At 64.5% G+C, this 57,285-nt stretch carries 53 protein-coding genes (2 of these 53 only partly in view); 22 read left to right on the top strand and 31 right to left on the bottom strand.

The genetic code is table 11. The features are described from left to right. The 3 genes from fdxA to M2339_RS01770 form a co-directional block, all read right to left on the bottom strand. Positions 1-168: the start of a ferredoxin FdxA gene (fdxA, locus tag M2339_RS01780; RefSeq protein ID WP_181560401.1), read on the bottom strand. 171 nt of this gene lie to the left of the window's left edge; only the first 168 of its 339 coding nucleotides appear in the window; the start codon lies at positions 166-168; the stop codon falls past the left edge of the window. Positions 169-262: 94 nt separating this feature from the next. After that, positions 263-547 (bottom strand): RNA-binding S4 domain-containing protein, encoded by a 285-nt coding sequence (locus tag M2339_RS01775; RefSeq protein WP_264587697.1) that lies wholly within the window; start codon positions 545-547, stop codon positions 263-265. Between the two features lie 52 nt (positions 548-599). After that, positions 600-3,569 (bottom strand): helicase-related protein, encoded by a 2,970-nt coding sequence (locus M2339_RS01770; RefSeq protein WP_264587698.1) that lies wholly within the window; start codon positions 3,567-3,569, stop codon positions 600-602. 226 nt (positions 3,570-3,795) lie between these two features. Between M2339_RS01770 and M2339_RS01765 the strand changes: the two genes are divergently transcribed. The 6 genes from M2339_RS01765 (at position 3,796) to M2339_RS01740 (ending at position 11,747) form a co-directional block, all read left to right on the top strand. After that, entirely contained in the window at positions 3,796-5,382 is a 1,587-nt protein-coding gene (locus M2339_RS01765; RefSeq protein ID WP_264585591.1) for a M23 family metallopeptidase, read from the top strand. Positions 5,383-5,543: 161 nt separating this feature from the next. Continuing rightward, positions 5,544-7,733, top strand: coding sequence for a TonB-dependent receptor (locus M2339_RS01760; RefSeq protein WP_264587699.1), 2,190 nt, complete (start codon positions 5,544-5,546; stop codon positions 7,731-7,733). A 111-nt stretch (positions 7,734-7,844) separates the two neighbouring features. Next, the gene (locus M2339_RS01755; RefSeq protein WP_264587700.1) at positions 7,845-8,933 is read left to right on the top strand and encodes a YjgN family protein; all 1,089 of its coding nucleotides are present in this window, start codon (positions 7,845-7,847) and stop codon (positions 8,931-8,933) included. Positions 8,934-8,948: 15 nt separating this feature from the next. Beyond that, positions 8,949-10,031 carry a M48 family metallopeptidase gene (locus tag M2339_RS01750; protein WP_264587701.1) on the top strand — a complete coding sequence of 361 codons (1,083 nt, stop codon included), beginning with the start codon at positions 8,949-8,951 and terminating at the stop codon, positions 10,029-10,031. A gap of 13 nt (positions 10,032-10,044) precedes the next feature. Next, on the top strand, positions 10,045-10,803 hold the full coding sequence (locus M2339_RS01745) for an alpha/beta fold hydrolase (RefSeq protein ID WP_264606131.1): 759 nt from the start codon (positions 10,045-10,047) through the stop codon (positions 10,801-10,803). Between the two features lie 8 nt (positions 10,804-10,811). Continuing rightward, the gene (locus tag M2339_RS01740; protein WP_264587703.1) at positions 10,812-11,747 is read left to right on the top strand and encodes a hypothetical protein; all 936 of its coding nucleotides are present in this window, start codon (positions 10,812-10,814) and stop codon (positions 11,745-11,747) included. A gap of 32 nt (positions 11,748-11,779) precedes the next feature. Here the strand turns inward: M2339_RS01740 and M2339_RS01735 are convergent, their stop codons facing one another. Beyond that, entirely contained in the window at positions 11,780-12,478 is a 699-nt protein-coding gene (locus M2339_RS01735; RefSeq protein ID WP_264606130.1) for an SIMPL domain-containing protein, read from the bottom strand. Positions 12,479-12,608: 130 nt separating this feature from the next. Here M2339_RS01735 and M2339_RS01730 point away from each other — a divergent pair, with 130 nt between their 5' ends. The 3 genes from M2339_RS01730 (at position 12,609) to M2339_RS01720 (ending at position 14,317) form a co-directional block, all read left to right on the top strand. Then, entirely contained in the window at positions 12,609-13,043 is a 435-nt protein-coding gene (locus M2339_RS01730; RefSeq protein WP_264571096.1) for a VOC family protein, read from the top strand. Beyond that, positions 13,037-13,768: a hydroxyacylglutathione hydrolase gene (gloB, locus tag M2339_RS01725; RefSeq protein WP_264587704.1), complete on the top strand. Its 732-nt coding sequence runs from the start codon at positions 13,037-13,039 to the stop codon at positions 13,766-13,768. The genes M2339_RS01730 and gloB overlap by 7 nt, the downstream gene beginning before the upstream one ends. A gap of 132 nt (positions 13,769-13,900) precedes the next feature. After that, entirely contained in the window at positions 13,901-14,317 is a 417-nt protein-coding gene (locus M2339_RS01720; RefSeq protein ID WP_264587705.1) for a DUF6491 family protein, read from the top strand. Between the two features lie 15 nt (positions 14,318-14,332). Here M2339_RS01720 and M2339_RS01715 read toward each other — a convergent pair whose 3' ends face one another. Further along, positions 14,333-16,126 carry an AMP-dependent synthetase/ligase gene (locus M2339_RS01715; protein WP_264587706.1) on the bottom strand — a complete coding sequence of 598 codons (1,794 nt, stop codon included), beginning with the start codon at positions 16,124-16,126 and terminating at the stop codon, positions 14,333-14,335. Positions 16,127-16,345: 219 nt separating this feature from the next. Here M2339_RS01715 and ggt point away from each other — a divergent pair, with 219 nt between their 5' ends. After that, positions 16,346-18,088, top strand: coding sequence for a gamma-glutamyltransferase (gene ggt, locus M2339_RS01710; RefSeq protein ID WP_264587707.1), 1,743 nt, complete (start codon positions 16,346-16,348; stop codon positions 18,086-18,088). 66 nt (positions 18,089-18,154) lie between these two features. On the opposite strand, the gene M2339_RS01705 is transcribed toward ggt, so the two are convergent. From M2339_RS01705 to M2339_RS01690, 4 genes are all read right to left on the bottom strand, one after another. Beyond that, positions 18,155-19,882 (bottom strand): hypothetical protein, encoded by a 1,728-nt coding sequence (locus M2339_RS01705; RefSeq protein WP_264606129.1) that lies wholly within the window; start codon positions 19,880-19,882, stop codon positions 18,155-18,157. 263 nt (positions 19,883-20,145) lie between these two features. Further along, positions 20,146-21,567: a hypothetical protein gene (locus M2339_RS01700; RefSeq protein WP_264587708.1), complete on the bottom strand. Its 1,422-nt coding sequence runs from the start codon at positions 21,565-21,567 to the stop codon at positions 20,146-20,148. A 95-nt stretch (positions 21,568-21,662) separates the two neighbouring features. Beyond that, positions 21,663-23,111, bottom strand: coding sequence for an undecaprenyl-phosphate glucose phosphotransferase (locus M2339_RS01695; protein WP_181560414.1), 1,449 nt, complete (start codon positions 23,109-23,111; stop codon positions 21,663-21,665). Positions 23,112-23,135: 24 nt separating this feature from the next. Continuing rightward, positions 23,136-24,668 (bottom strand): tetratricopeptide repeat protein, encoded by a 1,533-nt coding sequence (locus M2339_RS01690; protein ID WP_264587709.1) that lies wholly within the window; start codon positions 24,666-24,668, stop codon positions 23,136-23,138. Positions 24,669-24,939: 271 nt separating this feature from the next. Here M2339_RS01690 and M2339_RS01685 point away from each other — a divergent pair, with 271 nt between their 5' ends. Genes M2339_RS01685 through M2339_RS01670 form a run of 4 tightly spaced genes read left to right on the top strand, consistent with a single transcriptional unit; the run spans position 24,940 to position 29,085 of the window. After that, positions 24,940-25,557: a polysaccharide biosynthesis/export family protein gene (locus M2339_RS01685; protein WP_264571104.1), complete on the top strand. Its 618-nt coding sequence runs from the start codon at positions 24,940-24,942 to the stop codon at positions 25,555-25,557. Next, positions 25,554-26,747: a hypothetical protein gene (locus tag M2339_RS01680; RefSeq protein WP_264587710.1), complete on the top strand. Its 1,194-nt coding sequence runs from the start codon at positions 25,554-25,556 to the stop codon at positions 26,745-26,747. The genes M2339_RS01685 and M2339_RS01680 overlap by 4 nt, the downstream gene beginning before the upstream one ends. Beyond that, entirely contained in the window at positions 26,747-28,249 is a 1,503-nt protein-coding gene (locus M2339_RS01675) for a GumC family protein (RefSeq protein WP_264571106.1), read from the top strand. The genes M2339_RS01680 and M2339_RS01675 overlap by 1 nt, the downstream gene beginning before the upstream one ends. Before the next feature lie 32 nt (positions 28,250-28,281). Continuing rightward, positions 28,282-29,085 carry a CpsD/CapB family tyrosine-protein kinase gene (locus M2339_RS01670; RefSeq protein WP_264571107.1) on the top strand — a complete coding sequence of 268 codons (804 nt, stop codon included), beginning with the start codon at positions 28,282-28,284 and terminating at the stop codon, positions 29,083-29,085. Positions 29,086-29,496: 411 nt separating this feature from the next. Here M2339_RS01670 and rfbB read toward each other — a convergent pair whose 3' ends face one another. The 4 genes from rfbB to rfbA are packed head-to-tail and all read right to left on the bottom strand — an operon-like array spanning position 29,497 to position 32,843. Further along, positions 29,497-30,567 carry a dTDP-glucose 4,6-dehydratase gene (rfbB, locus tag M2339_RS01665; protein ID WP_264587711.1) on the bottom strand — a complete coding sequence of 357 codons (1,071 nt, stop codon included), beginning with the start codon at positions 30,565-30,567 and terminating at the stop codon, positions 29,497-29,499. Beyond that, positions 30,560-31,426: a dTDP-4-dehydrorhamnose reductase gene (rfbD, locus tag M2339_RS01660; protein ID WP_264587712.1), complete on the bottom strand. Its 867-nt coding sequence runs from the start codon at positions 31,424-31,426 to the stop codon at positions 30,560-30,562. Before rfbD ends, rfbB begins: the two co-directional genes overlap by 8 nt. After that, on the bottom strand, positions 31,423-31,968 hold the full coding sequence (rfbC, locus tag M2339_RS01655) for a dTDP-4-dehydrorhamnose 3,5-epimerase (RefSeq protein ID WP_264587713.1): 546 nt from the start codon (positions 31,966-31,968) through the stop codon (positions 31,423-31,425). The genes rfbD and rfbC overlap by 4 nt, the downstream gene beginning before the upstream one ends. Then, positions 31,968-32,843, bottom strand: coding sequence for a glucose-1-phosphate thymidylyltransferase RfbA (gene rfbA, locus M2339_RS01650; protein ID WP_264587714.1), 876 nt, complete (start codon positions 32,841-32,843; stop codon positions 31,968-31,970). The genes rfbC and rfbA overlap by 1 nt, the downstream gene beginning before the upstream one ends. A 237-nt stretch (positions 32,844-33,080) precedes the next feature. On the opposite strand from rfbA, the gene M2339_RS01645 reads away from it, so the two are divergent. The 3 genes from M2339_RS01645 to M2339_RS01635 all read left to right on the top strand — a co-directional run bounded on the left by M2339_RS01645 (position 33,081) and on the right by M2339_RS01635 (position 35,749). Then, positions 33,081-33,338, top strand: a complete 258-nt coding sequence (locus M2339_RS01645; protein WP_181560423.1) for an XrtV sorting system accessory protein — start codon at positions 33,081-33,083, stop codon at positions 33,336-33,338. Between the two features lie 71 nt (positions 33,339-33,409). Continuing rightward, positions 33,410-34,711: a UDP-glucose dehydrogenase family protein gene (locus M2339_RS01640; RefSeq protein WP_181560424.1), complete on the top strand. Its 1,302-nt coding sequence runs from the start codon at positions 33,410-33,412 to the stop codon at positions 34,709-34,711. A gap of 174 nt (positions 34,712-34,885) precedes the next feature. Further along, entirely contained in the window at positions 34,886-35,749 is an 864-nt protein-coding gene (locus M2339_RS01635) for a UTP--glucose-1-phosphate uridylyltransferase (RefSeq protein ID WP_264587715.1), read from the top strand. 153 nt (positions 35,750-35,902) lie between these two features. Here the strand turns inward: M2339_RS01635 and M2339_RS01630 are convergent, their stop codons facing one another. The 3 genes from M2339_RS01630 to petA are packed head-to-tail and all read right to left on the bottom strand — an operon-like array spanning position 35,903 to position 38,676. Beyond that, positions 35,903-36,742 carry a cytochrome c1 gene (locus M2339_RS01630; RefSeq protein ID WP_181560426.1) on the bottom strand — a complete coding sequence of 280 codons (840 nt, stop codon included), beginning with the start codon at positions 36,740-36,742 and terminating at the stop codon, positions 35,903-35,905. Positions 36,743-36,757: 15 nt separating this feature from the next. Then, positions 36,758-38,098, bottom strand: a complete 1,341-nt coding sequence (locus tag M2339_RS01625; protein WP_181560427.1) for a cytochrome b — start codon at positions 38,096-38,098, stop codon at positions 36,758-36,760. Between the two features lie 11 nt (positions 38,099-38,109). Next, complete coding sequence (petA, locus tag M2339_RS01620) at positions 38,110-38,676, bottom strand: ubiquinol-cytochrome c reductase iron-sulfur subunit (protein WP_181560428.1); 567 nt, start codon at positions 38,674-38,676, stop codon at positions 38,110-38,112. 298 nt (positions 38,677-38,974) lie between these two features. Here petA and M2339_RS01615 point away from each other — a divergent pair, with 298 nt between their 5' ends. Together M2339_RS01615 and hemF are read left to right on the top strand one after the other, a co-directional pair. Then, positions 38,975-39,433, top strand: a complete 459-nt coding sequence (locus M2339_RS01615) for a tRNA (cytidine(34)-2'-O)-methyltransferase (protein ID WP_181560429.1) — start codon at positions 38,975-38,977, stop codon at positions 39,431-39,433. After that, positions 39,430-40,311 (top strand): oxygen-dependent coproporphyrinogen oxidase, encoded by an 882-nt coding sequence (hemF, locus tag M2339_RS01610; RefSeq protein WP_264587716.1) that lies wholly within the window; start codon positions 39,430-39,432, stop codon positions 40,309-40,311. The genes M2339_RS01615 and hemF overlap by 4 nt, the downstream gene beginning before the upstream one ends. Here hemF and M2339_RS01605 read toward each other — a convergent pair. Next, the gene (locus M2339_RS01605; RefSeq protein WP_181560431.1) at positions 40,298-41,059 is read right to left on the bottom strand and encodes a hypothetical protein; all 762 of its coding nucleotides are present in this window, start codon (positions 41,057-41,059) and stop codon (positions 40,298-40,300) included. The two genes, hemF and M2339_RS01605, sit on opposite strands and share 14 nt — an antisense overlap. 104 nt (positions 41,060-41,163) lie before the next feature. Between M2339_RS01605 and lipB the strand changes: the two genes are divergently transcribed. Together lipB and M2339_RS01595 are read left to right on the top strand one after the other, a co-directional pair. Further along, positions 41,164-41,844 carry a lipoyl(octanoyl) transferase LipB gene (gene lipB / locus M2339_RS01600; protein WP_264587717.1) on the top strand — a complete coding sequence of 227 codons (681 nt, stop codon included), beginning with the start codon at positions 41,164-41,166 and terminating at the stop codon, positions 41,842-41,844. Between the two features lie 146 nt (positions 41,845-41,990). Continuing rightward, entirely contained in the window at positions 41,991-42,269 is a 279-nt protein-coding gene (locus tag M2339_RS01595; RefSeq protein ID WP_264587718.1) for a hypothetical protein, read from the top strand. 2 nt (positions 42,270-42,271) lie between these two features. On the opposite strand, the gene queE is transcribed toward M2339_RS01595, so the two are convergent. The 12 genes from queE to nadB form a co-directional block, all read right to left on the bottom strand. Further along, positions 42,272-42,913: a 7-carboxy-7-deazaguanine synthase gene (gene queE / locus M2339_RS01590; RefSeq protein ID WP_264587719.1), complete on the bottom strand. Its 642-nt coding sequence runs from the start codon at positions 42,911-42,913 to the stop codon at positions 42,272-42,274. 9 nt (positions 42,914-42,922) lie between these two features. Then, the gene (gene queC, locus M2339_RS01585) at positions 42,923-43,594 is read right to left on the bottom strand and encodes a 7-cyano-7-deazaguanine synthase QueC (RefSeq protein WP_264573442.1); all 672 of its coding nucleotides are present in this window, start codon (positions 43,592-43,594) and stop codon (positions 42,923-42,925) included. Between the two features lie 220 nt (positions 43,595-43,814). Further along, positions 43,815-44,237, bottom strand: coding sequence for a DUF3617 domain-containing protein (locus tag M2339_RS01580; RefSeq protein ID WP_264573443.1), 423 nt, complete (start codon positions 44,235-44,237; stop codon positions 43,815-43,817). A 123-nt stretch (positions 44,238-44,360) separates the two neighbouring features. Then, positions 44,361-45,281: an Hsp33 family molecular chaperone HslO gene (locus M2339_RS01575; protein WP_264593990.1), complete on the bottom strand. Its 921-nt coding sequence runs from the start codon at positions 45,279-45,281 to the stop codon at positions 44,361-44,363. Between the two features lie 48 nt (positions 45,282-45,329). Further along, complete coding sequence (locus tag M2339_RS01570) at positions 45,330-46,472, bottom strand: acyltransferase family protein (protein WP_264587721.1); 1,143 nt, start codon at positions 46,470-46,472, stop codon at positions 45,330-45,332. Positions 46,473-46,610: 138 nt separating this feature from the next. Then, entirely contained in the window at positions 46,611-47,540 is a 930-nt protein-coding gene (gene argF / locus M2339_RS01565) for an ornithine carbamoyltransferase (RefSeq protein WP_264579611.1), read from the bottom strand. Then, entirely contained in the window at positions 47,537-48,736 is a 1,200-nt protein-coding gene (locus M2339_RS01560; protein WP_264587722.1) for an aspartate aminotransferase family protein, read from the bottom strand. Before M2339_RS01560 ends, argF begins: the two co-directional genes overlap by 4 nt. Before the next feature lie 116 nt (positions 48,737-48,852). After that, positions 48,853-49,368, bottom strand: a complete 516-nt coding sequence (locus M2339_RS01555) for a serine O-acetyltransferase (RefSeq protein WP_220128556.1) — start codon at positions 49,366-49,368, stop codon at positions 48,853-48,855. Further along, positions 49,365-50,405, bottom strand: a complete 1,041-nt coding sequence (locus tag M2339_RS01550; protein WP_181560441.1) for a glycosyltransferase family 2 protein — start codon at positions 50,403-50,405, stop codon at positions 49,365-49,367. The genes M2339_RS01555 and M2339_RS01550 overlap by 4 nt, the downstream gene beginning before the upstream one ends. Continuing rightward, positions 50,402-51,442, bottom strand: a complete 1,041-nt coding sequence (locus M2339_RS01545; protein WP_181560442.1) for a glycosyltransferase family 2 protein — start codon at positions 51,440-51,442, stop codon at positions 50,402-50,404. The genes M2339_RS01550 and M2339_RS01545 overlap by 4 nt, the downstream gene beginning before the upstream one ends. Positions 51,443-51,528: 86 nt before the next feature. Beyond that, positions 51,529-52,752 (bottom strand): class A beta-lactamase-related serine hydrolase, encoded by a 1,224-nt coding sequence (locus M2339_RS01540; RefSeq protein ID WP_264587723.1) that lies wholly within the window; start codon positions 52,750-52,752, stop codon positions 51,529-51,531. Between the two features lie 322 nt (positions 52,753-53,074). Continuing rightward, on the bottom strand, positions 53,075-54,679 hold the full coding sequence (gene nadB / locus M2339_RS01535; RefSeq protein ID WP_264587724.1) for an L-aspartate oxidase: 1,605 nt from the start codon (positions 54,677-54,679) through the stop codon (positions 53,075-53,077). Positions 54,680-54,907: 228 nt separating this feature from the next. Between nadB and M2339_RS01530 the strand changes: the two genes are divergently transcribed. Next, complete coding sequence (locus tag M2339_RS01530) at positions 54,908-55,576, top strand: PEPxxWA-CTERM sorting domain-containing protein (RefSeq protein WP_264587725.1); 669 nt, start codon at positions 54,908-54,910, stop codon at positions 55,574-55,576. Between the two features lie 89 nt (positions 55,577-55,665). On the opposite strand, the gene M2339_RS01525 is transcribed toward M2339_RS01530, so the two are convergent. Both M2339_RS01525 and M2339_RS01520 read right to left on the bottom strand, forming a co-directional pair. Continuing rightward, positions 55,666-56,586, bottom strand: a complete 921-nt coding sequence (locus tag M2339_RS01525; protein WP_181560445.1) for an ABC transporter ATP-binding protein — start codon at positions 56,584-56,586, stop codon at positions 55,666-55,668. A 39-nt stretch (positions 56,587-56,625) separates the two neighbouring features. Next, a protein-coding gene (locus tag M2339_RS01520) for an ATP12 family chaperone protein (RefSeq protein WP_264587726.1) crosses the window boundary here: on the bottom strand, positions 56,626-57,285 show its 3' portion. It continues 39 nt past the right edge of the window; 660 of the gene's 699 nt are visible here — the last part of the coding sequence; its start codon lies beyond the right edge, outside the window — the gene reads right to left on this strand; it ends in the stop codon at positions 56,626-56,628.

Genomic DNA, 57,285 nt, shown 5'->3' with positions numbered 1-57,285 from the left:
CAGGATCGCCTCAGCCGGGCATTCCGGCTCGCACACGCCGCAGTCGATGCACTCGTTGGGATTGATGACGAGCATGTTCTCGCCCTCGTAGAAGCAATCCACCGGGCATACTTCCACGCAGTCCATATATTTGCAGCGAATGCACGCGTCGGTCACGACATAGGTCATGGCTGGCTTTCCTAGCTTGGTTTTCGCTGATCGCGATATGCGCGCGCCGCCACAGGGTCAACAGGCAAGGGCAAGGATTGCGCGTAGCTTAACTTTATCGGGGCATCACCGTCGTATCCGGGTCGGCGCCGGGCGTGATCGCACTGTAGCAAAGCTGGGCCTCGGTGGCCGGGCCGCGCCGCTCCGGCAGATGTTCCACGCGGATCACGCGAATGACATTGCCCTGCGGCAAGGTGAGCAAGTCACCCACACGCACCGGCGCGTGCGCCCGCTCGATCCGGCGGCCATTGATGCGCACGATGCCACGCTCCGCGAGCGCCTGCGCGCTAGAACGACTGGGGGACAGGCGCACGAACCAGAGGAATTTGTCGAGGCGCAAACTCGGGCCATGCCCGGTGGATGCGCCCTCATCCCGCTGCCTCGCCAGAGAGTCAGTCCTCTCGGCCGAACAGGGCGCCAAGACCCGCCAACGCCTTGCCCGTAGCCACGATCGGCCGCTCGCGACCTCCGCCATCACGATCCGGTCGCGGACCACGATCCGGCCGTGGGCCGCGATCGGGACGATTGTCGCGATCGGGGCGCTTGTCCCGTTCACGCCGCGGACCACCCTCGGCTGCCTTGCCGCGCCGATCCGGGCGGTTGCGCGGGCCATCGCCGGCCGCTTGAGACTGGCCATCCTGATCCTGCCGCCCCTGCTGGGCCGGACGACGATTGCCGCCGCGATTGCGCGGCCCCTCGAATTTCGGACGCGGCTTGGGCCGGCCACGGAACTGCCAGTTGGGCGCGCCTTCCGCCGCATCGGGCACCGGGCGGAAACCCGCCTGCCGCATCAGCTCCAGGAAGCTCGCTTCATTCAGGCCAATGGAGACGATCGTCGGATCATCAGCGCCATAGGGCTTGCCGGCAGCAATCGCCTCATGCGCCCCGCGCGCAAGCCGTTCGGCCATATCGATGCGCAGCCAGGCCTCGCCCAGCTTGCGGAACCCCGCAATGCGCGCGCCAATCTCGTCAATCGGCACGACAGGCTTGGCGACCTTGGCAGGTGCGTGCGCCTCGGCAGCTACCGGCGTTTCGGATGCCGGAGCTCCGGCCGCTTCCGGAGCCTCCGCGGACGCTTCGACTTCGGCCTCAACCGGCGCTGCAACGTCGCCGGCTTCCACCGGCTCGCTCGGCGCACTCGCCTTGCGCTCTTCGCCGCCACCGCTCTGCAGCAGCACCGCGCCCGGCGGGGGCAGCGCCACCAGCGGCTTGCCGGATTTCAGCGAGAGCAGCACCATGCGCCATTGCGCCGCCGCCGGCTTCATCAGGCCGGGATGATACAAATCCATAACGCCGATCACCACGCCGGCCTTGCGCAAATGGGTGCGGTCTTCCTTGGCGACCTGCCCGAGCGCTTCATCCAGCGTGTTGCGCGGCACGATGCCGCCCGCGTCCGCCAGTTGCGCGAGCACCGCGCGCACGGTCGCGGGCAGCTCGGCCTCCGTTGAGCCGGCCTCCATCTTCAGCAGCGCCGGAATGTGGCGCTCGAACTGATTCTTGAGCCAGAGAGCCAGCCGATCGCGCACGCCCTGCTGAATTTCCGGGACGAGGCTGGAGAGCCCCGCATCCAGCGTCATTTCAGGCGCGAGCAGACGCTGCCCTGCCTTCAACGTCGCGACCGGGTGCCCGTTCCAGATGATCTGCGCATCACCGCCGGGAGGGCTGGCGAGAGTGAACGCTTTATCGTCCACCGCCAGCAATGCCTGAGCCATCTCGTTCAAATGCGCACCCAGTCTCCGTTCGGCAGCGGCCAGCAGCAGCCGCTTCTCATTCGCTCTCGCCAAGGGATCGACGATGAAGCGGAAGCCCCGCATCGTGCCGATCCTGTGACCATCGACTGTTACATTGCCTGCGCCGTCGACGTCCACTGACAAAAACGCCTTGGCATCACCGCCGCGCCGAAGCAAGGCGGAGGCGCGCCGATCAACGAAACGCTGCTTCAATGCGCCGTGCAACGCATCGGAAAGACGCTCTTCCAGAGCCCGCGCGCGCGCCGCCATCTCCACCGGTTGGGCCAGCCAATCGTCCCGCTGGGCGACATAGGCCCAGATTCGCACCGCACCGATCCGCCCGGCCAGCGCATCGACATCGCCCTGGACATTGTCCAGCCGGGCGAGTTGGGCCGCGAACCAATCCTGCGGAATATGGCCGCTGCCCTGGCTCAGCCACGTCCACAGGCGGTGAATGGTGCGCGCATGATGCTCGATGCCAAGCTTCTGGAAATCCGGCACGGAACAGGCCGCCCAGAGCCGCGCGACCTGCCCCCGGCCCCGCGCCCGTGCCCGCACGTCCGGCAGGTCGGCGAGATATTGCAGCACCGCCAGGTCGATCGCTTCGGGCGCCGCGCGCAACCCCGCGCGCTCCGGACGATCCAGCAGCGCCTCGATCAGCGTGTCGATATCGTCCATCGGCAGGTCCGCTTCCCGCCAGAAGAGTTGCTCGATGGGGTCGAAGCGATGCTCCTCGATCCGCTCCACCTCTTCGGCAGAAAAAGCCGGCTCGCCATCCGCCGCGCCGACATCGCCGAATGTCCCGTCCCGCTGGTGCCGCCCGGCGCGCCCGGCAATCTGCGCCATTTCAGACACGGTCAGGCGGCGCGTCCGCCGTCCGTCGAACTTGCGGAGCGACGCGAAGGCGACGTGATCGACGTTAAGATTGAGCCCCATGCCGATGGCATCGGTGGCGACCAGATAATCGACCTCCCCGGCCTCGAACATCGCGACCTGCGCATTGCGCGTCGCAGGGCTGAGCGCCCCCATGACGATCGCCGCGCCCCCGCGATGCCGGCGCAGCATTTCAGCGACGCGGTACACCTCCTCGACGGAGAAGGCGACGACGGCGCAGCGGCGCGGCAGGCGGGAGAGTTTCTGCGGCCCGCTGTAGCGCAGGGTGGAGAAGCGCGGCCGCGTCACGATTTCCGCCTTGGGTAGCAGCGTGCGCACCAAGGGCGCCATGCTCGCAGAGCCGAGCAGCATTGTCTCCTCGCGCCCACGGGCATTCAGCATCCGGTCGGTGAAGATGTGGCCGCGCTCGGGGTCCGCGGCGAGCTGGATCTCATCCACGGCAACGAACGCGAAATCGGAGAAGGCGCCGAAGCCACCGCGAACCGGCATCGCCTCGGCAGTCGCCAGCACATAACGGGCGCCCGGCGGCGCGATTCGCTCCTCGCCGGTCAGCAGCGCGACCTGATCGGCGCCCTTGATTCGCACCACGCGCTCGTAAACCTCACGCGCCAGCAAGCGGAGCGGAAACCCCATGAGCCCGCTCGAATGGCCGCACATCCGCTCAATCGCCAGATGGGTCTTGCCCGTGTTGGTCGGTCCCAGGACCGCCTTGAGAGCTGCAGGCTCGTAGCTCGACATGATTGGCTGACACATGGAGCGCGGCGTGCCTCACGGCAAGGCTCAATCCAGACGGCACAAGAATTAGGGATGGTTCCGCAACCAGCCGACGATTGCGCACAACTCGCCGCAAGCTACGGGCCGATATTGTGTCTTTATTTGACTTTAACCCCCTGCCTTTACAAACAAAGCGCGACGTTTGGCAGTCGCGACAGCGTGGCAGAAGCCGTCAGGGGCGCATCAATTCGTGTTTCAGAAGATCGAGCTTAGCCCCACGCAGGGCGCCGGCACCGGTACGCTTTGGCTTAACAGCCCGGCGAAGGTGCTCGCACCGCTCCGCTCTGGAGACTGGCGCGAGCGGGTGCAGGACTGGGCGCATCGCGTCGATCTCGCGCCCGATCTTGGCCAGAACATCGGCAGCCGGACCTGGTGGCGCGGCTTCATTACGTGCTTTTCGCTGTGCGGCATCATGGTCATGTCCGCGCCCGGCGTCCTGACCGTCCCCGGCGCACAACCCGCGCCGCTCTCGACCGAGCAGCTGGACCAGTATCGCTCGCAGATGATCAGCGCCTCGGCGCTCGGGGCCGATACAGGCAAGCGCATGGGACCGACCGATCTGGTCGCGCCGCTGCGCGAGACGCCCGAGCGCCCGCAGATCGAACTGGATGCGGCCGTCGGCACTGGTGACAGCTTCGCCCACACCCTCTCGCGCGCAGGCATCAGCAGCAATGATGCCAGCGCGGCGATGGCGCTGATCCGGCAGGCTGTCGATCCTGCCACGATCGCGCCCGGCACCCGCGTGCGCATCGTGCTCGGGCGGCGCGCCAATCGCAATGTCGCACGCCCGCTGGATCATCTGTCCCTCCGCGCGAAGCTCGAGCTGGCTCTGGAAATCACCCGGCAGGATGGCGCGCTGACGCTGCGCCGCATTCCCATCATTGTGGACAACACGCCACTGCGCATTCGCGGCCAGGTGGGTGACAGCCTCTACCGCTCTGCCCGCGCAGCCGGCGCCGATCCGTCGACGATCCAGGCCTATCTCAAGGTGCTGTCGGCGCAGGTCAATGTCGGCAACGGCCTGCGGGCTGGCGATACGTTCGATATCATCGTCGCCCATCGCCGCGCCGCGACCGGTGAAAGCGAGACCGGAGAGCTGCTGTTCGCAGGGCTGCAGCGGCAGCGCGGCAAGGACATCAACCTGCTGCGCTGGACGCAGGCCGGCCGCGCGCAGTGGTTCGAGGCATCCGGCGTCGGTGAGCGCCGCGGTGTTCTCGCCCGTCCGGTGAGCGGGCGACAGAGCTCCGGCTATGGCATGCGCAGGCATCCGATCCTCGGCTATAGCCGGATGCATGCTGGGCTCGACTTCGCCGCCAGCACTGGCACACCTATTTACGCGGTGAGTGACGGCCGGGTGACCTATTCCGGCTGGCACGGCGGCCACGGCAAGTACGTCAAGATCGAGCATGGTGGGAGCCTTGGTTCCGGCTATGGCCATATGAGCCGCATTGCCGTCGCCGCTGGCCAGCGCGTCAAGCGTGGGCAGGTCATCGGTTATGTCGGCTCGACAGGCCTCTCCACGGGGCCGCACCTGCACTACGAGCTCTATCGCAATGGCCGCACGATCAATCCGGCGAGCGTGAAGTTCACGGAGACGGCCCAACTGGCCGGCGCCGAACTACGCGCCTTCAAGGGCCGCCTTGCCGAACTCAAGCGCCTGCGCGCCGGCCTTCCTGAGCCTGCGAAGACGGAGCCGACGGAAATGGCAGCGAGCAATGCCTCAAGCGCTGCTGCGTCCGCTCAGTCGGCAGGCGGCGGGTCCAGCCGCACGCGATAAGCGCGATCCGCTCGGTCGCGAGCGACGCCGTTCCTCTCGGATGCCACGTCTTCGGCGCGCCTGACGCGCCCCGCCATGCTGCCGCGTCAAAATTCGCACGAAGCGAACTCCGAACGACATTTCGCTTGCGCAGCATTTTTTCACTCGTTACGTTATATCATATGAAAAGCAATTTCTGTCCGCGCCTCGCGCATACCGCCGCCCTCTCCGCCCTTCTCTCCAGCGCCGCGCTGCTCGCAGCCCCGGCTCTGGCGCAGCGCCAGCCGCCGCCGGATACCGGCGAAGCGCATGGCCATGACGATCGGCCGGAGAACATCGTCGTCACCGCGATCATCCCCCGCTCGCATATCGATGTGCTGGGCGGCACATCCGTCCTCACCGGCGAGGAGCTGGCCCGCGACATCCGCCCGAGCCTGGGCGAAACGCTGGCCCGGCAGCCGGGCGTTTCTTCCACATCCTTCGGTCCTGGCGCCTCTCGCCCGATCCTGCGCGGCTTCTCGGGCGACCGCATCCGCCTGCTCACCGATGGGATCGGCAGCTTCGACGCGTCCGCCACCTCGGTGGACCATGCCGTCGCAATCAATCCGCTGCTCGCCGACCGGATCGAGGTGCTCCACGGCCCTGCAGCGTTGCTCTATGGTTCGTCCGCGGTCGGCGGCGTCGTCAATGTCATCGACACGCGCATTCCCACACATCTGCCCGAAGGCGGCTTCGATCTGGCCGCTACCGGCACATTCGGCAGCGCCGCCCGCGAGAAATCGCTCGCCGGCAAGACCGATATTGCATTGGGCGGCGGCTTCGTCTTCCATGCCGATGGCAGCTGGATCGAAACCGGCGATCTGCGCAGCGGCGGCTATGTGCTGGGCACCGAGCCGCGCGCCGAAGCGCTGGAAAGCGACGAAGCCGACATTCGCGACCTCGCCGGGCTGCGCGGGCGCATCCCCAATTCCGCCATCGAAGGCTGGAGCTATACCGGCGGCCTCAACTACATCGATTCCGGCGGGTCCCTCGGCTTCTCGGTCGGCCGCTCGCAATTCACCTATGGCCTGCCGATCCGCTACGTGACGCACGAGGATCATGAGGACGAAGGCGCGATCGAGGGCGAAGAAGGCGAGCACGAGCACGGCGCCGAGGAAGTCAAAATCCAGATGAAGCAGACCCGTGCCGATCTGCGCGCGCAAGTGAATGTCGGCGGCGGATTGCTCGACCAGATCCGCCTGCGCGCCGGCTGGGCCGATTACGAACATGCCGAAATGTCGCTTGACGGGCAGGACATCCACACCCGCTTCTTCACGCAAGGCCTCGAAACTCGGCTCGATCTCGTTCAGGCGCGGCGGGGCGGATGGGAAGGCGCGATCGGTGGCCAGATGCTGCTGCGCAAGAGCCACATCGAAGGCGAGGAGAAGTTCCTGCCGGCCATCGACAGCGAGACCTGGGGTCTGTTCACGCTGCAGGCGCTCGATCTCGGCAAGGTGCGGCTGGAGGCCGGCGCGCGGTTCGAGCACAACCGCATCGAGGCGGCGCAGGACAGCGACCTTGGCTCGCCGGACTATCGCCGCAACTTCGACACGGTGTCGGGATCGCTGGGCGCCAGCTATGCCATCGCGACCGACTGGCGGGTCGGCGTCAACCTCTCCCGGGTCGAGCGCGCACCCACGGCAGACGAACTCTTCGCGCGCGGCAACCATGCCGGCACGCAGGCTTTTGAGCTTGGCAACCCGAATTTCGGCACCGAGCGCGGCTGGGGCGTCGAGGGTACGCTGCACGGGCGGGGCCAGGACTTCCACCTCACCGTCTCGGGCTTCTACAACAAGTTCGATCGGTTCATTTACGATTCCATCGTCGATGACAGCGCCTGTCTCGCGGCCAGCGGCGCGACCTCGCTCGAATTCCCCTGCTTTGCCTATCTGCAATCCGGCGCGGAATATTATGGCGCGGAGATCCAGGCGGATTGGACGGCAGCGACATTCGGTCGCACCGAACTGCGCCTGGATGGTCTGGCCGACTTCACGCGCGCAACGCTCGACAGCGGCGAGCCTGTCCCGCGCATCCCGCCGCTGCGGCTGCTTGGCGGTGCCACGCTCGATGCCGGCGAATGGTCTGTGCGCGGCGAGATCGAACATGCCTTCAAGCAGGACCGGGTGAGCGCGCGCGAGACCGTTACGCCCGCCTACACCTTCGTCAACGCCGGGCTGACCTGGAAGCCCGCCATCGCGAACCAGCGGGTCTCCTTCTCCCTGCAAGCCAACAACATCTTCGATGTCGAGGCGTGGCGCCATGCCAGCCTGCTCAAGGATTACGCCCCGCTCGCCGGGCGCGACATACGCCTCACGGTCTCCCTCGCCCTGTGAGTGCCGGGCGGGGCGCCCCTCTTCGCGCCCCGCCCTTTTTTCTCAGTCACTTGACAGGTCAGCTGCATCCGGTGTCTGGTCGCCCGCGCAATAGCCGGGGGACCATTGCCAATGAACGACCAGACCGACCGTGCATTCGGTTTTGAAGGAAGCTGGCGGGAATACGCCCCGATTGCCTTCACCAATCTGCTGCTGACCATCGTGACGCTGGGCGTCTATCGGTTCTGGGCAACGACGCGGACGCGGCGCTATTTGTGGAGCCGCACCCGCTTCATCGACGAGCGGCTGGAATGGACCGGCACCGGCGTTGAACTGCTCATCGGCTTCCTGATCGTGCTGGTGCTTTTCGGCATTCCTTTCCTTTTTCTCAACTTCGGCATGCAGGCGATGGTGTTGCGCGGACAGGCACCGCTCGCCGGCGTGCTGGGCCTAACGTCGTTCATGGTGATCTTCTATCTCGCCGGCGTGGCACGCATGCGGATGCTGCGCTATCGCCTCAGCCGCACCTGGTGGCACGGCATTCGCGGCGGCAGCAATGACAAGGGCTGGGCCTATGGCTGGTCCTATGTCTGGCGTAACATCGTCGCGTGGATGGTGATCGGCCTGCTCATTCCCTGGTCTATGACCTCACTGTGGAACGACCGCTGGAATGCGATGAGCTTTGGCCCTCATCCCTTCCGCGCGGCGGCAATGCCCGGCCAGATCTTCCGCCGCTTCCTGCTGTTCTACCTGCTGCCGTTCATCATCTTTGCCGTCATGGCCGTACTCATCTTTGCAGGTGGCGGCGCTGCGATGCGTGGCGGTTTCGATCCCGAGACGCAGGCCCAACCCGGCCTCGCCTTCGTGCTCGCGATGATCCTGATGGTGCTGCTGATCTATACGATCATCGGCTTTGTGGCGCTGGCCTATTACGCCAAATTCTTCCGCGTGGCCGTGAGCAGCCTGTCACTTTCGACGCTCGATTTCCACTTCTCGGCGCGCACCAAGGACTGGTTCAAGCTCATCCTCGGCGACATCGCGCTGGTGGTGCTGACGCTCGGCATCGGCCTCGTCTTCCTCTCCTACCGGCACTGGAAGTTCTTCATCGTCCATCTCGATGCCAGCGGCGAGATCAGCCTCTCATCTCTCACCCAGTCGAGCACGAATGCGCCGGGTCAGGGCGAGGGCCTTGCCGATGCGTTCGACATCGGCGCCATCTAGCTCCATAGCGCGCGCATGACCCAGGCCGGCCCGGACGAGACCATCTGGCATTATGATGGCACCAGCGCAACGCGCCATCATCCGGTTCTGGAATGGACAGCGGAGACGTTCACGCTCCGCTGGGGTCTGACCAAAAGCGGCCCGCACCGCTGGGGCGATCTGGTGCCGGCCGATGGCAGCGGCGGGCGCTCTATTTATGGCCTGCGCGGGCAGCATGGCTGGCGGCTCGGCTTCACCGGCGCACCACCGCAGGACTTCGCGATCCACCTGCCCCTCCCCGCACGTTATGGCCGCTGGATCGACCGGGTCGGTCTGTGGCGGGCGCTGGCGCTCTTCGCCGTGATCGCGGCGGGCGTCGTCTACGCCGTTCTCCGCGCGCCGGACTGGATCGCGCCGCATGTTCCGCTCAGCTGGGAGCAACGGCTCGGCGATGCCATGATCGGCGATTTCGGCGGTCGCCTCTGCCAGACCCCGCAGAGCCGCGCCGCGCTCGACAAGCTCCAGCGCAAGCTCGGGGAGGATGTACCCATCCGCCGCATCGGCATCGCCAATGTGAAGATGGTCAACGCGGTGGCCCTGCCCGGCGGCCACATCCTGCTGTTCGACCAGCTCATTCAGGATGCCCAGTCGCCCGATGAAGTGGCTGGTATCCTCGCCCATGAGATCGGCCATGTCCGCAACCGCGACACGATGACGGCGCTCATCCGCCAGTTTGGCCTCAGCATCGTGCTGGGCGGGTTCGGCGGCGACCTCGGCAACACCGCCAACGGCCTGCTGTCCCTGAGCTATGGCCGCGATGCCGAGCGGGCGGCGGACAGCTACTCCATCGGCGCCTTGCAAAAGGCCGACATATCGCCCCTGCCGACCGCCGCTTTCTTTAAACGCCTCGGGGGAGGCGACGGCGGGGAGCAGATCGAGCGTGCCGCCAATCTCATGGCCTCGCACCCCATCTCCGCCGAGCGGCGCAAGGCGTTCGAGGCCTCGGCGCGCAAGGGCCACCGCTATGAGGCCGCACTGACTCCGGCGGAATGGCGCGCCATCGTGAATGCCTGCAAGGATGACAAGGACGTCGCCCCTGCCAGTCGCTTCCCGTTCTGATAAGGGCAGCGTCATGACTGACGATACCACCAGCGCACCGCCCGCCTTCCTGCCCAACGCCGCGGGCCTGCGCCTCGCCTACCGCCACCGGCCCGGCACAGCGCCGACCGTCGTCTTCCTCCCCGGCTACATGTCGGACATGATGGGCAGCAAGGCGCTGGCGCTGGACGACTGGGCCGCCGCCCAAGGCCGCGCCATGCTCCGTTTCGATTATGCCGGCTGCGCCGAGAGTGCAGGTCGGTTCGAGGACGGCACACTCGCCAGCTGGCGCGACGATGCCCGCGCCGTGATCGATCATTGCGTCCCCGCCGGACCGATCATCCTCGTCGGCTCATCCATGGGCGGCTGGCTGGCCCTGCTGCTCGCCCGCGATTTGGGCGCGCGCGTCGCCGGCCTCGTCGGCATCGCCGCCGCGCCGGATTTTACCGATTGGGGCTTTGATGCCGCGCAAAAGGCAACCCTGCAGCGCGAGGGCAAGCTGGTCGAGCCCACGCCCTATGGTGACCAGCCCTATGTCACCACACGCGCCTTCTGGGAGTCGGGCGAAGCGCTGCGGCTGCTCGATGGCGAGATCGCGATCGATGGCCCGGTGCGGATGCTGCAGGGCCAGGCCGATACCAACGTTCCCTGGCAAATCGCTGTGCGGATCGCGCAGCAGGTTCGTTCAGCCGATGTGCAGACGCTGCTCGTCAAGGATGGCGATCATCGCCTCTCGCGCCCGCAGGACATCGCCCTGCTGATCGCGACTGTCGCGCGCCTCGTGGAGTCCTGACCCTGCCTATGCTCGTTGCCGCCGCGCTTTCCCTCGCCCAGCTCGCTCAGGCGAGCGTGCCCCAGCATGATCCCGAGATCGAGGCCTTGCTGCGGCGACGAGACGAGATGCGCCGCGCCGAGGCCGAGCAGCGAGAGCAGCGCCCCTGGATCGAGCAGGTGCCCACGGAACGCGCCGGCAATGACAGCACGGAACTGGCCGCCGTCGTCCCGCCCGCCATTGCGCCCCGCCTCGCCACCTGTCTGGAGCGCGCCAACGCCAACCCCTCCGAGGGCATTGCCGATGCGGAAGCCTGGGCAAAGGCCGATGGCGGCGCCTATGCCGCGCAGTGCCGGGGCTATGCGCTCGGCCAGGCCGGGCGCTGGAGCGACGCGGCAAAGGCTTTCGAGGATGGCGCGGCCTTCAAGGGCCTCGACGCGGTAACGCAGGCGCGATTGTGGTCGCAGGCCGGCAACGCGGCACTGATCGCGGGGGAAACGCCACGCGCACTGCGAGCGCTGGACGCGGCGCTCTCGCGGCCCCTGCCCAAGACGCTCGCGACCGGAGAAATCTATCTGGATCGCGCCCGCGCCCGCGTGGCTGCCAACGATCTGCCCGGCGCCCGTACCGACCTCGATCAGGCGATCGTGCTGGCCGCCGCCGATCCGCTCGCATGGCTCCTCTCGGCCACGCTGGCCCGGCGCATGGACGACCTGCCCTTGGCTCGCCTGCATATCGAGGAAGCCGCCAGCCGCGCCCGCAACGACGCCGCCATTGCGCTGGAACAGGGCATCATTCTGGCGCTCTCAGGCAATGACGCCGGCGCCCGCGCCGCCTTCAGCCGCAGCAAGGAGTTGGCTGCGCGCGATAGCGATATTGCCCGACAGACCACCGATTATCTCGCCCAGCTGAACGGCGATCCAGCCCCCGCCGCTGCTCCGACAGGGTCCGAAACCGGGCGGTGAAGCATCACGCAGCCGGCTGAGTCCGGCCGACCTCAATCGAGGTAGAAGTCCACGGTCGTCACGACCCGCACCTTCTTGAACGGCGTGTCGGCCGCGCCATAGCCGCCGGATGTCTCGCCATCACGCGGCTCGATGGAAAAATAGCCCTGTGTCGCGCTCTTGATGCCGCCCACGCCAGTGCCGCTATCCTTGGCGAACTGTTCGGCCGAGGAGCGCGCATCCTTGGTCGCGGCGGCGACCATCTGGGGCTTGATATCGTTGAGCTTGGTGAAGCTGTAGCTCATCGCCGATCCTTCCTGCAGCGTCACGCCGCGCCGCACGAGATCGAACTGATTGGCCACCGCCTTTTGCGCCCGCTCGATGTCGGTCGTGCGCAACTGCATCCGCTGGGTGATCGTGATGTTGGGAACGCCGTTGTTGATGAACTGATTGACCCCGGCCCCGGTCGCGGTCAGCGCATTGTCAGGGAAGCCGAGGCTCTTGAAGTAGCCGCGCAGTTCGGCCGTATTGCCCTCGATATCGGCCCGCACGCTGGCAAGGTCGGTGCCGGTCGCGGAATAGGCGATGGTCCAGGTCGCAAGATCGGCGGTCACATTCCGCTCGGCAAGGCCCCGCACCGTCACCGACCGGTCGGCCGCGTGAGCACGCCGCAGGCCATCCCCAAGCAGGTAGCCACCGGTGATCATGCCGCCCGCGAGTACCACCGCACCTGCCAAAGCGACCTTGTTCATGTCCTGCAGCCAAACCATTGTGCGCATTCCTCTCTTTTCCCGCGACCGCGAGACGCCTATTTGAGAGGTGACCAATCTCACCCTTGTGCTGAACCGTTGCTGACGCGGGACCAAAGGAAAGAGCTGCACTATGCCCAAATATCTCCACACCATGATCCGCGTGACCGACATCGACGCAACCTTGCGCTTTTTCGAATTGCTCGGCCTCAAGGAAGTCCGTCGCTTCGATAATGAGAAGGGTCGCTTCACGCTCGTTTTCGTCGCCGCGCCGGGCGATGAGGATGCGCAGGTGGAACTGACCTACAACTGGCCGCCGGAAGACGGCAGCGCCGGCGAAAGCTATGGCGGCGGGCGCAATTTCGGCCACCTCGCCTATCGGGTCGAGAATATCTACGAGACCTGCCAGCGCCTCATGGACAATGGCGTGACCATCAACCGGCCGCCCCGGGACGGCCATATGGCATTCGTGCGCACGCCCGATGGCATTTCCATCGAGCTGCTGCAGGATGGCCATCTCGAGCCGGCCGAGCCTTGGGCGTCGATGCCGAACACGGGTGAATGGTGAGCGCGCTCGAAATCCTTCGCGTTCCGGTTCTGTCGGACAATTATGTCTGGCTGGTTCATGACAAGCCGAGCGGGGAGACGCTGGTCGTCGACCCCTCGGTGGCCGAGCCGGTGCTGGCGGCCGCGCAGGCGCGCGGCTGGTCAATCACCCAGATCTGGAACACGCACTGGCATGGCGATCATATCGGCGGGAATGCGGGCATCGAGGCGGCGACCGGCGCCACCGTCACGGCGCCCGCCGCCGAACTCGCGAAAATCCCCAATGTCGATCGCCCGGCCCGAGAAGGCGACCGGGTGCGGCTGGGCGACCATGAAGCGGTGGTGATGGAGGTGCCGGCCCACACCGCCGGCCACGTCGCCTATCACTTTGCCGACGACGCCATGATCTTCGTGGGGGATACGATGTTCGCCATGGGTTGCGGCCGGCTCTTCGAGGGCACGCCCGCGCAGATGTACGCCAACATGCGACGCTTCGAGGCCCTGCCCGACGACACCCAGGTCTATTGCGCGCACGAATATACGCTCTCCAACGGCAAGTTCGCCCTTCAGGCAGAACCGCAGAATGAGGCCATCGCGGATCGCCTCGCGCAGGTCGAAGCTGCCCGCGCGCGCGACGAGGCCACCGTTCCCACAACGATCGCGCTGGAACGCGCCACCAACCCCTTCATGCGCGCACAAAGCGTGGAGGAACTGGCCAGCCGGCGCGCGGCCAAGGACAGGGGGTAGGCAATAGAGGCCACGGCGCTCTGTCCTGGCCTGCGCAACCAAGGGCCCGCACATTCGTATCCGTCATACAAGATGCGAGACAGCCGGAAATCTGCTAGTTTCGCGAGACAGAAGGACGCGAGAGGAGCGGAGATGATGAACAGATTGTGTCTCTCATTGGCGGTCCTGCCGCTGGCCGCCTGCGCGACGGCGGGTCCCGCTCCCGAACCGAGGCTCAGCGAACGCGAAACGCAGGAGTTGGAGCGCCTGCTGGAGCGCAAGACGGCGGGCGAGCCCGTCTCCTGCGTGACCTCATTCGACAGCAGCCGCCTGCGGTCCATCGGCGATAACACGCTGGTCTATGTGGTCAGCAAGGATCAGGTCTATCTCAACCGCCTGCAGGGGAGCTGCACCGGCATCTCACGGGGTGACACGCTGGTGATGAACCGGATGAGTTCATCGCAATATTGCCGGGGCGACATCGCCCGCGTGGTGAACCTGCCCTCGGGCGCGATGACCGGCAGCTGTGCGCTGGGCGATTTCATTCCCTACCGCACGCCCGGCAAGTAACACGCCGGGCAGCCGTCACGCCTTGTAAAGCGCGTCCAGCCGCGCCTGATAGCGTGCACGGATCACGTGGCGGCGGATCGATTGCTTCGGGGTGAGCATCTCATTGTCGATCGTGAACGGCTCGTCCGCCAACGCAAAGCGCCGCACCTTCTCGATCACGGAGAGATCAGCGTTGACGCGATCGACCGCGGCCCTGATCGCCCCGTGCAACGCCGGGTCCTCCCGCAGCGCTGCAAGATCGGCCGGCTTGCCCTGCGCCTGTGCCCATGCCTTGAGCCAGTCCGGATCGGGCACGATAAGCGCGACGATGTGCGGGCGCCGGTCGCCATGCACCATCACCTGCCCGATTTCCGGCTGCAGGGTCAGCATGCCCTCCAGCTTGGCGGGCGCGACATTGTCGCCCTTGTCATTGACGATCAGGTCCTTCTTGCGGTCCGTGATCATCAACCGCCCGGCCTCATCGAACCGCCCGATATCACCGGTGTGCAGCCAGCCATCCTGGATGGCCCGCGCGGTTTCCGCCTGGTTGTTCCAATAGCCCTTCATCACCAGTTCGCCGCGCACGAGGATTTCGCCATCCTCGGCAATGCGCACCTCGACATGCTTGAGCGGCGGTCCCACCGTGTCCATCCGCAGCCCGACCGAGGGACGATTGCAGCTCACGACAGGTCCTGACTCCGTCTGGCCATAGCCTTGCAGCAAGGTCAGGCCGAACGACTGGAAAAAGGTGCCCACCTCCGGATTGAGCGGCGCACCGCCGGAGACCAGTGCCTTCATGCGGCCGCCGAACCGGGCCTGGATTTTGGGATTGATCGTCCGGTTGAGCACGGCCTCGAGCGGCTTGTCCCACAAGGGCAGCGTGCCGCCCCTTTCCGCCCGCTTGGCGCCCAGCCGCAGCGTCTGTTCCAGCAGCAGCACGGGCACCTTGCCCTGCTTCTCCACCGCCTTGGTGACGCGGGTCTTCAGCAGCTCGAACAAGCGCGGCACGACCACCATGATGGTCGGTCGGGTTTCAGCAATATTGCTCGCCAGCTTTTCGAGGCTCTCGGCATAATAGATCTGCCCGCCCAGGCCGATCGGCAGGAACTGACCGCCCGAATGCTCATAGGCATGGCTGATCGGCAGGAAGGAGAGAAACACCTCATCATCCCAGCCGAAATCACCGGCAATGATGTCGACACAGCCTTCCACATTGCAAAGGATCGCACCGTGATGCTGGATCACCCCGCGCGGTGCGCCGCCGGTCCCGCTGGTGTAGATCAGGCAGGCAATGTCATCGCGCGTGGCCGTCTGCTCGGCGGCGCAGGCGACAGGATCGGCCGGATGCTCGGCGATGAGCGTCGCCCAGTCGCAAATCTGCACAGCCGAGTTCTGCATCGACTTGATCGGCTCGATGCTTATCGCGAATTCGATCCGCGAGCGCATAACGGCGGGCAGCAGGGCAGAGCCGATTTTTGAGGTCGAGAAAATCACCGCCCGCGCGCCGCTATTGCCGATGATGTGCTCATGATCGCGCGTGGTGTTGGTGGTGTAGGTTGGCACCGTGATGGCGCCCGCCGCCATGATCGCCAAATCGGCAATGCAGAATTCCGGTCGGTTCTCACAGACCAGCATCACCCGGTCGCCCGGCGCGACGCCCAGCGCCTTGAGCGCCTTTGCCATTGAGGCGACCCGGCGGGCGGTCTCCATCCAGCTGATCGGCTGCCATTGCTCGCCCTGCTTGGCCCACAGGAACGGCCGCTCGCCGCGCTCCATGGCGCGCGTGAAAAACATGGCGGTCAGGCTTGGAAAATATTCGAGGGCCTGCAAGCAACGCTCTCCTTGAACCGGCTGCTCCGACAGCGAGCGCCTTTACATCCCATATAGCGCGCCGTTCCGCGAGGGCCACCCTGCCCGCGCGCCCGATTGTGCATGGGCGGCAGCGCCGGCAAGATACGCACATCATCCCCTTGCTTCGGGATCGTGCGCGCCCCACTGTGCCGCGACTGCAGCGCAGCGTCGTCGATCACAACCAAGCGGGCTTGCCATATGTTCCATTTCCGTGCCGCCATCGGCTTCCTTTCGGCGCTGGCCCTGACGGCCTGTGCGACGACCATGCCGCCCCGCTCAAGCACAGCGCCGCGTCCTGCTTCGCCGGTAGCCCAGAATTTCGTCGTGGCCTCCAATCCGCTGGCAGCGGAAGCCGGCATGAAGATCCTGCGCCAGGGCGGCAGCGCAGTCGATGCGGCCATTGCCGTGCAGGCGATGCTCTCGCTTGTCGAACCCCAGAGCTCGGGCATGGGCGGCGGCGCATTCATGACCTTTTTCGATGGCGGCACGGGCAAAGTGGTCGTCTATGACGGCCGGGAAACCGCGCCCGCCGGTGCCGCGCCGGACATGTTTCTCGGCGCCGACGGCAAGCCCATCCCCTTCCGCGACGCGCTGGTGAGCGGCCGGGCGACCGGCGTGCCGGGCGCGGTGCGGATGCTGGCCCTGGCTCATGACGAGCATGGCAGCCTGCCCTGGAAATCTCTCTTCGGCGACGCGGAGCGGACGGCACGCACCGGCTTCACCATCACGCCGCGCCTGGCCAAGTTCCTGGAAGGCAATTTCCCCCAGATGCAGGTGGCCGACGCGCGGCGTTATTTTTCTGCCCCGGACGGATCGATCAAGAAGGCCGGCGATCAACTCGCCAATCCCGCTTATGCCGATTTTCTGCAGCGTCTCGCGGCGCAAGGGCCATCCGCGCTCTATGCCGGCGATACCGCGCAACGGATCGTGACGCGGGTCGCTGCCGGCCCCCTCGGCAGCAGCATGACGCTGGCTGATCTGACGGCCTACCGTCCGATCAAGCGTGAGGCCGTGTGCAATCCCTATCGGGTCTATGTGGTCTGCGTACCGCCGCCGCCATCCAGCGGCGTCGCCTTCCTGCAATTGCTCTCCCTGTTGGAACGCACCGACATCGACAAGCGCGGGCCAGCCGACCCGCAGGCATGGTTCCTGTTCGCCGAGGCGAGCCGGCTGATGTACGCCGATCGCGACCGTTATGTCGGCGATCCGGCGTTCACTGCCGTTCCCGTCGCCGGGCTCCTCGATAGCGCCTATGTCGACAGCCGGGCAAAGCTGATCGGCGCTACCGCGGGGCCGCCGCCCTCGGCCGGCGTGCCGCCCGGCGCGCAGATCGCTGGCATTGACGATACCCATGAACCCGGCGGCACCTCCCATTTCATCATCGGCGATGCGCGCGGCAATGTCGTGTCGATCACGACGACCGTCGAATCCATCTTCGGCACGGGTCGCATGGTCGATGGCTTCTTTCTCAATAATCAGCTGACCGATTTTTCCTTCACGCCGCAGGATGCGGACGGAAGGCCGGCAGCCAACGCCGTCGCCCCCGGCAAGCGCCCGCGCTCCTCGATGATCCCGCTGGTGATGGTCGATCGCGCGGGCCATTTTGCAGGCGCTATTGGCTCGGCTGGCGGCAACGCCATTCTCGCTTATGTCGGCAAGTCGCTGGTCGCTGCGGTGGACTGGGGTCTCCCCATGCAAGAAGCCCTTGCCCTCCCCAACCTCATCGCACGTGGCTCTGCCTTTCAGGGTGAAGTGAGCAAGTTCTCGCCGGAGACGCTGGCAGGCCTGAAGGCCCGTGGCATCGACCTGCGGTCCGGGCAAGGCGAAGACAGCGGTGTTCATGCCGTCATCATCCGCAATGGCGTGGTTGACGGCGGCTATGACCCACGCAGAGAGGGCCGCGTTCTCGTTGAGGCCGCGATCCCGCAAGTTGACCGGTAAAGTTAATCCGTCAGACAAGAGAACGGGCCGCGCTCAGCGCGACCCGTCCCATCTAATCTATCCTGATCAGCGTGTGATGTAGGACTGGCGGAACAGCTCCACAGCTCTTTCCTTATTCGCCTCACTCAAAGGCTGGCCCACATAATCCCGCTGGCCCCAGCTCCCCCATTGGCTGCCGCCTCCATAATCGGCGAACATCACCATGAGGTCTCCGACCTCGTCACGCCATTTGGTGAGATAGGTCGTGTAGAGCTTGGTCATGCGCGCGTCCCGTTGCAGGGCGATCATTTTGTCCAGCGGCGCCGATCCCAGCACGTGCTGGCCCGCCTCATAAGTGATCGTTCGCAAACCGAATTTGGTAGCAACGTCCTTGACCTTCTTGGATTCGGCGATGCGGTCATTCACGTCATTGGCCAGACCGGCAAAGGCAGCATCGACACCTGCCGAGGTATCAAGCGCATTCGCAGACAGGTTCGCTGCAAAATAGGGCGCGATGGCAACAGCATCCACCTTCTTTGCAGTGTCGCCAAAACTTAGAACAAAGTCCGCATTCCAGGCGCCCGTCTGAACTGCCGCAACACGAACGATCCGTTGCATCTGGCCGGCAAAAACGGAGGACCAGATGTCCATCACTTGTCCAGTCTTCTGCGAATAACGAGACAGCATCGCCATATGGTCGTTCGAGGAGAGACCGGCCGCCTTACCTTCTTTCAAAGCCTGCGTCGTCACGGGATAAACGTAATTCCAGACCTCGTTGGATACCTCAACATAGGCTTTGAGAGACGGGTCCAACCGTGTGCGCACGAGCTCCGCGAACTTGCGCACATACTCGTCGTCGGCATTCCAGGGAACGCAGAACCAAGGATCGGCCTTTAATTCATTGGCCAACTGGATCATATATTCCAGCGCCACGCCGTCCGGACCGGCAACGATTTCGTCGCCCAGCTTTGCTCGGGTCTCCCAACGCACAGGAAGATTGCCCTCGACGCCCCCGTAGGACCATTTCATGAACCGCAAGACGCCGTAGCGCTTCACCTCGGCAAGATAAGTCGGGTCGAACGTCGCATTCGGATCGGCGTCGACTTCACGACAGTCTGCGTTCCGAACAGGATCCGACGGGCTTGTACTTGCGATACGAAGCCAGGCTGAAGCCCCGCCCTGAGGCACGAATGTGAATGTCAAAGTTTTTCCCGATACTCGGGTATTCTTTGCAGGCGTACCACCGACGCTGACGCTTCCCGTACCCTGCCAGCGACAGATGATATCGACACTCTCACCCCACAGGCTGCGCGTGGGCAGAGCCATTTGGCGAATGCCCGATTCACCCGATCGCAGATCGACGAGCCGTTTGTTGGCGTCCAGACGGTCCTCGGGCATGTCAGACCATCCGCCCTGTGCATTGCTGAGACGCCAGCCGCTCAGGAGGTTCAGGAAAGACCTGTTTCCAATCCATGTGGTGGGAGCGGTCAGGTTCAACCCGAGCTTCATGGCCGGCACGCCAGTCGCTGCCGACCCGCTTCCAACAGTGGTCGCGGAACCCGGTGTGGAAATCGTCGTCGTGGAAGAGCCCGACGGCTTGGTACCCGAGGACGTCGACGGGAGTGACGCAAGGGTCAGAACCGAGAGAACATCGGCCCATTTCATCAGATTGAGGCCTTTCAGCTTGATTGACGCCGTATAGAGAAGAAACGCGCTGGCCGTGCTAGCAGCCACTGCCGCCGTGCCCATCATCACTGTCGAACTCAGTGCCATCGCACCGATCAACCTGAGTTTCGTTTTACGCACCCGGTTCATACGCTTCAACTTCCTGCCAACCCCGTAGGGATTCATTGCGTCCCGAAGCGAACCTAGGAGAGAGCCAAAAAGCTTCGATTGCCAAGTGTGGTTAAATTCCTGCTTACCACCCCCCTGAACGCATCGCGTTACCGATCCGCTATATTGCTCTGTAGATTATCTGCAGCCCGCCGTTCTATGCCGGTTGACCGATCTTTCGGCTTTGCCAAGCGCAAAGCTACCAACAGGTTTCCATCTGCGGCGATCAGCGGCACACCATGCTGCTAGGCTCGCGACAACGCCTTTGATGGCGGGTGAATGTCGCCGGATGGCTCGCCTCCCGGCTGAGCATCGCGCGGGCCTCTCCGGAGCCTCGTGTCCAGGCGCAATCCGGCGATCGCTCCCGCGACCAGCCATGTAATCGGCTGGATGGACGAATTCGGGATCAGGTCGAGCACATTATACATGTGGACCGCCACCAGTGCGAGGCTGGCTGTCGGCACCGCGCTGCGGCGCAATCGGAAAGCGCGCCAGAAGGGATAGGACAGCAAACCGAAGAATAGCACATAGCCGACCCAGCCCAGCATGCCGATGACGATGATCCATGTGCCATCGGTCACCGCGACATCGAGCGTGCCGCCCCAATGCGCGACCACGATCACACGATTTCGACCAAATGTCCCCCATCCGAACAATGGCCGCTGCTCCGCTCTGTCGAGCAGCAGTTCTTCATTCCTCAGTCGGAAATCGAAGGAGTCCGCCCGCTCGGCGCTCAACGAGGCAGCGGTCTGTACGATGTCCTGCAACGGCAGCAGATTGGCGCCGCGCAGGGCGGGATAGGTCACGACCATCATGGCCAACCCGGCGATTGCGATCAGGAACATGCGCCGCTTGAGCAGCAACAACATCGGGGCCAGCAGGGCGACCAGGACGACTGCGCCGACGGATTTGTTCAGGATCAGGATGCCCGCCAGATAAGCCGCGATGAGGGACATCGGGAGTCCGAACAACTTCATTCGCATCTTCATCAGGCCGAGTGCGGCCAGAAGTGCCATGCCGAGCAGCGTGGACACCAGCAGGCCATGGCCGAGGAACACCATCGAGCGAAAGCCGCCGAACCGCATCTGTTGCAGGAAATATTCGGCGTCTTCGATGCCATAGACCCATCGCTGCAAAAACGGACTGAGCCTGACTTCGAGCATGATTGGGATGGAATAGGCTAGCGCGCCGATCACCAGCGCGAGCAGGATCTGCCGATGGCCGCGCTCATTGCCCAGCAGACCGGCGCCGAGCACGAACGGCGCCAGCGTGATCATATGGCCGACCGACATGGACAGGCCTTCTCTGAAACCGAGCGCCGGGAAGGCCATGCTCCCGATCATGTAGAAATCGCGGTTGGTCAGAGCCGTGGCAAAGGGCGTGAGGACAAAGCCCAGCATCAGCAGGTTCAGCGCCTTGCTGCGCGGCCATTTGAACTCACCCCTCCGCGCGGTGGCTAGCGCGAGCACGAACGCTGCGAGGCTCGGGATGGTGGACTTGTCGAAGGCCGGAATGCCCGGAAGGTCGAACGCAACCCCGCGCGGCAGCAGCAGATAGCCCGCGAGCAACGTCCAGATCGTCGCCCGTCCGGCCGACATGGTCATGTAAAGGACCAGAGCCACCAGCGGCCAGAGGATGAGAACGCCCTGAGCGATCAACGCCTGCATCGCTTCATCCCCTCCGCGCGATGCAGTTGAGCGCGCTCATCAACGCGCCGGCCATGGCAGCCCGCTCGCACGACCCTTCACGCTGGCGGACAGCCTCAGTAGGCATGCTTGTCCCAGATCAGGCGCACGACAGTCTCGAGGATGATCCGCAGATCAAGCAAGGGCGACCAATTCTCGATATAATAGATGTCATATTCGACACGTTTCTTGGCTCTCTCGATCGTATCGATCTCTCCGCGCAAGCCCCTCACCTGCGCCAGGCCCGTGATCCCGGGCTTCACGCGATGCCGGGCAGCATATCCACGAACCGCGTCGTGATAATAGGCATCGCCCACGCGCATCGCCAAGGCGTGGGGCCGCGGCCCGACCAGAGACATCTCACCCCTGAGCACATTCCACAACTGCGGCAGTTCGTCGATGCTGGTGCGACGAATGATGCGCCCCACCCGGGTGATCCGCGGATCGCCCTTGCGCGTCCGTTCGCCACCACTGACATCCTGACGATCGGTATACATCGACCGGAACTTGAGAACCTCGATTTCCAGATTGTTGAAGCCGAGGCGCTTCTGGCGGAACAGGATCGGCCCCTTGCTCTCCAGCCGGATGGCGAGCGCGGTGAGGATGAGCAGCGGCGCCAGAACGATCACGCCGATGAGCGCAAGAAGGCGATCCTGGATCTCCTTCAGAACACCGTCGAAGTCTCGCATCGGCAGTTGCCACACGCTGAGCACCGGCAGGGAGCCGATATAATTGACGCTGTACCGATCCCGCAGCACCAGGAACTCGCGCGGCATGATGCAAATGTCGATCGCGCCGGCACTGAGCTGCTCGATGATCTGGTTGAGGCGCTCCTGTCGCACCAAAGGCAGCGCCACGATCACCTGGTCCAGCATCCCCTGCTGCGCGAGGCCCAGCATCTCGTCGAACCCCCCGAGATACGGAAACCGCCCGATCATGCCCGTCTCGACTCGAGAGCGCCGGTCGTCCGCAAAACCCACGATGTTGATATGGGGCAGCCGCTCGATCTCCAGCAGTTCCAGCAGCCGGCTCGTCACCTCCCGGTCCGCGCCATAGATCGCCACGCGCTGCCCGATGATCTTGTGCTTCATCGCGACGCGAACGAGCTGCCGGAACAGTAGGCGCGAAAACACCAGAAAGATGAGGCAGACCAGCGAGAAGACGAGCGCGAAGCGGAGCGACAGATCGCCGCCTTTGCCAAACTGGACGAGGATGAATCCGGTCAGCGTCAAAGCCACGAGGAAGTCGAGGAATGTGCTGCCACCAAGATCATCGCCCTGCCCCCGGAAACCGGAATAGGCGTCCCGGGATATCCGGATCAGGAAAAAGTTGATCGCCATGACGACCACGACGGTCGAATGGAGGCGTGCGTCCAGATAATAGCCCAGGAAACTGCGATAAAAGGCGACCGTGATCAGATAGGACAGCAGGAAGCACAGGCTATCATTAATGATACCGCCCGAGCGCAACACGTTGGACGTGAAGCGGACATATTTGTTACGCGCAGGACGCTGAAAGCTGATCATGGTTCGCCGAATTACAAAACGGTGTCAAAAGCGACCAAACAGGCCGCGATCGGCCGGTTTGCCTGGGGGATCATCCACGAGATAGGCTGTCCGGGCATTGTCCAATCCATTCTGAGCCACGCTCGCGCAGGTCCCATCTTGTATGGCCGCGCATTGCGCCACGAGCAGGCTCCACGCCTTTTCCGACGACGGCAAAGCCCGGGCAAAATTGCGCGCGACCGACATACTCCGCGCCCTATCCCCCGAGTCATGAAGATATTGCATATAAGATTGCACCAGAGGAAAATTCTGGGGAATCTGCTTCAATCCCTCTTCGTAGATCTGGCGGGCACGCCAGTTCTCGCCGCGCGCCCGATAAAGCTGCGCCACGGCCTGATAGGCGTCGGGATTGCGCGGATCGTTCGCCAGCGCCAGCTGCGCCGCTTCCAGCGCAGCGCGTGCGTCGCCTCTTTTCGCGGCATAGTGCGCGCGCAGCAGCAGCGCGTCGACATTCTCGGGATCCTGCTTGAGCAGCGATTCGACCTGCCCCTCGACTCCCTTATCCTTACCGGTTTCCATGAGCAGGCGCAGCTTGAGCGGTGCGATCAAATCCTTGGCGCGCCCATCCGGCACGGAATTCAAAAGCAGATTGGCCGTCTCGCGATTTCCGCGCGCCAGCAGATAGCGCGAAACCGTCAGGACGGCGAGCGGGTCGCGCCAATCCGTCGGCCCGCGCGCGACCTCGGGCGACAGCGGCGTGGGGTCGAACTCCCACCAGATGCGGGTGAGCACCTCATAATCCGACGGCTCTCGCAAACCCTCGCGGAGCAGCGCCAGGCTAGCCTCGCGGGCCTGCGGCAGCCGGCCCATCTTGTAGAGCAGATTGATGCGGTCCAGCTTCATGGCCGTCCCGGCATTGCCGGTCGCGACCAGCCGGCCCAGCGCCTCCGCCATCGGCTCGGGCTTGCCCAGATAGCGGTAGAGATTGACCTTGTTGGTCAACAGCGCCGAGGAATCACCCGAGACACGCAGCGCATTGTCGATCAGGGCAATAGCCTCTTCCGCCTGCCCCCGCCGCGCCAGCACCCGCGCCTTCACGATAACGCCGGCCTCGTCCGTCGCCGAGCGCGCCAGAATCCGGTCCGCATATGACATCGCATCGTCGAGTTGCTCGCGGGCCAGGGCGATCATGCCCTTCGTCTGGAGCGCGGGCATGGCATCGGGTTCCAGCGTCAACAGTCGGTCCGCTGCTGCTTCGGCATCTGCGATCTGCCCGAGCTGAACGCCGAGATTCGCCACATAAGCGAGGGCCAGACGGTTCGTGGCATCGAACTCCAGCGCTCTCTGGAACGCCCGATAGGCCCCCGCAGGATCGCCCGACTGCAAGGCAATCATGCCAGCCAATTGCTGGAAATTAGGTCCATCTTCCCGCAGACGGATCGCCTCGCCAATCGCCCGCTGAGCGCCGGCGAGGTCACCGGCCTGCAGCAGCGCTTCGGCCGCCTGTGCCCGCTCGGCGGCCTGCTCGCTCGGGCTCTTGCAGCCGCCCAAGGCCGCGAGGATCAGCAAAGCTGCCAAAGCGTTCGATGATGGGCCTCGGCCCGAGGCCTTCGGCATTCTGCCGCCGAAACGGGCGGCGCTGCCATGAGCGAAAGTCAGCCTGCCAAACCCGGTCATATCGCCCTGTCGTGAATATCGCCCAACCCGCGTCGCGTTACAGGGCTTAACCCCAGCAAGCAACGAAAGTAACCATTGCCCCCACATCATTAACCCAGCTTTTACGTAGTGACGGCATAGGGTTTTGGTATATGAAGCCTGCATTCCCGGCCAAGTAGAAGGATCCTCAACCGTGCGGTTTCCCGTAATTTCATGGTCCATGGCGGGCCTTCTTGCCGCCGTCGCAACGCTGCCAGCGATGGCGCAGCAGAATGCCGCTGCGGCAGGCGGTGCATCCAATCAGGTCGCCCGGCCCTATACAATTAACCCCGGCGACCAGATCGAGGTTTATGTGTGGGGTGAAGAGCGTCTGCAGCGCTCGATCCGCGTGCTGCCGGATGGCAGCTTCTCCTTCCCGCTGGTCGGCCGCATCGTCGCGCAGGGCATGCTGCCCGAGCAGGTCCAGACCGCGATCTCGAACGGATTGGCCAGCCAATATCGGGGCGAGCCCCCGCAGGTGACCGTCTCGGTCGAGACGCCGTCGGGCTTCACCTTCTCGGTGGTGGGCCGGGTCCGCGGCCCCAGCTCGTTCACCCCGGGTCGCTATGTGAACCTGGTCGAGGCCATCGCCATGGCCGGTGGACCGGACGAGTTCGCCAATCTCGATAACGTCACCATCATCCGCAAGAACGGCAATGAGCTGTCGGCGCTGCGCTTCCGGCTCGGCGGCGCGATGAAGGGCAATCTTTCCGAAGAGGCTGCCCGCGCCATTCCCCAGATCCAGACCGGCGACACGGTGATCGTTCCATGAATAAGACGAAGCTGATCGGCTCGGCAGCCATTGCCGCCCTCATGCTCGGCAGCGCCGCGCAGGCTGACACCCGCATTGGCGCGGATCTCGGCGTCACCGGCGGTGTCGCCAGCAATCCCTATGGCACGGTGGGCGGCGATAGCGCCGCTGCCACGCTGGCCGGCAGCTTCGCCCCCACCGTCACGATCAATTCGCCGACGGGCACGACCCAGTTGCGCGGATCGGTGACGCATACGGAATATTCGCGGCTCTACGACGGCACCACAGATTACGGTCTTTCCGGCAACATCAGCCGCCAGATCAGTCCGCTAACCTCGCTGACTGCAGGTCTCTCCTACTCCAGCTACGTGCGCAACGGCCTGTATCCGGTCTACGATCCGATCGTGGGCGGCCCGGTCGATCCTGGCTCGCCAATCATCGTCGATCCGAGCGGCAGCGTGAACTATCGCCAGCGGTCAGACGTGTTCTCCGGCCAGCTTGGCCTCGGCTTCACCCTCTCGCCCCGCGACACGCTCAACGTGTCAGCCAACGGCACGCGCGTGCGGTTCCCGGACAATATGGGCCTTTCCAAGGAATATGACACCTACGGCGGCGGCCTGACCTATATGCGCGCAATCGGCGCAAACACCTCTGTGGGCGTGGGCTTCAATGCGGCTCGCAGCGATTATCTCGATCCCGCCTTCGGCAAGACCACCCAATATACGCCGACCGCACAGCTCAACACGCGGCTGGCGCCCCGGCTGAGCCTGAAACTCGCGGCGGGCTTGACCTTCAGCGAGACGCAATTCCCTGCCGTGTCGATCAACAACACGTCCTTCTATGCCTCGGCCGATCTGTGCCGTGAAGGGGATCGCACGAATTTCTGCCTCACAGGCTCGCACGGGGTGTCCCCCTCGTCGATCGCAGGCTCCTCGCGGGTTACCGCCATCGGCGCGCTTTATAATTACAAGATCGATCAGCTGAGCAGCTTCAACGCCAGCGCCTCTTATTCCCGGTCGAGCAGCCTTGTGGGAACCGGCGGCAATGACAGCGATTATGCGCGGGCGAGCGTCGGTTACGAGCGTTTGCTGCGTCCTCGGCTGTCTGCTGTCATTTCGGTAACCTATAGTGACACATATAGCTCGCTCGTCTCACGCAACGCAAACATCCACGGACTCGTTGGATTGCGGTACAGGCTCGGTCAGAACTGATGAACAACGTCCACGCCAATTACGACACGGCTGAGGAGTCCGGCGGGGCATCGTTCCTGCCGCATATCCCGACGATCCTCATGCAGCGCAAATGGCTGGTCATCGTGCCCGCCCTTCTGCTGCTCCTGGCCGGCATCGCCACGGCATTCCTTCTGCCGGTGCAGTACCAGTCCAAGGCGGTTCTGCTGGTCGAAGCCTCGCTTCTTCCCGAGGATGTGGCAGGCGATCCCCGCAGCGCAGACGGCACGAGCGTCGTCGACCAGCGCATGGCACGCATTCGCCAGCAGGTCCTCAGCCGTCCGCAGCTGGTGGAACTCATCCAAAGGAACGGACTGTACCAGACCGAACTGCGGACCCAGTCGCTCTCCGAAGTCATCACCACGATGCGCGAAGCAATCGCCATCGAGCCTGTCACAGCGGACATTCAGGCCGCCAATGGCGGGCGCCGCAGCACCATCGCCTTCTCGATGAGCTTCAACTATTCCGACCCGGTGAAGGCGCAGGCCGTCGCGCAGGCGCTGACCGACCAGGTGCTGCAGCTGGACGCCAGCACCTCGGCCGCGCAGTCGGTGAACACCATTCAATTCCTCACCGACCAGCAGGCCGATCTGCAGACGCAGATCGCCGCGCTGGATAAGCAGATCGCCGACATCCAGCTGAAGAATGGCCTGACGCTGGCCAGCAGCACCATGGCGACGACCGGCGGCGGCACCATCGGCATCGACAGCCGCATTGCCGCGCTTCAGTCCGCCAATGCGCAATTGCAGGCGCAGCGTGAACTCACGCAGAGCGCGGCTGACCGCGATCCGGTGATCGCCGAAGCGGAAGCCGCTGTGGCCACCGCCCGGGCGCGTTACACCGAGCAGCATCCGGACGTGGTTCTGGCCAAGCAGCGGCTCGCAGAGGCGCGGGAGCTAGCGAAATCCAATCAGTCGCGCATTCCTACTTCCGCTATTTCCGCGCAGATCGCCGCCAATAATCGCGAGATTTCCCGCCTTGAATCGGCGCGTGCCGCCGAAGAAGGCCGCAGCGCCTCCATTCTGAGCGCCCAGATCCGCGCGCCGGTGGTGCAGCAGGAACTGGCGCAGCTGCAGCAGCGCATGACGGGTCTCAACGAGCAATATCAGAAGGTCTCCAACCAGCTGATGAACGCCAAGGCTGGCAAGCGTGCCGAGGACGAGCAGCAGGGCGAGCGTCTTTCCGTGATCGACCCGCCGGTGGTGCCGGACGATCCCTATTCGCCCAATCGCCCGAAGATCATCCTGCTCGGCGCCTTCGCAGGCCTGGGTCTCGGCTTTGGCCTGATCTTCCTGATCGAAATGCTCACGCGGCCGATCCGTGGCGCTGACGCCGTCCTGCAAGCGACCGGTGCGTTGCCGCTGGTGGTCATTCCCACGATCATGTCGCGGGCCGAGCAGCAGCAGCGCGGTTTGAAGCGCCTGTGGCCCTTTGGCGGGCGCAAGGGCCGCACGAAGCCCGATGACGATGATGACGACGACTGATCCGCGCGCACTGTATCCAAGGAGTTTGAGCATTGTCTGATCAGCTTGCGCCATCGGCCCTGCAGGGCGCGCCTTTCCGCATTCCCGCGCCCAATGAGACGGCGCTGTTTACACCCGACCCGAAGCTTCTCGAAGCCCAGCATGTCGTGGCGTTCAGCAACCGGCACCTTGCCTCCCGCCCGTTCAGCCTGCTGCGCTCGCAGGTGGTCAAGCGGATGGCAGCGGGCGGGCACCGGATCATCGGGGTCACCTCCCCGGCTCCCGGTGCCGGCAAGTCGTTCCTGACCGCCAATCTTGCCGCCACGCTGAGCCGCCTGCCCGGCAAGCAGGTCCTCGTGTTCGACCTCGACATTCGCCGGGCCTCGCTCGCGCAGAATTTCGGCTTGGTGGGCGAAGTCGGCCTGGAGCGCTTCCTCGCCGGCGAAACCGACGATCTGCGCAAGATCGGCCGCCATGTCGAAGGCACCAACCTCACGCTCTACCCCTGCTATTCGAACGATCTCGACAGCATGCCGCTACTCGCCGGCGACCGCTTCGACCGGTTCGTCAAAGCCCTGCGCACGCTGGATGACGATACGATCATCCTCTTCGACATGCCGCCCGTGTTCGCCAATGACGACGCCATGGTGATCGCTGGCCATGTCGATGCCTATCTGATGGTGATCGAACAGGGCCGGACCAACCAGAAGCAGGTCACCGATTCGATCCGCCTGCTCGACCCCGCCGAATGCCTCGGTTCCGTCCTCAACCGCTACGATGGCGGCGTGACCGACCCCTATGGCTATTCCTACGGCGGTTACGGCAAATATACGGACTACTTCAGCAAGGAAGACTGAGCGACGGGGCAAGTTCACGCGTCCCGCGCCGCCTGAGTGGTCGCACCGCAAGGACTGTCCTCAATTAATGGGTTAGAGTGCCCCAATTCCCACCGTCGCCCCGGGCTTGACCCGGGGTCCAGCTTCCTAATCCTCAAATACATTCCGGCGCTCGGATGCACGGTTTGGTTGAAACTCCCTCCCATGCAAGAAACCTAGCGGGATCCCGGGTCAAGCCCGGGGTGACGAGGGTGGTGGGCCGGCTCGTCGGGCGTCAGGCCGACGTCATGAGTTCGATCAAAGGCCGATAGCGCTGCACACCAAACCCTCTCCCCTTGAGGGAGAGGGATGCGCAGACTTGGCAGCGTGCTGCCTGTGGGAGAGGGGTCAGCGACCCGAAGGGTCGCGCGGATCAGAGATCCGCCTCCCCCATCACTGGCCAGCGGCGGCCTTCTCAAGCAACGGCCGCCACCACTGCTCATTGCGCAGATACCAGTCCAGCGTCTGCGCGAAGCCTTCGCTGAAGGTGCGGCGGGGCGCGTAGCCTAGTTCCGAGCGCGCCTTGGTCTCGTCGATCGCATAGCGCCGGTCGTGCCCGGCGCGATCGGTGACGAAGGTCTTCAGCGTCTCGGACGCCTGTCCTCGCGCGGCGGGCGCATCGGGGAAGCGCTGGGCAAGCTGCGGATCGGCAGCGAAGGCGCGATCCACCGTCGCGCAAATCTCCTCGATAACGGTGAGATTGGGCAATTCCTGGCCGCCGCCAATATTGTAAGTCTCGCCCGGTCGCCCGACCTGAAGAACCTTCTCGATGCCGTGGCAATGGTCCTCGACATGCAGCCAATCGCGCACATTCATGCCGTCGCCGTAGATCGGAAGATTTCGGCCATAGAGGCAGTTGAGCAGGAACAGCGGGATCAGTTTCTCGGGAAACTGATAAGGGCCGTAATTATTCGAGCAATTGCTCGTCGTGACCTCAAGGCCATAAGTGTGGTGATAGGCCCGCACCAGATGATCCGAACCCGCCTTGCTGGCCGAATAGGGCGAGTTGGGCGCATAAGCGGTGGTTTCGCTGAACGCCGGATCGTTTGGCCCGAGCGAGCCATAGACCTCATCGGTCGAGACATGATGGTAGCGGTGCGGACGGCCCGTGCCGGTATCGAGCCACAGCTTGCGCGCAGCCTTGAGCAGGCTGTGCGTGCCGATGACATTGGTCGTCACGAAGGCGTCCGGCCCGGTGATCGAGCGATCGACATGGCTCTCAGCGGCGAAGTGGACGATGGTGTCGATCTGCTTGCGGGCCAGCAGATCCTCGACGAGCGGCGTATCGCAGATATCGCCCACGACCAGCTCGACATCGCTCAGACCGTCGAGATTTGCCGGATTGCCTGCATAAGTGAGCGCATCCAGAACCGTGACGACGTCGCCAGCATGATGGGCGCGCCAATAATGCACGAAGTTCGCGCCGATGAAGCCGGCACCGCCGGTGACGAGCAGATTAGCCATTCGCCTTGATCACTCCGAGCATGTCACGAAGATGGGCGCGCCAGTGCGGCGCGGGTGCGCCGATGTGCGCAACGGTGCTGCTCTTGTCCAGAACCGAATAAGAGGGTCTTCGCGCCGGCGTGGGATAGTCGCTGGTGCTGATCGGCAAGACCGGCACCGTCCGGCTCAGCAGGCCAAGCGCGACGGCCTCCTCCTGAATCGCCACGGCAAAATCATACCAGCTCGCCGCCCCGCTGTCGGTCCAGTGATGGAGGCCGCTCGCGCCGGCAGCATGCAGGCGCCAAAGGGCAACGGCCAGTCCGGCAGCATAAGTTGGCGTGCCGATCTGGTCGGCGACCACGCGAACCTCGTCCCGCTCCGCCATCAGGCGCAGCATCGTCCGCACGAAATTATGACCGGTGTCGCCATAGACCCAGGCCGTCCGCACGATGAGGGCTTGCGGAGACGCCGCAAGCACGGCCTCCTCCCCCGCCCGTTTGCTCGCGCCATAGACACCCAGCGGTGCAACGGGGCTGTCCGGCCGATAGGGCGTGCCAGACGTGCCGTCGAACACGAAATCGGTCGAGACATGCACGAGGGCCGCGCCGTTTGACGCTGCCGCACGGGCCAGATTCCCCGACCCGTCGGCATTGATGCGCCAGGCAAGATCGCGTTCGCTCTCTGCCTTGTCCACGGCGGTATAAGCGGCCGCGTTGAGAATAAGCGCGGGCTGGACCTCGGCGACGCAGGCCGAAACCGCCGCCTGATCCCCGATATCCAGCGCAGCCCGATCCAGCGCGACAATGTCCGCATCCTCGGGCGCGCCTCGCTGCAGCGCCTGGCCGAGCTGACCGCCGGCCCCTGTGATGATGACCTTCACGGAAAAGTCACCGCATCCGCCAACGGCTTGCCCGCCATGTCCTTGGCCGAAAGCTGCGGTACGATGTCCCCCAGCGGCCAGTCGATGCCGAGCGCCGGGTCGTTCCAGAGCAGACTGTGCTCATGACTGGGATTGTAAAAGCCGCGGCACTTGTAGAGAAAGTCCGTGCCATCCTCCAAGCAGAGGAACCCGTGCGCCATGCCCTCGGGCACCCAGAGCATCCGCTTGTTGGCCGCGCTCAATTCGACGCCCACCGATTTGCCGAAGGTGGGCGAGGACCGGCGCATATCCACAGCGACATCGAACACCGCGCCGGCCGTGACCCGCACCAGCTTCCCCTGCGGGCCAGGCTGCTGATAGTGCAGCCCGCGCAGTACCCCGCGCGAGGAACGGCTGTGATTGTCCTGCACGAAGTCGACATCGAGCCCGGCAACCTCGAACGCCCGCGCGTTCCAGCTTTCCAAAAAGAAGCCGCGCTCGTCGCCGAAAACCTTCGGCTCGATGATGAAGACGCCATCAATGGCCGTTTCAATGAGGTTCATCAGGCTTTGCCGTCCAGCAGCTTGAGGAGATACTCGCCATAGCCGGACTTGCGCAGCGGCTCGGCGATCTCAAGCAGTTGCGCATCATCGATAAAGCCCATGCGCCAGCACAGTTCTTCCGGGCAGCAGATTTTAAGGCCCTGACGCTCCTCGGTAATCCGCACATAATTAGCCGCGTCGATCAGCGAGCCATGCGTACCGGTGTCGAGCCAGGCATAGCCGCGCCCCATCAGCTCGACGTTCAGCTCGCCGGCTTCCAGATAGACGCGATTGAGATCGGTAATTTCCAGTTCTCCCCGCGCGGAAGGCGCCAGCCCGGCCGCACGCTCCACCGCCTGCCCGTCGTAGAAATAAAGACCGGTGACGGCATAATTGGATTTGGGCTGCGCGGGCTTTTCCTCGATCGTCTGCGCCTTCCCATCGGCATCGAACGAGACGACGCCATAGGCTGTGGGGTCGCTGACATTATAGCCGAACACCGTCGCGCCATGCTCGCGCGCATTGGCGGCCTGCAATAGTTCGGTGAGACCATGGCCATAGAAGATGTTGTCGCCGAGGATCAGCGCGGACGGGTCCGTGCCGATGAAATCCGCACCGATATGATAAGCCTGCGCCAAACCTCGGGGCTCCGGCTGCACGGCATAATGCAGGTCGAGACCCAGCGCGCTCCCGTCGCCCAGCAAGGCCTGGAATGCCGCCTGATCATGCGGCGTGGTGATGATCATGATCTCCCGAATGCCCGCCATGATCAGCACCGAGAGCGGATAGTAGATCATCGGCTTGTCATAGACCGGCATGAGCTGCTTGGAGACGGCCTTGGTCAGCGGATAGAGCCGCGTGCCCGATCCGCCTGCCAGAATGATTCCCTTACGCAATAGCAACACTCCATGCCTGTGCCCGGACGGGCGCTCCGAGGTAACGCATCACTTCTACAATGCAAGGCGACCATTTTCGGCCGGTCCCGAGCCTGAACCATTTTGGCATGGCGGGATTATGCAGGCATAGGACGAAAAGATCGTGAATCGCTTTGCGTTTTCATTTCAGAAAAATTAGCGGTTTCGGACCGATCGATCCTGCGATCAAAATTGTGCCGCCTGACGGGAGAAGACTGCATGGAAACAGTTTATGACTGGCTCTCTCTGGCGATATTTGCTGGCATCATCGTGCTGTTCCTCCAGCGCTCGTCGATGGAAAATCCGCCGGACCGGATGATCGACTATCTGCCGCCGGCGCTTGGCTGCGCCATTGCCAACCAGGCCGGCAATTATGCGATCGAGCATGACAGCATGGTCATGCATGCTGCCGGGATTTTGCTGCTGGTCGGCGTGGTGGCCTATGTTTGGCTGGTGTTGAAGCCCAGTTTTAAATAGGCCTTGCGCCTGTTGGCGGCTTCCCGCTGCCGGCGCATCCACCGTGATTACGGCAAAAAGGGCGTGTTCCTGTGAGAATTACAATGATCGGCTCGGGGTATGTGGGCCTCGTCTCTGGCGCGTGCTTCGCGGATTTCGGCCATGACGTCATCTGTTTCGATAAGGACGAGGCGAAGATCACCGCCCTTCAGGAAGGCCGCATCCCCATCTTCGAACCCGGGCTCGATCATCTCGTCGCCAGCAATGTCGCGGCCGGCCGGCTGTCCTTCACGACGCAAGCGGCAGACGCCCTCGCCGACCCCGATGCCATCTTTATCGCGGTCGGCACGCCCTCGCGGCGCGGCGATGGCCATGCGGACCTGAGCTATGTGTACGGCGCGGCCGCGGAAATCGCGCCGTTCCTCAAGCGCTTCACCGTGGTGGTCGACAAGTCGACCGTGCCTGTCGGCACCGGCGACGAGGTCGAGCGGATCATCCGGGAGACCAACCCCGACGCCGATTTTGCCGTGATCTCCAATCCCGAGTTCCTGCGCGAAGGCGCGGCGATCGACGACTTCAAGCGCCCCGACCGCGTCGTGATCGGCGGCGATGATCGCCGGGCGCTGGACGTGATGCGGCAAATTTATCGCCCTCTCGTCATCGGCCGCTCGCCGGTGATCGAGATGAGCCGGCGCGGTGCCGAGCTGACCAAATATGCCGGCAACGCCTTTCTTGCGACCAAGATCACCTTCATCAACGAGATCGCCGATCTGTGCGAGAAGGTGGGCGCGGACGTGCATGAAGTCGCGCGGGGCATTGGCCTGGATAATCGCATCGGTGCCAAGTTCCTGCACCCCGGCCCCGGCTTTGGCGGCTCCTGCTTCCCCAAGGACACCCTCGCTCTGCTGAAGACCGCGCAGGATTATGAGGCGCCGCAGCGGATCGTCGAAACGGTCGTCGCCGTGAATGATTCGCGCAAGCGCGCCATGGGGCGCAAGGTCATTCAGGCGATGGGCGGGGAAGTGCGTGGCAAGACCATCGCGGTGCTCGGCCTCACCTTCAAGCAGAATACGGATGACATGCGCGATTCGCCCGCCATCGCGATCATCGAGACGCTGCAGGACGCGGGCGCCGAGATCCACGCCCATGATCCCGAGGGCATGGAGCAGGCCAAGCTGGTGCTGCGGGACGTCACCTATTTCGGCAATGCCTATGATACGATGGCCGGCGCCGATGCGCTGGTGTTCATCACCGAGTGGGACGCCTTCCGCGCGCTCGATCTGGCGCGCATCAAGTCGCTGCTGAAGACGCCGGTGATGATCGATCTGCGCAACCTCTACCCGCGCGATCTCGTTGAGGAGGCCGGCTTCTCCTACACGGCCGTCGGGCGGTAATTCGGCGGAACCGAGTTTCGCACGGACCGTTCTGACCTCGGCCTGGATGGATGCCCCCACCAAATGGGGGCTTTTCATCCGGCCTTTGGGGCGGCCAATCGAACAATATGCGGTATCTTTACCTTAATGCTCGATAGGCACGTCCACGACTGACAGAGCAATCAGGGGGTTCATTTGACGATACGCAAAGCTGTCTTCCCGGTCGCCGGGCTTGGCACTCGCTTCCTGCCCGCCACCAAGGCGGTGCCGAAGGAAATGCTTCCCGTCGTTGATCGCCCGCTGATCCAATATGCCGTCGATGAAGCGCTGGAAGCGGGCATCGAGACGATGATATTCGTCACCGGGCGCGGCAAGGGCGCCATTGAGGACCATTTCGATATCGCCTTCGAGTTGGAGCGGACGCAGGCCGACCGCGGCAAGAGCGTCGCGGCGCTGGAAGGCACGCGCCTGACGCCCGGCAATGCGATCTTCGTGAGGCAGCAGGAACCCCGCGGCCTTGGCCATGCGATCTGGTGCGCGCGCGACATCATCGGCGACGAGCCCTTTGCCATCATCCTGCCGGACGAGCTTCTCGTCGGCCGTCAGAAGGGATGTCTGGCCCAGATGATCGAGCAATATGAGAAAGTCGGCGGCAATCTGGTCTGCGCACTGGAAGTGCCGGTGGACGAAACGCCCAGCTATGGTGTGATCGATCCGGGCGCCCGCGACGGCGTGCTGACAGAGGTCCGGGGCCTGGTCGAGAAGCCGGCGCTGGGCACGGCGCCCTCCAACCTGATGCTGCCCGGCCGCTATATTCTGCAGCCCGAGGTCATGGCCCTGCTGGCGACGCAAGAGGCTGGGGCGGGCGGCGAAGTGCAGCTCACCGATTCCATGGCGAAGCTGATCGGCCAGCAGCCCTTCCACGGCGTGACCTTCGATGGCGAGCGCTTCGACTGCGGCTCGAAGCTCGGCTTTGCCCAGGCCAATTTCGCGCTCGCCTGCCGCGACGATGCCATGGGCGGCGATCTCAAGAGCTGGGCTCGCGATTTCCTCGCCTGAGAGGCGCCAACTCCGACGCAACGACCCTGGGCTTGCGCAGCAGCGCCTGACGCAAGCGCCACCTCCCATATCCATCGGCACATAAAAAAGGGCGGATCCTGCGATCCGCCCTTTTTCTTATCTCGTTGGGCCTGCCGACCCGGGCAGGAACCCTCAGTGCTTCTTGTTCGCCCAGATGTTCTGGTACGACATGTAAGCCAGCACCGTCGCGAACAGCAGGAAGATCACCACGGCGATGCCGGTGCTCTTGCGCGCTTCCATCTTCGGCTCGGCCGTCCACATCAGGAAGGCAGCGACGTCCGTAGCCATCTGGTCGACGGTCGGCTTGGGTTGGCCCTCACCATAGGTCACCTGACCTTCGGCCGTCAGCGGCGGCGCCATCGCGAGGTTGAGGTTCGCGAAGTACGGGTTGTAGTGCAGCCCTTCCGGCGTCTTCGCGTCGGGGAACTTGCGCAGCAGTTCGGCCGGCTGCTCACGATAACCGGTCAGCAGCGCATGAACATAGTTCGCACCGTCATGACGGGCCTTCGCGATCAGCGAAAGATCCGGCGGAATGGCGTTGTTGTTGGCGGCAGCGGCAGCCACGCTGTTCGGGTAGACCAGCGGGAACTTGTCCGCCGGCACGCCCGGACGCGTGCTGGGTTCACCCGTGCTGGGGTCGATCGACGGCACCTGACGGGCTGCGGCGATCGCCTTGATCTCGGCTTCATTATAGCCAAGGTCGGCGAGGCTGCGGAACGCCACCTGATGGATCGAGTGACAGGCCGAGCAGACTTCCGTGTAGACCTGGAAGCCGCGCTGCAACTGCGCACGATCGAATTTGCCGAACGGCCCTTCAAAGCTGAAGCCAGCCTTTTCGGGGTGGAGGTGGAACTCCTTCTCAGCCGTGGGCTGCGGCGGCTCGCTCACATAAGCGACCCCACCCCAGATGAAGCTGAGCAGCAGCATGCCGGAGAAAAACAGGCCGACAAGGAAGGCCAGGACACGAACCATTGACGGACCCCTTAATTAAGCTGCGCCGGTGGGCTGGGTATCGCTGCCCATGCCCGGAGGTGCAGACTGTTCTCCCTCGAACTTGCCCTTGGCCAGCACCGCTTCGGTAATCGAACCGGGAAGCGGCAGCGGCCGCTCGATGGACGCAATGATCGGCAAGATGATCAGGAAGTGCGCGAAATAATAAGCCGAAGCGATCTGGCTGATCATGACATAGGGCTCTTCCGCCGGTGCACCGCCGCAATAGCCGAGCACGAGCACGTCCAGAATGAGCAGCCACCAGAACTTCTTGAACAGCGGGCGGTAGTTGCCCGAGCGGACCGGCGAGGTGTCGATCCACGGCAGGAAGAATAGCAGCAGAATGGACGAGAACATCGCCATCACGCCGAGGAGCTTCGCGGGAACCAGCACGATACCGGTGAACGGGATCACCAGATCCATCGTGAAGGCGCGCAGAATGGCGTAGAACGGCCAGAAGTACCATTCAGGCACGATGTGCGCCGGCGTCGAAAGCGGGTTGGCCTGGATATAGTTATCCGGGTGACCCATCGAATTCGGCGCGAAGAACAGCACCAGTGCGAAGAGGATGAGGAACACGCCGAGGCCGAAACCGTCCTTCGCCGTATAATAGGGATGGAACGGCACCGTATCCTGCGGCCCCTTCACTTCCACGCCCGTCGGGTTGGACGAGCCGGGAATGTGCAGCGCCCAGATGTGCAGGATGATGACACCCGCGATCACGAAGGGCAGCAGATAGTGGAGCGAGAAGAAGCGGTTGAGCGCGGCATTGCCAGGCGCGAAGCCGCCGAGCAGCCAGGTCTGGATCGGCTCACCCACCACCGGAATGGCGGCGAAGAGGCCGGTGATCACCTGCGCGCCCCAGAAGCTCATCTGACCCCAGGGGAGCACATAGCCCATGAACGCCGTCGCCATCATCAGCAGGAAGATGACCACACCGAGCAGCCACACCATTTCGCGCGGCGCCTTGTACGATCCGTAATAGAGGCCGCGGAAAATGTGGAGATAGACGACGATGAAGAAGAAGCTCGCGCCGTTGGCGTGCGCATAACGCAGCAGCCAGCCCGAGTTCACATCGCGCATGATGTGCTCGACGCTATCGAACGCCACGCCGGCATTCGCCGCATAATGCATGGCGAGGATGATGCCGGTGATCAGCTGGATCGTCAGCGCGACGCCCGCGAGGACACCGAAGTTCCAGAAATAGTTGAGGTTGCGCGGCACTTCATAGCCGCCGCCGACGGCGTTGTAGACGAAGCGCGGGAGCGGCAAGCGCTCATCCACCCACTTCATCACGGGATGCTTCGGCGTGTAATGCTCAGCCCAGGGAAAGCTCATTATCTTTATCCTCAGCCTACGAGAATGGCGGTGTCGGAGGTGTACTTATACTGCGGAACCACGAGGTTTTTCGGCGCAGGCCCCTTGCGGATGCGCGCGGCAGTATCATAGCTCGAACCGTGGCACGGGCAGAAATAACCGCCGAACTCGCCCCGGTTCTCACCCTCGCCGGCACCGAGCGGCACGCAACCCAGATGGGTGCACACGCCCATGGTGATCAGCCACTGCTTCTTGCCGTCGACCGTGCGCTCTTCCAGCGTCTGGGGATCGCGCAGGGTGGAGACGTTGACGGCGTCCGCCTCGGCAATTTCCTTGTCCGTCAGATGCCGCACGAACAGCGGCTGCGAGCGGAACACCGTCTTGATCGCCTGGCCGGCCTGGATTGCCGACAGATCGACTTCCGTCGTCGCCTGCGCCAGCACGTCCGCACTCGGACTCATCTGGGTAATCAGCGGATACAGAACGGCGAGACCGCCAACACCAGCGAAACTCACGGCTGCGATGTTGATGAAGTCGCGACGACGCACGCCTTCGCCATCGTCCATGACAGCTTCCGTCCCTTGCACTTCAGTGGCCATGCTTTGTCATTGCCTCCCTTTGTCCACGATCGCCCGAGAGCGTCGTGCACGCCGAAATCTCGATTCGGGCGCCAGTCGATCGCGCGGTCGAACCGAAAGGCTTCCTTATTGGCCGGAAGTCCGCTCGTCCGCCGAATGATACGACACACCGCACGCCAGGATGGTCCCGGCGCGTTCGGGCGCCTGATAGCGCCGTTGATTGCGATTTGCCAACCTTCAATTTCGTGGCCCGCCCGCCTTTTTCCAGCCGGGCGCAAGAGGGCTGGGATTGCGCAGGGGCCGTGGCTAGGAGGTAAGGATGCGCATCGCCCTCTATCAGCCCGATATCGCCGGCAACGTCGGCACCATCCTGCGACTGGCCGCCTGCTGGCAGATCCCGGTCGACATCATCCTTCCCTGCGGCTTTCCGGTGTCCGACGCGCAGCTGCGCCGGGCGTCCATGGATTATGGCGCGCAGGCCGATGTGACGCGGCATGTGGACTTTGAGAGCTTCATCGCCGAGCGACTGAAGGATGGCGCGCGTCTGGTGGCGCTGACCAGCGTCGGCAGCGTGCCCCTGCCTCAGGCCAGCTTCCAGCGCGACGACATCCTCTTGCTGGGCCGCGAGAGCGCCGGTCTGCCCGAGGCGATCCACGCACAAGCGGCTTTGCGCGTGCGGATTCCCATGGCGCCGGGCTTTCGCTCCTTGAACGTCGCGGTGGCAACTGGCATCGCGCTTGGCGAAGCTCTCAGACAGACCGGACTTTTCCCCGCATGACTTCCACCGCTCCCAACAGCCTCGACGATCAACAGCTGGCCGCCCGCGCCTGGTTCGAAAGCCTGCGGGACCGTATCTGCGCCGCGTTCGAAGCCATCGAGCGGGAAGCGGGCAGCGATGCGGCGTTCGATTATCTGTCCTGGTGGCGCGAGAGTGACGGCCAGCCCTCCGGCCCCATTGAACAGGGCGGTGGCGGCGGCGGCGTGCGCGGGGTGATGAAGGGCAAGGTGTTCGAGAAGGTCGGGGTGAATGTCTCGACGGTCGGCGGCGCCTTCTCGCCCGAATTCGCCCGCACGATCCACGGCGCGGGCGAGGAGCAGCCCGGCTTTTTCGCCACCGGCATCAGCCTCGTGGCGCATATGGCCAATCCGCATGTGCCGGCCGTACACATGAACACGCGCATGTTGGTCACGACCAAGCGCTGGTTCGGCGGCGGCGCGGACCTCAATCCGCCCATCGTCTATGAAGAAGACACAGCGGATTTTCACGACACGCTGCGCCGCGCCTGCGATGCGCATGACGAGAGCTACTATCCGCGCTTCAGCAAATGGGCGGAGGAGTATTTCTACATTCCCCACCGCCAGGCTCACCGGGGCGTGGGCGGGATTTTCTACGACCATCTCGAAGGGCCGTTCGAGGAGAGCTTCGCCTTCACCCAGGCGGTGGGCGAGGCGTTTCTGGAGGCCTTTCCGCGAATCGTGCGCCGCCGCATGGGATTGCCATGGACGGCGGAGCAGGAAGCGCAGTTGCTCGAATGGCGCGGCCGCTATGTCGAGTTCAACCTCGTGCATGATCGCGGCACGCTGTTCGGCCTCAAGACCGGCGGCAATATCGACGCAATCCTGATGAGCCTGCCGCCGCGCGTCACCTGGAGCTGAACGGCGCTCCGGCTGCCGGCGCACCCGCCGTCGCACGGTAGAGCGCGGCGCAGATCAGCACGACGAGGACCGTCCGGGCGGTTTCCACCAGCGCGGAGACCATCGCGATCAGCAGGTCGGCGATGTCGGCCGGCAGCAACAGCTCGGCGACCACCCCCACGACGGAGGTGAGCACGACCCCCAGCATGATCATCATGATGAAAATCAGGCCGAGCACGCCGAACACGCGCCACCCGTTCCCCCGCGTCAGCGCGGCACTGCGCTGGAGGATAGTGAGCGGGTTGCGCTGCGACTCCGCTGCGGCGACCGGCGCGATCAAGGCCAGCCGGCCGATCAGATAGCAGCCGGGCAGAATGAAGAGCATGAAGCCGCCCATGGCGCCCAGTCCCTGCAGAAGATTCGCAAGGAAGAAACCGGGCAGGACCGGAAGAGCCATGACCAGAGCCTCCCGCACCGTCGGTCGCTCGCCACGCAGCAGCAGCGCGTGCATCGCCAGCACGGCGAAGGACGAGATGGCAGCGAAGGCCAGCAGTACCGGCCAGTTCAGCTCGGCATATTGGGTCAGCCGCGCCAGCATCATGTCGTTGGTGGCGTTCTCGGCGAGCGGCTCGGGCTGCTTGACGAGCTGCTCGGCCACCAGAGCGGGCAGGAACATGAACATGCCGGCCACGGCGCCCAGAATGTCACGGTTTGCCGCGCCCATCTGCTTGGCGTCGTCCCATATCGCTGCCAGATCGATCCTGCTCAACCGCTTGTGCTCCCGTTTCCGCGCTCGATAGGCAATATCTGCCCCGCGCGCCATAGGCGAGCCATGCCTTGCCAAATTTGGTCGCAGATCGCATCTCGGGCGGGATGACCGCACCTTCCCTCCCCGAACAGGATTTCCCGGCCAGCCCTGAGTGGCGGATCGAGCCGGGATTGCTCGATTATGAAAGCGCGCTGGCCGATATGGATGCGCGCGTCGCGGCGATTGCCGCTGGCGAGGCGCGCGAACGCATCTGGCTGGTGGAACATCCCCCGCTCTACACCGCCGGCACCAGCGCGCTCTCGACCGATCTTCTGGCACCAGTCTTTCCCGTCCATGTCACGGGGCGCGGCGGGCAATATACCTATCACGGCCCCGGCCAGCGCGTCGTCTACCTCAATCTCGATTTGGGCCGACGCGGGCGCGATGTGCGGCGCTTCGTCCGCGCGCTCGAGCAGTGGATGGTCGCCGCGCTGGCCGATCTCGGCGTCGAGGCCTGGACCGTGGATGGCCGCGTCGGCGTCTGGACGCAGGGGCCGCACGGGGCGGAGGCCAAGATCGGCGCCATCGGCGTGCGGGTCCGCAAATGGGTGACCCTGCACGGCCTCTCCATCAATGTCGCGCCGGACCTTGGCCATTATAGCGGCATCGTGCCCTGCGGAATCAGCGATCTGGGCGTCACCAGCCTGGCTGATCTGGGACGCCCGGCCGACATGCACCACCTCGATGCCATTCTCCAATCGCATCTGCTGGCCATGCTGGCAGCGCTTGACTCCGACGGCGGGTGAACGGCCGCAGCCATGGGGTGGTCGGGTTCCACGGCCCCTTGAGCCCTGCAGCATCCCTCTTTAAGACCGGCTCTTCGTGCTGCCGAGGGGGCCTCGACCGATCGGGAAATCGGCCACGACCAAGAAGACCAGAAAGGATGCCGCTGATGCGCAAGACCCATGTTCCCCTTCTTCTGCTCGCGGCCATGGGCGGCCTCGCGCTCGCGGGCTGCGACGGCGCCAAGGACGCGCCGGGCAACACGGTCGAAATGCGCGACATGAATGTGCTGGAAGGCACGGTGAACGATTCGATGACCGACCTCGATGCCGTGAAGGCCGATGGCCTGGGCGCGGTCGGCAATGCCGGCAGCGTCAGCCGCAAGCAGACGAGCGAGCCCGCCGCCAATGCCAGCTCTGAAGACACTGAGACCGTCGCCTCGGAGTAACCCTACTTCAGCCCGAGCAGCTTGTGGGTCTGCAGGGACAGTCGCCAGCGGCTGTCTGACAGGACCAGCGCGATGGCGGCCTCCCGGTTTGCGGCATTCGCCTCCAGGGTGCCGCTATCCATCGGCTGCACAAGAAACTGGCCGAAGTCCCAATCCAGCAGCTCGGCCGGGTCGATTCCAGGCTGCGGCCAGACCAGCTTGAGCTCATCACCCCGACGCTGCGTCACGCTACTGCCCGCCTTGGGGCTGATGCAGAGCCAATCGACGCCCGGCGTCGCCGCCAGCGTGCCATTGCTCTCCACCGCGATTTCAAAGCCGGCGGCATGGAGTGCGTCGATCAGCGCGGCATCGAGCTGCAGCATCGGCTCGCCGCCGGTGATGACGACGAACCGCTGACCGGCCTCATCACCCCAGAGATCGGCCACGGCCTGCGCGAGCGCCGGTGCCGCGCCGAAGCGACCGCCATTCTCCCCATCCGTCCCCACGAAATCCGTGTCGCAAAACTGGCAGATCGCGCTTGCCCGATCCTGCTCTCGTCCGGACCAGAGATTGCAGCCGGCAAAGCGCAGGAACACCGCCCGGCGACCGGCCTGCATCCCTTCGCCCTGCAAGGTGAGGAACATTTCCTTGACGGCGTAGCTCATCAGCGCGGCTCAGGGATGCGTCGCGTAACGCGTCGGGTCGGGCAAGCCGGCTTCCTGATAGCCCTTCGCGCGCAGGCGACAGCTATCGCACAGGCCGCAATGCAGGCCTTCGGGCGTCGGATCGTAGCAGGACCAGCTCATGCCGGCATCCAGCCCCAACCGCGCCGCCTCGGCGGCGATCTGCGCCTTGCTCATATATTGGAGCGGCGTGGCAATCTGCACCGGCGCGCCTTCCACGCCCTGCTTGGTGGCCAGCGATGCCATATGCTGAAAGGCAGCGATGAACTCCGGCCGGCAGTCAGGATAACCAGAATAATCGAGCGCATTCACCCCGATGTAGATGCGCTCTGCCCCCACCACCTCGGCCAGGCCAAGCGTGAGCGAGAGGAAGATCGTGTTGCGCGCCGGCACATAAGTGATCGGAATGCCCTCGCCCACGCCCTCCTTGGGCACGTCGATGTCGGCGGTCAGCGCCGATCCACCGAACAGCGAGAGGTCGAGCGGCAGCACGACATGGCGCTCCACCTCCAGCGCGGCCGCCACGCGCTTGGCGGCCTCCAGCTCGACACGGTGGCGCTGCTGATAATCGATGGTGAGCGCGGCGAGGCGATAACCCGCCTCGCGCGCCAGTCCGCCGGCGACCATCGAGTCGAGTCCGCCGGAAAGGAGGACAACCGCCATGGGGGCGTGCGATGCAGACGATATCGGTGACATGATGCCCCGCGCTAGCGCAAATCCCCTGCCCCTGTCACGGGATGAGATGATTTCGGGTTTCGCGAGCTGGGAGAGAATTGCGCTCGAGCGGGAGAACGCCGTTACAGTCACTCTCTGGCTAAGCGATGCTGGCGCATCGCCGCCACCCCCGGCCCCTTTTCTGAGCAGGGGAGATATGTCTTCAGCTTCAGCGCCTCGCAGCACCGGGGCGGCAGGCGCCCACCCGTCGGGCTTCCATCTCATGCGCAAAAGGCAATCCATCCGACACCCCTTGCGACGAAATCTGCACGAGCCGCGAGGTTTCGATCCGCAGATCGGTGCGACCACGGCCGCCCTCGCCACAGTCATAGGATGCCGCGACGGCACGCGGCGACTGGCGAATCAGGTAACGCTCGCACTGCCGATAGGGGTGCTTGGGCTGGAGCAACTGGCTGCCATCGCTGATGCAAATCCGGCGCGCAGCCTGATTGCTCCCCCGCTCGAGCAGCTCCCATTCGCCCGATTCGACCGCATCCAGCCCGCCGGCCTGCGGCGCCTGCGCCATGGACATGGGCGCCAGCAAGCTGCCCAGCGCAAGCCCTATCGCCAGCATCGCTGCCTTAAATGCCATGTCGCTTCAGCCACTTCTTCGTTTGCAGGCGGCAACGGCCGACGAGGCCGGATACCGCAATATTTCAACGATGGAAATGCACGGCTTGTCGCAGATTGTCAAATTTGCCGGCGGGCGTGCGCCTCAGTGCGGGGCCTGCAACTCGGCCAAGGTGATATCGAAAATCCGCGAACAGAACGCGCAGTCGACCGCGATCACCCCGCGCTCGTCGGCCATGGAGGTGCGCTCGGCGGGGTCGAACCGGCCCAGCACGCCGCGAATCCGCTCCGGGTCGCACCGGCAGCCCTTGCGCAAATCGGCGCTGGAGAGCGCGCGAATCTCGTCTTCCTCATGGAACAGGCGCCAGGCGATATCCTCCAGCCCCAGTGCGGGATCGGTCAGTTCTTCCTCGGACAGGGTATTGCCGAGGATCATGACATGCTCCCAATCGGGATGATCGTGCCGCACATGCAGCCGCTCGCGCCCCACCTCGCCTTCGGGCAGATGCTGGAGGAGCATCCCGCCGCCGATGCAGCCCTCTTCCGCATCATGCCGAACCGCGATCTTCACGATGCTGGGAATCTGCTCGGACTGGGCGAAATAATGCTCCGCCGCCGCGCCAAGGCCAGTGCCTTCCAGCGGGACGATGCCCTGATAGCGCTCGCCCGTGACAGCCTGATCGAAGGTGATCGCCAGATAGCCCTTGCCGAACAGACCGAACAGCGTGGGATTCTCGCCCAGCTCGGCGAGGCGCTGTTCATCGAACTGGGCATAACCACGCACCGCGCCGCCCATATAATCGGCGACCAGCAGCGACACGGCGCCCTGCTCGGTCTGCGCCTGCAAGGTGAGCTGGCCTTCATCATCCTTGAGCATGGCGCCCAGCAGAGCGGCCAGCACGAGGGCCTCGGCCACCAGCTTCTCGATGACGGGCGGGTAACGATGGGCGGCGAGCACCGCATTGAGCGCAGGGCCAAGGCGCACAAGCCGACCACGGACATTGCGAGCAGGCAGGGCGAAACCGAGGACGCGGTCCTCTGTGCGGGCAGGATCGAATTCTGACATGGCGCCTAGATAGGGACTCCCCTCACGAAAGTCTAAGGGGGCGAAAGTCTAAGGCGCAGCCTGCGACGAGGCGGTCGAACGCGGCCAGGCCTCCAGCCGCCCACGCAACCACTTCCGCGATGGTGTCTCGAACAGGCGGAAGGAGAGCACGGCAATGATGACGACGCTGGTCATAAACATTAGGAAAAAGGCCGGCTCGCGCGCCAGCTGATGGTCGGTCGCCAGGCCCGGCACAGCGAGAAGCAGCACGAGCTGGACGGGAAAATGCCATAGATAAATGCCGTAGCTGGCATCCCCCAGCCAGCGGGTCCGCTGCAACAGGCTCGCCCGCAGGCAGGGCTCCAGCAGGGCGGCCAGCAGCACGATCGCCATGCTGAACAGCGGAACAGAGAGATAGCGCCGGATGTCGAGACTGTCGTCCCAGCTCGTCCATCCCCCTGCCCCCAGCAGCAGGACGACCAGCACGGAGAGCCAGATGGTGCGATCGGCGTGAACAGCAAACAGCGCCGCGCCGCCGAAGAAACCTGCCGCGCACATGAAGAGGATGTAGCCCTCGAACAGGAAGCATCCGGCGATGGCCGCTGCGGCCAGCAGGGCGGGCCCAAGCACGCCCGCGCGAAACAGCACCGGCAGGCTCAGCCAGAACAGCGCGTAAACAAGAATCTCGATGGACACCGACCAGATCGGCGCATTGAAACTGTAGACCACCGTCGGCCACCAGTTGGAGGCAAGACCAAGATGCAGCAGAAAATTGCCCAGCATATTGTGCTGGTAAACGAGGAATGCGCCGAATTTCGCCTGCGCGATTCCCTGCAAGCCCGCCACGATCAGCAGCGTCAGCACGTGAAGCGGATAGAGGCGCGCGAGCCGGTTCACGACAAAGTCGCGCGTGCTGCTTTTCCGGCCATGATAGACATGGGCGAAGACGAAGCCGGATATCACCCAGAAGAGCTGTACGGCATATTTGCCATGCTCATAGAGCCAGCTGGCCTGCTCGAAAAAGGGCTGCTGCGGGCGGAAGCCGGCCATCGCCCGCTCGGCGCCAGGCGGGTAGAAGAAATGCTGATAGTGCCAGAAGATGATGACCAGCGCGGCCACGCCCCGCATCGCATCGATCAGCAGAAAATGCCTCGACGTCCGCTCGGGCGGCGCGAACAGCGTGGCTATCCGCCGTGCCCCGGCGCCGATCATGTGCGGGTTGTGCCGGAGCGCGTGTTGGGCGCCCCGGCATATCCTGTGGGACTCCGGCACGGCGCCGGATGTCCTGTGCCTGGTTTAGCACCGACCAACATTCAGATGATGGCCGCCAGCGCTGAATGGCGGCTGGTCCTAGCCAATCAGGCCCGCCGCCCAGAGCAGCACCGATTTCTGGGCATGGAGGCGGTTCTCGGCCTCATCCCAGATCAGCGACTGCGGACCATCGATCACCTCTTCCAGCACCTCTTCCCCGCGATGGGCCGGCAGGCAGTGCAGGAATTTCGCATCCGGCTTGGCACGGGCCATCAGCGCGGGCGTCACCTGATAGGGCATCATCGCGCGCAACTTGGCGTCGCCGCCGGCCTGACCCATGGAAATCCATGTGTCGGTTACGACGACGTCCGCGCCGCTGGCCGCCTCCACCGCATCGCGAGTGAGCGTGATCGTAGCCCCCCCAGCCCGCGCCGCCTGCGCAAAGCGCGGATCGGGATCGAACCCTTCCGGCACGCCGATGCGCACGTCGAACTTGAACAGCCCGGCCGCCTCGATGATCGAGTGCAGCACATTATTGCCATCCCCCAGCCAGGCCCACTGGCTGCCCGGCAAGGCGAGGCCATGCTCGATGACAGTCAGCAGATCGGCCATGATCTGGCAGGGATGCGAGAGATCGGTCAGGCCGTTGATCACCGGAACGGTCGCATGATGCGCCATTTCCTCGATCTTGGCGTGATCGTCGGTGCGGATCATGATCAGATCGACCATGCGGCTCAGCACGCGGGCGGTATCCGCCACCGTCTCGCCACGACCGAGCTGGGTCGTGCCGCTGTCCAGGATCAGCGACGAACCGCCGAGCTGGCGGATCGCCATGTCGAAGCTCACACGCGTACGCGTCGAGTTCTTCTCGAAGATCATGGCGAGCGTGCGACCCGCCAGCGGCGCGTCCTTGTCGACAGCGCCCTTGGGCATGCCCGCGCGCGCGGCCTTGCGGGCCATCGCATCGTTGAGAATGGCCGCGAGCGCGTCGCCGCCTGCATCCGTGAGATTGCGGAAATGCCGGATCATGATGCGTTCGCCTCTGCCTTGATGCTGGCAGCCCCAGCGGAGAGCTTGGCGATCGCTTCGTCGATGTGAGACTGCTCGATCACCAGCGGCGGCAGGATGCGCACGACATTCTCGCCGGCCGAGACGGTCAGCAGGCCGTGATTGTCGCGCAGATGCGCCACGAAGTTGCGTGCTTCCACCTGCGGCTTCAGCTTCACGCCGAGCATGAGGCCGAGGCCACGCACTTCTTCGAAGACATCGTCATGATTGGGGATGAGCTGCTCCAGCGCGCCGCGCAGCCGCTCGCCGGTTGCCGCGACCTGCTCCAGGAAGCCCGGCTCCAGCAGCACGTCCAGCACCGCCATGCCCGCCGCCATCGCCAGCGGATTGCCGCCATAGGTGCTGCCGTGCGTGCCGAACACCATGCCCTTGGCGGCTTCTTCCGTCGCAAGGCAGGCACCGAGCGGGAAGCCGCCGCCAATGCCCTTGGCCACGGCCATCACATCGGGCTTCACGCCATAATGCTCATGCGCGAAGAACTTGCCGGTGCGGCCATAACCACACTGCACTTCATCGAGCACCAGCAGCAGCCCATGCTTGTCCGCCGCCTCGCGCAGGCCCTTGATGAACTCGGGCTTGCCGGCGGTCAGACCGCCCTCGCCCTGCACCGTCTCCACGAGGAAGCCGGCGGTTTCATCATCGATCAGCGCCAGCGCGCCATCGAGATCGTTGAACGACACATAATCGAAGCCGGGCAGAAGCGGCTCGAACCCGTCGCGCATCTTGGGCTGGTCGGTGGCGCTGATCGTGCCCAAAGTCCGCCCATGGAAGGCGTTCTTGAACGTGATCAGCTTGTGCCGCTGCGGGTTGCCATTGGCGAAGTGATAGCGCCGCGCGGTCTTGATCGCGCATTCCACCGCTTCCGCGCCGCTGTTGGTGAAGAACACCGTATCGGCAAAGCTGTTCTCGACAATGCGCTGCGCAAACGCCTCGCCCTGCGGCGAGCCGTAGAGGTTGGAGACGTGCATGAGCGTCGCGGCCTGCTCGGCAATCGCTTTCACGAGGTGCGGGTGGCCATGACCCAGCGCATTGACCGCGATGCCGCTCGCAAAATCCAGATAACGCTCGCCGCGCTCGCCGATCAGATAGCAGCCCTCGCCTCGCACCGGACGCACATCGCACCGGGGATAAACGGGCATGAGCGGGGTGATAGACATAAGACTACTCTTCCTTCCTCGCACGGCTTTTCAAACAGAAAAAGGCGGCCCGTGCGAGGCCGCCATCGTCAGGGGGTGGCTATAGCTGTGTGCGGACTGGTTGGCAAGAAAAGCGCCTAGCGGACCTTCACCACCGCCGGGACGCCGACCGCGAGAGCACCGGGGGGCACATCCGTCATCACCACCGCGTTCGCGCCAATGGCGGCGCCATCGCCAATCGTCACGCGGCCCATGATCACGGCACCGGCGCCGATGTTCACATTCCGCCCGATAATCGGGGCTTCATCAAGCCGTTGCAAGGACCGCAAGCCCAGCGTGCAGTTCTGCCGAATGATCGAGCCATCGCCAATGATGCTGGCCCCGTGCACCACGATGCCGCCCTGATGCTCGACGATCACGCCCCGACCGATCGTCGCGGTGTAGGGAATCTCGATGCCATAGACATTGCGGCAATGCCGGTAGCCCCAGCGATAGATCATGCTGAGCGGCCCCCGCAGCAGCTTGGAGCGCACCGTCATCCGCCAGTTGCCGAACCGGTGCCAGAACAAGGTGCGGAAACCCGGCCGGGTCCATTCGCGCCCATGCGCCGCATAATCCTCGCGCACGAGCTGACACATGTCTTTGAAGCTCATGGCCGCGCACTCCCTTCTGCGCCCTTATATTCGATAAGCCGGGCCGGCCCTCCCCCCCGCGCGCGCAGATGATAGCGCGCCAAGCCGCCGAATTGCGCGAACTTGCCGAGCATCATCCACAGACCATAGCCCATGGCGAAGCGCAGGGGCGACCCCGCCGCGCGCTTGCGGGCCGCGATCCGCACGACCTGAGCGGGATACATCAGCAGCATCGCAAGCGCAGCCCAGATCAACGGCGCAACGCCCGATACCAGCCCGAGCAGGATCGCGCCCAGGATGAGGAGCGGGATCATACCGCCCCACAGCAGGATGCTGTTGCGCTGGCGGCGCCAGCTCGGAAATGCCGCATCGCCATGACGCGCGACATGCTCGGCAAAGGCATAGCCGGCCCGGCGCGCACGCAGCCATTGTTGGCGCGCATGGTGAATGTCGGCATCGTGCAGCGTCATTTCCGCGTCGATCCGCCGCACCTGCCAGCCCATCCCACCAAGACGCAGGCAAAGGTCAGGCTCTTCGCCGGCAATCAGGCTGCCGTCATAGCCATCGGCTTGCGACAGCGCCGCCACGCGGAACAGCACATCGCCCCCACAGGCCTCGACCAGCCCAACGGGGACATTCCATTCATCGTCGCACAGCGCGTTGTAGAAGCTGGCAGCGGGGAAGCGCTCGCGACGCCGCCCGAAGACCGCGCACAGTCCCGGCTCGGCATCCAGCGCCTGTTCGGCCCGACCGATCCAGTCCGGCGCAAGTTCGCAATCGCCATCGACGAATTGAACGAAATCGAGCGTGGGATGATCCGCCAGCAGGCGCCGCCATCCGGCATTGCGCGCACGCGCCGCAGTGAAAGGCGTCGCGACATCCAGCTCCACCACGCCAATGCCGAGGCTCCGCGCGAAGGCGATGCTGCCATCCGTCGAACCCGAATCGACATAGATCACCGGACAATCAGCCGGCGCGCTTCTGAGGCAGCGCTTCAAGCGCTCGCCTTCGTTCCGGCCAATCGCCACGATGCCCGTGCGCGGCGCCACGACGCTCATGGCGCGGTCCAGCCCGGCGCACGACCTGCTGGCTCATCCCACCGGGGGATGGAGGCGCGCCCATCCGCCCGCTTGGGCCAGAAGCCATGCCGCAAGGTCATCGACACCTCCTGCGGAACGGCGTCGGCCCTCGGCCCACGCAACGGGCGCGAGGCGAGCGCCAGCGCCCGCCCGGCAAGCCACGCAAGGTTGGCACTGAACAGCCGCGCAACGCCGCCGGTGCGCACAAAATAACGCCGCCGCGCCTCGAAACGATAAGCCGGATAGGGTCGCACCGCGACCTGCGCCCCGCTCGCGACGCCCGTGGCGGCCCCGGCAATATGGATCACGCGGCTGCCCGGCACGAACCACATCTCCCAGCCGGCGCGGCCCATGCGGTGCATCAGTTCGACTTCCTCGAAATAGAGGAAGAAGCCATCGTCGAACAATCCGGTCTCCCGAAGCGCAGCGCTGCGGAACAGGACGCTGGCGCCGGTGAGCCAGTCTGCGGTGACGGGCGTCTCGCCCTCGACCAAAGTCGGTGCAATGCCGAGCATCGTCCCGAGTTTGGCCATGCCGCATCCCCGAACGAACTCCCGGCCCGGCGTCGGGAAGCGAAAAGCGGAGCCGGCCAGCGCGCCATCCGGCTCCAACAGGCGACTGCAAACGGCCCCGGCGCGCGGGCGCGCGTGCATGGCCTCCAGCAAGGCCGTGATCGCGCCGGGCTGGACCAGCGTGTCGGGATTCAGCACATGAATGAAGGCCGGCGGCGCGGGGCGCTGGAGCAGGCGCAACATCGCCTGATTATTGGCCCAGCCAAAGCCGCCATTGCGCTCCAGCGGCAGCACCGTGACCCAATCGTTCCACTCAGGTTGAGCGAAATGCTCGGTGAGTTTTTCTGCCGACCCGTCAGCCGAGCCACCGTCAACCACGATGACCTCGAATGGCCCTGCCTGCACCCGTTCCGCAACCAGCGAGTCCACGCAGCGGATGACATAATCCGCCGTCCGGTAATTGACGATGACGATCGCGAGATCGGAAAAAGAAGTGGCAGGCATGTCGGTTCCGATAAGGCATCATGGACCGGCGCGGTCGACGCCGCCCCGCCCCGCTCTTAGCGGCATTTCCTAAACGAAAGCTATGGTCAGCGCGCGGCGCTGTAGCGGGCGCCGCCCTGGTGCAGCGTGCCGACCGCACGGGAGACCGCCTGCATCAGCTCCCAGCGCTGCGGAATGCCCACCGTGGTCTCGCCGATCATCACCGCAATCGCATAGCTCGAGCCATCCGGCGCGGTCATGATGCCGACATCATTATAGCCAGTCGAGCGCGGCGCCAGATCCTGCCCGGTGCCGGTCTTGTGGAGATAGGTCCAGCCGGCCGGAACGCCGGCCTTGATCCGTTGCGGGCCGGTCTTGGCGCGCTCCATCGTCGCCAGCAGAACCTGCGTCGAAGATGGTGAGAGCATCTCGCCCTTCTGGAGCCGCGCCAGCGCGCCCACGATGGCCAGCGGCGCCGCACCGTCGGGCGGATCGGCCAGATAGCTGTCGAGCGCCCGCTCGCGCACGGAGCGCGGCAGGTTGGACCGCGCGGCATAGAAATTGCGCCCGGCGGACATGTTTTGCGACCAGGTCAGCCCGGCCGTCTGGCTCTGCAACAGCCGCTCGCCGGGGCCGAACCTGATGCTGTCCGATCCGATGAACCGGCGCGCCAGATAGCTGCGCACGGCGTCCGGCCCGCCAACGGTGCGCAAAACCGAATCGTTCGCGGTATTGTCACTCTGCGTCATCGCCCGCTCGAACAGGCTGCGCAGCGAGGTGGTGTAGCCCTTCTCGCTGTTCACCAGCGCCGCAATGGGCTGATGGAAGAGCGTCAGGTCGGACGGACGGATGGTGACATCCCGGTCCAGGGTCAGCTTGCCGCGGTCCACGGCATCGAGCATGGTCATCGCCACCCACAGCTTGGAGACGCTCTGCTGCGGGAACAGCAGATCGCCATTATGCGAGACGGTCCACCCCGCATCCACGCTCTGCACGGCGATGCCGACCTTGCCATTGAACTGGCGCCCGAGCGCCTGAATGCTGGCGACCAGCGCAGGCGGCGCTGCCGTGACCGGCACGCGCGGCGTGGGAACGGCATTGCGATTGGGCAGCCAAGGCGCGCTCACCGTGCCGCCGCGCTGCACCCGCTGAACGGCGGCCTGCTGCGGGACCGGCTGCACGACTTCGCGCGGCGGCGCGTAGCGGACGGCGGGCTGCGCCGGCGCTGCGATCCGCGCGCTTGGATGTGTCGATGACGGAATGGCGGTGCACGAACTCGCCAATGCGAGCACCGCGAGCGCCGCCGACAATGGCCCCAGACCCTGCCTCACGCGCTGAAATCTTCCTTGCCGAACATAGGGATATACTGACCGAGCACGGAGAATAATTCCAGAACGAAGCGATCAGTTGCGGTGTACCGAATCCCTTTTGCGACAAAGTGAGGATGTCGCGGGAACAAGCGCTGCCCTAATTATTGCAAATCGCAACGGTTTGATCTCTGTCAAAGCGCGCGGCGCCGGCATCGCCCATAAACATCGTGACGCGACGATCCGCAGTCGAAGCGTTGAAGGCAGCTCTGCTGTTTTCCCTCCTAGTCAGAACCTCAGGGCGCGACGGCCTGGCCATCGCGCCCTTTTTTTGCTCATTCTGCCGTCAGGGCACCAGCACCGTATCGACAGCCTCCGGCAGCATGTCGGGATGATCGAGCGTGTAATGCAAGCCCCGGCTCTCCTTGCGCTTGAGCGCGCTGCGGATGATCAGCCGGGCGACTTCAAGCAGATTGCGCAACTCGATGAGGTCGGACGTCACGCGGAAATTGCCGTAATAATCATCGACTTCGCGCGCGAGCAGGTCGGCGCGGTGCTGCGCCCGCTCCAGCCGCTTGGTCGAGCGGACGATGCCGACATAATCCCACATGAACCGGCGGATTTCCTTCCAGTTATGGGTCACGACGACTTCCTCGTCGCTGTCCGTCACACGGCTTTCGTCCCACGCCCGGATCGGCGGCGGCGCGGGGAGATCGGCCCATGTCGCCCGGATGTGATTGGCAGCCGCCTCGCCGAACACGAAGCATTCGAGCAGCGAGTTGGAAGCCAGGCGATTGGCGCCATGCAGGCCGCTTTCCGTCACCTCACCCGCTGCATAGAGGCCCGGCAGATCAGTGCGCCCATCGAGGTCGATCACCACGCCGCCGCAGGTGTAATGCTGCGCCGGCACCACCGGGATCGGCTCCTTGGTGATGTCGATGCCCAGGCTCAGCAGCCGCGCATAGATGGTCGGGAAATGCTCCTTGATGAACTCGGGCGGCTGGTGGCTGATGTCGAGATGGACATAATCCAGCCCAAGCCGCTTGATTTCATGGTCGATAGCACGAGCCACGACATCGCGCGGCGCAAGTTCGCCACGCGGGTCGAACCGGTCCATGAACCGCTCGCCGCCGCCGGGCACGCCCGCGGGCAGTTTGAGCTTGCCGCCCTCGCCCCGCATCGCCTCGGTAATCAGGAAGTTCTTGACCTCCAGATTGTAGAGGCAGGTGGGATGGAACTGCATCATTTCCATATTGGAGACGCGGCAGCCGGCCCGCCAGGCCATGGCGATCCCGTCCCCGGTCGCGCCACGTGGCGCGGTGGAAAACAGATAGGTGCGGCCTGCCCCGCCCGTCGCGAGGATCGTCGCCCGACCCACAAAGGCTTCCACGCGCCCGGCCTTGCTGTCGAGCGCATAGACACCCCACACCCGGCCATCGCCGGAATAGCGCTCGCCATGACGGGAGGTGATCAGGTCGATCGCGACCATATTCTCCATCAGGGTGATGTTCGGATTGGCGCGTGCGGCGGCCATCAGCGCGACCTGCACCGCATGACCGGTCGCATCATCGACATGCACGATGCGGCGGTGCGAATGCCCGCCCTCGCGCGTGAGGTGCCAGCGCTCGCCAAAGGCCTCGCCCGCATTGAATGGCACGCCCAGCGCCGCCAGCCGCTCGATCGCGGCCGGGGCTTCGGACACGACGAACTCCACCGTCGCCCGGTCGTTCAGCCCACCGCCGGCGACCATGGTATCCTCGACATGCGCCGCAAAGCTGTCCCCGCCATCGAGCACTGCCGCAATGCCGCCCTGCGCCCAGTTGGTCGAACCGGAATCGAGCGCGCCCTTGGCGAGCACCAGCACCTTGTGCGTCTGCGCCAGGTTAATGGCGGCGGTCAGGCCGGCCGCGCCCGATCCGATGATGATGATGTTATGCGTGGAAATGGTCATGCACAAAGTCCCGAGCGGCCGCGTGGTGGAATGGCGCGCAATGCCGTGTCCTAGCCTGCGCGCGGCGCTTTGCAATGCGGCAGCTCGTAATAGACTGATCGAGAACGATCTTTCCGATTATTCGGCGGAAGCTCACGGGAAGATAGTTAACGAAGAGGAAATATATCGCGAAATGGAGTACAAAGCCTCGTGTGACGCCTTGTGCGTTTGCGTGTGGGAGAAAAGATCATGAAATCACTTTATTTTCTGGGGACGGCTGTCGCGCTCGCCCTGACTGGCCCCGCCATGGCGGCCAATCTCGTCACCAATGGTGGCTTCGAGTCGGGCAGCTTCAGCGGCTGGTCGTTGAGCAATGTCGGCGGCGGCACGGCTCCGGTCGTGATCGCTTATGGTCAGGGCTCGGGTTACCCGACCGGTGCCTATGGCGAATCCATTCCCGCCCCGGCTGGCGGCGGCACCTATGGCGCCTATTTCTCGTCCGACACGGCCAACCCTGACTCGCTCTCGCAGAGCGTGAACGTGGTTGCCGGCGTGAGCTACTATCTGTCGTTCGATTACTTTGTGCCGCTGAATGGCTATGGCAATCCGTTCGACGCCTCGCTCCAGTTCCTGATCGACGATGTACCGGCGGGGCTGACTCTCACGGCGGGCAGCGTGAGCGGCACCACGCCGCAGACCTGGTACACCTTCACGACGCAGTTCACCGCGACGAACAGCGGCCTGGCCAATCTGAAGTTCAATTTCTTCGGTGACGGCAGCACGGCAGCCGACTTCGTGGTCGACAATGTGTCGATGGCTGCGGTTCCCGAGCCGGCGACCTGGGCTCTCATGATCGGTGGCTTCGCGCTCGCCGGCATGCAGCTGCGTCGTCGTCGGGTTTCGACCAGCTTCGCCTGAGCCTCGCTCAGTCTGAACACATGAAAGGCCGCCGGTGCAAATCGGCGGCCTTCATTTTGCGCATCATGTCTGACGCGTGAGAGGTTTCTTCAACCGTCCGCGCGGGTGAGAGTCAGGAAGACGTCTTCAAGGTCGGGATCGTGCGTGGAGACGTCCACGATGCTATAGCCCTGAGCCTGCACGACATTGAGCACATCGCCCGCCGTGGCCTTGTCCTTGAGATAGGTGATCTTGAGGCTCCGCGCGTCGGACCGCTCGACGCGCTCGAACCGGTCATGCGCGGGCAGCGTGCCAAGGTCCCGGTCGACGGTGACTTCCACCACCTTTTCCCGCGCCATGCCGACCAGCTCGCGCGTCGGCTTGTCCGCGATCAGCCGGCCGTGATTGATGATCGCGATGCGATCGCACAGCTCCTCGGCTTCCTCCAGATAGTGAGTGGTGAGCACGATGGTCACGCCCTGCGCGTTGAGCGAGCGGACATAGGACCAGAGCTGCTGGCGAAGCTCGATGTCGACGCCTGCCGTCGGCTCGTCCAGCACCAGGATCGGCGGGGCATGGACCATCGCCTTGGCGACCATCAGCCGCCGCTTCATGCCGCCCGACAGCGTGCGCGAATAAGCCGATGCCTTATCCTCAAGATGCACCGCGCGCAGCAGGTCCATCGAGCGCCGCTCGGCCTTGGGCACGCCATAATAGCCGGCCTGATTTTCCAGCGTTTCCAGCGGCGTGAAGAAGGGATCGAACAGAATTTCCTGATTGACGATGCCGATCGAGAGCCGCGCGTTGCGCGCATCCCGGTCGATGTCGAACCCCCAGATCCGCGCCGTGCCGCTGGTCTTGTTGACCAGCCCGGCGAGGATGTTGATCATCGTCGACTTGCCGGCGCCATTGGGGCCCAGCAGTCCGTAGATGCTGCCGCGCGGCACGGTGAGGTTCACGCCGTCCAGCGCGCGCTTGCCGCCCTTGTAGGTCTTGCAGAGATCCTGAATTTCGAGAGCGGCTTGCGTCATGGTTCGCGCCCTAGACCAAATCGCGGAGCAAGGGAACGCTCAGCGCTCGGCCGCCAGCGCGCAATAGCGCGCCGCGTTGAGGAAATCTGTGCGACGACGTGCGAGCCGCGCGCTCTCTTCGGCATCCTCGCCCCATTGCTCGGCCTGCCAGGCCTCATCCAGGCTCGCCGCTGCAAACAGATCCTCCGCTGACAGCCTGCCTTCCATCAGCGCGAGCGAACCGACCAGCGTGCCGCTGATCTGCACGAGCGTGGCAAAGCCTGCGAGCAGCCAGGGATCAAGCGCTTCGACGGCGGCGCGCAGGCCCGCCAATGTCAGCGCGGGCTGATCCACCGGGATGATGCCCTGCGTGATAACGAAGGCGATGCCAAAGCGCTCGCCAGCCCAGTCGAGCAAGGGCTGCCATTGGGCTTCCTGCCGCGCGATAAGTGTCTGCGGTCCATCGGCGCGGTAGCAAAGCAGATCGCTCTCGGCATAAGCCGCCACCTGCCCGCGAAAGTCACCCAGCGCCGGCAGCACGCGGTCGATCGTCGCATTGGCAAAGCCGGTCATCGGCATGGTTGCGGGGTCGATCTCCTCGCCCTGCCCGTTCCATTCCTCCGCAATCGCCTGCGCCAGCGCCGCACCGGGTACGACCAGCAGCGCGCGCGCGGGCGTGCGCACTGCGCGCCCGTCCAGCCCGATCGACCAGCCGTCCTC

Origin of the sequence: Sphingobium sp. B2D3C (assembly GCF_025961835.1) — a bacterium.
GTDB lineage: Bacteria > Pseudomonadota > Alphaproteobacteria > Sphingomonadales > Sphingomonadaceae > Sphingobium.
The sequence above is the reverse complement of the archived record's forward strand: the minus strand, read 5'-3'. Positions and strand labels throughout refer to the sequence as shown.

Excerpts from the sequence above, each read along its gene's own strand:
- M2339_RS01720 (WP_264587705.1), top strand. The coding sequence starts at position 13,901 with ATGATGAACAGATTGTGTCTCTCATTGGCGGTCCTGCCGCTGGCCGCC.
- rfbB (WP_264587711.1), bottom strand. The coding sequence starts at position 30,567 with ATGGCTAATCTGCTCGTCACCGGCGGTGCCGGCTTCATCGGCGCGAAC.
- M2339_RS01745 (WP_264606131.1), top strand. The coding sequence starts at position 10,045 with ATGACTGACGATACCACCAGCGCACCGCCCGCCTTCCTGCCCAACGCC.
- hemF (WP_264587716.1), top strand. The coding sequence starts at position 39,430 with ATGACTTCCACCGCTCCCAACAGCCTCGACGATCAACAGCTGGCCGCC.
- M2339_RS01735 (WP_264606130.1), bottom strand. The coding sequence starts at position 12,478 with ATGAACAAGGTCGCTTTGGCAGGTGCGGTGGTACTCGCGGGCGGCATG.
- M2339_RS01575 (WP_264593990.1), bottom strand. The coding sequence starts at position 45,281 with ATGTCAGAATTCGATCCTGCCCGCACAGAGGACCGCGTCCTCGGTTTC.
- lipB (WP_264587717.1), top strand. The coding sequence starts at position 41,164 with ATGACCGCACCTTCCCTCCCCGAACAGGATTTCCCGGCCAGCCCTGAG.
- rfbC (WP_264587713.1), bottom strand. The coding sequence starts at position 31,968 with ATGAACCTCATTGAAACGGCCATTGATGGCGTCTTCATCATCGAGCCG.
- M2339_RS01555 (WP_220128556.1), bottom strand. The coding sequence starts at position 49,368 with ATGAGCTTCAAAGACATGTGTCAGCTCGTGCGCGAGGATTATGCGGCG.
- M2339_RS01770 (WP_264587698.1), bottom strand. The coding sequence starts at position 3,569 with ATGTCGAGCTACGAGCCTGCAGCTCTCAAGGCGGTCCTGGGACCGACC.
- M2339_RS01760 (WP_264587699.1), top strand. The coding sequence starts at position 5,544 with ATGAAAAGCAATTTCTGTCCGCGCCTCGCGCATACCGCCGCCCTCTCC.
- petA (WP_181560428.1), bottom strand. The coding sequence starts at position 38,676 with ATGGCCACTGAAGTGCAAGGGACGGAAGCTGTCATGGACGATGGCGAA.
- M2339_RS01615 (WP_181560429.1), top strand. The coding sequence starts at position 38,975 with ATGCGCATCGCCCTCTATCAGCCCGATATCGCCGGCAACGTCGGCACC.
- M2339_RS01580 (WP_264573443.1), bottom strand. The coding sequence starts at position 44,237 with ATGGCATTTAAGGCAGCGATGCTGGCGATAGGGCTTGCGCTGGGCAGC.
- M2339_RS01755 (WP_264587700.1), top strand. The coding sequence starts at position 7,845 with ATGAACGACCAGACCGACCGTGCATTCGGTTTTGAAGGAAGCTGGCGG.
- ggt (WP_264587707.1), top strand. The coding sequence starts at position 16,346 with ATGTTCCATTTCCGTGCCGCCATCGGCTTCCTTTCGGCGCTGGCCCTG.
- nadB (WP_264587724.1), bottom strand. The coding sequence starts at position 54,679 with ATGACCATTTCCACGCATAACATCATCATCATCGGATCGGGCGCGGCC.
- M2339_RS01740 (WP_264587703.1), top strand. The coding sequence starts at position 10,812 with ATGCTCGTTGCCGCCGCGCTTTCCCTCGCCCAGCTCGCTCAGGCGAGC.
- M2339_RS01625 (WP_181560427.1), bottom strand. The coding sequence starts at position 38,098 with ATGAGCTTTCCCTGGGCTGAGCATTACACGCCGAAGCATCCCGTGATG.
- M2339_RS01525 (WP_181560445.1), bottom strand. The coding sequence starts at position 56,586 with ATGACGCAAGCCGCTCTCGAAATTCAGGATCTCTGCAAGACCTACAAG.
- M2339_RS01530 (WP_264587725.1), top strand. The coding sequence starts at position 54,908 with ATGAAATCACTTTATTTTCTGGGGACGGCTGTCGCGCTCGCCCTGACT.
- gloB (WP_264587704.1), top strand. The coding sequence starts at position 13,037 with ATGGTGAGCGCGCTCGAAATCCTTCGCGTTCCGGTTCTGTCGGACAAT.
- queE (WP_264587719.1), bottom strand. The coding sequence starts at position 42,913 with ATGAGCTACGCCGTCAAGGAAATGTTCCTCACCTTGCAGGGCGAAGGG.
- M2339_RS01705 (WP_264606129.1), bottom strand. The coding sequence starts at position 19,882 with ATGAACCGGGTGCGTAAAACGAAACTCAGGTTGATCGGTGCGATGGCA.
- M2339_RS01545 (WP_181560442.1), bottom strand. The coding sequence starts at position 51,442 with ATGCCTGCCACTTCTTTTTCCGATCTCGCGATCGTCATCGTCAATTAC.
- M2339_RS01630 (WP_181560426.1), bottom strand. The coding sequence starts at position 36,742 with ATGGTTCGTGTCCTGGCCTTCCTTGTCGGCCTGTTTTTCTCCGGCATG.
- M2339_RS01645 (WP_181560423.1), top strand. The coding sequence starts at position 33,081 with ATGGAAACAGTTTATGACTGGCTCTCTCTGGCGATATTTGCTGGCATC.
- M2339_RS01595 (WP_264587718.1), top strand. The coding sequence starts at position 41,991 with ATGCGCAAGACCCATGTTCCCCTTCTTCTGCTCGCGGCCATGGGCGGC.
- M2339_RS01560 (WP_264587722.1), bottom strand. The coding sequence starts at position 48,736 with ATGTCTATCACCCCGCTCATGCCCGTTTATCCCCGGTGCGATGTGCGT.
- M2339_RS01730 (WP_264571096.1), top strand. The coding sequence starts at position 12,609 with ATGCCCAAATATCTCCACACCATGATCCGCGTGACCGACATCGACGCA.
- M2339_RS01570 (WP_264587721.1), bottom strand. The coding sequence starts at position 46,472 with ATGATCGGCGCCGGGGCACGGCGGATAGCCACGCTGTTCGCGCCGCCC.
- M2339_RS01675 (WP_264571106.1), top strand. The coding sequence starts at position 26,747 with ATGAACAACGTCCACGCCAATTACGACACGGCTGAGGAGTCCGGCGGG.
- M2339_RS01750 (WP_264587701.1), top strand. The coding sequence starts at position 8,949 with ATGACCCAGGCCGGCCCGGACGAGACCATCTGGCATTATGATGGCACC.
- argF (WP_264579611.1), bottom strand. The coding sequence starts at position 47,540 with ATGATCCGGCATTTCCGCAATCTCACGGATGCAGGCGGCGACGCGCTC.
- queC (WP_264573442.1), bottom strand. The coding sequence starts at position 43,594 with ATGGCGGTTGTCCTCCTTTCCGGCGGACTCGACTCGATGGTCGCCGGC.
- M2339_RS01700 (WP_264587708.1), bottom strand. The coding sequence starts at position 21,567 with ATGCAGGCGTTGATCGCTCAGGGCGTTCTCATCCTCTGGCCGCTGGTG.
- M2339_RS01550 (WP_181560441.1), bottom strand. The coding sequence starts at position 50,405 with ATGAGCGTCGTGGCGCCGCGCACGGGCATCGTGGCGATTGGCCGGAAC.
- M2339_RS01695 (WP_181560414.1), bottom strand. The coding sequence starts at position 23,111 with ATGATCAGCTTTCAGCGTCCTGCGCGTAACAAATATGTCCGCTTCACG.
- M2339_RS01680 (WP_264587710.1), top strand. The coding sequence starts at position 25,554 with ATGAATAAGACGAAGCTGATCGGCTCGGCAGCCATTGCCGCCCTCATG.